Here is a 57,671-nt window from a genome sequence, read left to right as displayed (position 1 = left end):
CTATTGAGAATAAAGCTGGGGTTAAAAAAACCTTTAAGCAAGGTAAGGCATTTGCTGAATCTGTAAACGATGTGCATAGAGGCGTTACGGGTCCAGATGGAGCAACATTAATTGTAGTTTACTCTGGAGTACATGATATTTCTCAATCTAAACCTGAACCTGGGGAGAAGCCAGAGTTTTAGCAAAATCTAGGTATAAGTAATAAAAGGTAAAAGCTTATTACTCAAAAGCCAATATAGATATATTGGCTTTTAGGCATTAAAATAATCTTTATAAATCCTTTTCATATCAGAACAGCAGAGCGTTTCAACAATATAACGATAACAATTGAAGTGCTTAAAACAATAAATGCGCTTATTAAAAATATATGAGCAACTCCAAAGCTACCCCCAATTAATCCAAGCATAGGACCACCCAGAGCCATAGCAACATCAAGAAAAGCCGTATAAATTCCCATTGCTATACCACGATTTTGGGACGTTGCTTTTGCCATAGCTTCCACGCCTAACCCAGGATAAACTAATGAATATCCCAAACCTGCTAATGCTGCCCCAACTGATGCAGTTAAAGCATTTTTTGCTTCCCACATTACAAATAGACCCAATGCTTGCACAAATACAAAAATTAATGCAATAACTGCACCCCTAAACTGATCGGGTAAATGCCCCAAGAACATACGAGTGATAATTAAAGTTATACCAAAAGTTGTAAAAGCCAACCAGACAGGTTGCCAGTGCATTGTATTATAGTAAAGTGAGCTAAAAGAAATAATGGTACAATAACCAATACTTGCAAGTGCAGCTCCAAGACCAGGTAGCCATACAAACTGGATTACAGATTGAAAAGTAGCCGTATCTTTTTGTGGTTTAGGAAGAATACTCGGTACAGCTCTCAAATAGATTAAAATAGCTAAAGGTAAAAGCAAAGTTAAAAAGGCAATTGCTTTAAAACCCCAAAGGTTAAAAAGAAATATACCTATTGGGCCACTAAAAGCCATTGCTGCAAACATTGCTGTTCCCATCCAAGCAATGACTTTACCAGCATGTTTTTTATCTACTAAGGCAAGTCCCCAAGAAATACTACCTGTGATAATAAAGCTTTCCGCAGCTCCAAGAATAGCTCGACCTATTAGCAATAATATAATAGAGCAATCTTTTTCATCTATAGTAAAAATAGATAGAAAATATAAAATACCAGCTATACTTGCTAAAACCAATCCAAAAACAACACTTGGTTTCGTCCCATAAGTATCAGAAAAACGCCCCGACCAAATACGTGAAATCAAAGATGCAGCAAATTGTGCACCTGCAATAATACCAATAATAAAAGTTCCAAAGCCTAAATTATTTCTGATATGCAAAGGTAAAACTGGAAGTGCCCCTCCAATAATTATGAAACTAATAAATACCGTAAGCATAATTGGGAATAGTTTTATTAAGACAAAAGAAGACTTTCTTTCCTTGGATAAGTTGAAAGCCATTAAAAATATCTCCATGAATACAACTGAAGAACTAAGGGCTAAAAATGCACCCTTAGATATCAAGTGGCCTAACTAGTAGTTAGTAAGATTGAACTGTAGGGCGGAATACTATTTCATTAATATCTATCTCTTGCGGCTGAGATATCGCAAAAGCAACTACATTTGCAAATGAACTTGCTGAAAGCGCACTTTCATATGTCTTTGCCATCCCTTTTGCAATGTCTTCGTCAGTAATCGTATTTGTCAACTCTGTTGCTATTGCACCTGGAGATACTATTGTAGTGCGAATATTCCAAGGTTTAACTTCTTGACGAAGCCCTTCAGAGATAGCTCTTACAGCCCATTTTGTTCCTGCATAAACAGCACCTCCTGGACCTACTTTATGGCCAGCAACAGAAGATACATTAATAATTTGACCTGATTTTTGTTTTTGCATATAAGGTAAAGCTGCTGCTATGCCATATAAAACACCCTTAATATTGACATCAATCATGCTATCCCATTCATCTACTTTCAATTTATCTAGCATTGAACTAGGCATTAAACCAGCATTATTGATAATGACATCAATTCTTCCATAAATTTCAATTGCTCGATCGACAAGCGCTTGGACTTGAACTCGCTGAGTTACATCCATTTTTAAAACTGCTCTAGAATCTAGCTTTAGATCTATTGCAAGCTTTTCTAACTTGTCTATACGACGTGCACCCAATACCAAATTAGCACCTAAACCTGCTAAAAGACGTGCAGTTTCTTCACCCAATCCACTACTTGCACCTGTAATTACAATAACTTTTGACTTAATATTTTTAGACATAGTTAACTCTTTATATTAATTAAAAACTTTAAGTCATTAATATAAAGATGATTCAGTAGAAGTGTTTCTCTGATTCTTTCGTATTTTTGCCTAATTCTCCAATACAAAGAAAAATTAGATAGATTTCTATCAAATTATTTATTTTTTAATAGTATCAATCATTAATGAAGCTAGTTAATATATGATCTTTCCATACACCGTTAAGTTTTAAATATTTTCTTGCATATCCTTCTCTCTCAAATCCTAATTTATGTAATAATTTTGCACTACGATAATTCTCTGGAACATAATTTGCCATAATCCGATTAAGTCCTAACTCATCAGTGACATAATTCATTGCAAATTGAAGAGATTTAAACATGATTCCCTTACCTTGATATTTTTCGTCTAATGCATATCCTAAATAGCATGAAAGGAATGCCCCATATATAATCTGATCAAAATTAATAATTCCAATAGTTTGATTTGCACTTTTTAATATAAAACATACTGATTTTCCGTTCATAAAAGATTGTCGATAGTCAAAAATTTTAGATTCCCAATAATCTTCTTCATAAAAGTCTAAACTTCGTAGTGGCATTGACTTCTGTAAGTGGTCCTTGTTTCTTGTATAGAAAGAAACTAACTCTCTAGGTTCACACTGATACAAAGCAACTATACTTATATTGTCTATTTTTATTTGTGGATGATTCATACTCTTCCCTTTGATATATTTATAATTTTAGAGTTAATATCTACATATTTTTATTAAACGCTGCTAAAGGTTTGTGTCATGATCGGTCATTATTTATTTGTTATCACATTACTTTTAATAATGAAATAATACTATTTCTGCTGTCCATTTCACTTAACAGAAGATCTTACATTCTCAAAAATACATTATAAAATTAATATAGTCTTCTATTCACAAAAATTTAAATTATATAGTAATTTGATTTTTTTAGAAAAAAACTTGATTCTTTTAAATATCATACTCATTTTTCAAATTTCTTATATAAAATTACTGCACTACTTTTATCGAATATTCTTCTGACTTTATTACAATATTCTAAAAAAAAGAAAGACCTACTTTGGGGTTTAGTAGGTCTCGATTGGGGATACAACTTTATATTTATAATAAATGTATAATATACAAATCTGTCTACTTTGTCACGAAAAATTTTACTCTTGCGGTATATTTTACTTCCTATTGACAGTTTAGTTAGAATTTACTAATATTAAAAAATACTAACATTAGGAATAATTAACTAATGAAAGATTTAAGTGATACCTTTCAAGAAGCAGTCAAAGCAACTAGCTTTCTAAAAATCATTAGTAATCCTCAACGACTATTAATGATCTGTGCTGTGATGAAAAGTCCTGGTTTGACAAATGGTGAAATTGCCTCTGAATGCGACTTAAGTATTTCTGCAACCTCTCAGCATTTAACAAAGATGTGTGATGAAGGAATTCTTTATAAACAAAAGGAATCACAGAAAAGTAAGTACTATGTGAAAGAAAAGACAACTGAAGATATTGTTTGTGCATTAAAGAAGGCTTTCTCTAATGAATAATATAGATATTTCTAATTTCATTATACAAGCCAAAGCATTAGTAAAAAATTTTGATGTTGGCCTATGCATCACGATACTCAATGCATCTGGCAACAAAGAGTTCTTTATTAGTCTTGGTGAAATTAGACCATGTAGTATAGATATGTCTGAAAAAAAGGCTAAAACTGCATATAACTTTATGGGAGATAACCATCAGATATATAACCTCCTAAAAGGTTTAGGAGATATGCCTCTTATTTCTAGTGAATACTGTTTCATTGCTGGCGGAAAGTATCTTTCCGATCAATTTGGTAATAAAAAATTCTTGGGAGTCTCATCTAGTGATCCAAGTAAAGATTTAGAGATAGCAAAAATTATTGCTAACGATTTAATGTCAGGAGGTGGAAAATGAAGAAAGTTCTTATTACAGGTGCAGGTAGTGGATTTGGAAAGCTTTATACAATAGAACTTGCTAAACGTGGTTATGATGTATATGCAGGTGTAGAAGTTACAAATCAGATTACATCATTAAAAAATGAGTTAAAAGTAAATGGCTTATCTGCCAATATATTTAAGCTAGATATATGTAATGAACTAGACCAAAATTATGTAAGTAACTTGGATCTAGATATCTTGGTCAATAATGCTGGTATTGGCGAAGGTGGATCTTTAGTTGATATGCCAAACCAAGTTTTAAGGAATCAATTTGAAGTTAACTTTTTCTCAACTATGAATTTAACTCAAAAAGTGATTCGTAAATTTATTCAGAAAAAATCTGGTAGAGTAGTTTTTATATCATCAATAGGTGGCATTGTTTCTTTAGAAAAATATGGTGCGTATTGTGGTTCTAAACATGCTTTAGAGGCAGCTGCACAGGCTCTGAAACAAGAAGTTGAAGCTTTCGGTGTAAGCATTTCTACTATTAACCCTGGCCCTTATGCAACAGGGTTCAATGATAGAATGACTGAGGCATCAAATGCTTGGCATGATCCTGAAAAATCTATGATTAATCATGATAACCCATCATTTGAGCAAGAGCAGTATCCTGAAGATATGGACATTGTTAAGATGGTGGATGTTATTATTAACCCACAATCAAATTTTAGAAACTTGTTTCCATCAGAAATTCATCAACCAATTAAAGCAATGCAAGATCGTGTTTGGGAAGCTTAAATAGCAACACAGCACTATTTATTTACTAAAATTCAAAAGCCAACATAAATATATGTTGGCTTTTTTATAATACTTAACATTTCATACGAAGATAACTAGATATCCTATTGAAAAACTTTTCTTTTATCTAAAAGTGATTAAACTCATTTTTAGATATTTAAAAAGACTTATATTATGAATTACCTTCATGGGCAATTAAATTACGCTGTCTATGCTTATGCCCAATCGTACCCTAGTGGCTATATAGAAGACATGCACCAACATGATCGAATACAGCTGTTACATACTTTATCTGGGGTTATTCATGTTCAAACAGCAGAAGGAATTTGGGTAATTCCACCTACTAAAGGAATATGGATTCCCGAAAATAAAAAGCATTCAATTACTATATTCGGAGAAGTTGAAGCTAGAGGAGTATTTGTCGAGCCATTTGCACGTGCAGACCTTAATACACAATGTAGTGTAGTTGCTATTCCAAAACTTCTTTCAGAGCTTATTAACCAAGCTGTAGAGATTAAAACAGACGTGCTTCCTCACACTAGAAATGAGCGACTTTTAGAGCTTATATTAGATGAGTTACGATTTTTAAAAGAAATACCTTTTCAACTACCTGAGGCACAGTCTAGTCTTTTGAAAAAGATTTGTAATAATATTAAAAAAGACCTTTCTATAATTCCATCTCTTAGTGATATTGCAAAGCAGTATCACTTAAGTACTAAAACACTTTCTAGGCTTTTTCAGAAGGAAATGAATTTAAGTTTCAGCATATGGTTAAAGCAAGCAAAACTATTACAGGCATTAACTGACCTAGAAATGAAAAAATCCATTTTAAGTATTGCTTTAGATTTAGGATATTCAAGCCCTAGCGCATTTTCTTATATGTTCAAAAGAGAAATGGGAATGACTCCAACTGAGTACATAAATAAAAAATACTACTAACCAATATTTTAATTGCAGAACCAACAACTACTTGAACATCTATATTGAAGTAAAAAGCCTTAGATTCTTAATTTTAAGAATTTTATTGTTAAGGTAATAGATTAAAGACAAGCTTAATGCTTTATAAAAATATAAACAGCAATTTATGCTAATTCCTTAAACAGGATATACATTGTATTAAAATGTCTTTTATTCAATAGTATTTGTCTTTCTATCAAAAGAAAGCCATAGAATAATGCTTCATGATGATATCTATTACAATATAGAGAAAAATTATGTTAGCTCACCCTCAAAATAAATATCGTCAATTTGAATCTTTTGACTTTCCAGAACGTTCTTGGCCAAATAAACAAATTACTCAGGCCCCTATTTGGTGCTCTACAGATTTAAGAGACGGTAACCAAGCTCTAGCTAATCCAATGGATCAGTACAAAAAAAATAAGTTTTTTCAAAGTTTAGTTGAGTGTGGATTTAAACAAATTGAAGTTGCTTTTCCTGCAGCATCAGAAACTGATTTTCATTTCGTACGAAACCTTATTGAGAAAAATAAAATTCCTGATGATGTTTCTATTCAGGTCATGACTCAAGCTAGATCAGATTTAATTGAAAGAACTTTTGAATCTTTAGTCGGTGTTAAACAGGCTATTGTTCATGTTTATAATGCAACAGCAGAAGTTTTCCGTAGAATCGTTTTTCAAAAAACAAAACAAGAAATCATTGAATTAGCTATTGAGTCAACAAGGCAAGTTAAATCTTTATGTCTACAACATCCTGAAACTAAATGGACATATCAGTATTCCCCAGAAACATTTTGCTTTACAGAAATTGAGTTCGCTTTAGAAATTTGTGAAGCAGTCGCTAAAATTTGGGAACCAAGCCCTGAATATCCTATGATTATTAACTTACCAACTACAGTAGAGGTAAGTACTCCAAATATTTTTGCCGACCAAATAGAATATTTCTGCAAAAGCTTTTCTAAAAGAAATCACGTTTGTATTAGTGTTCATCCACATAATGATAGAGGAACTGGTGTAGCCACCGCAGAGCTTGCTTTGCTTGCAGGTGCCGACAGAGTTGAGGGCTGTCTATTTGGTAATGGTGAACGTACAGGTAATGTCGATTTAGTAAATATCGCTTTAAACATGTATACGCAAGGTATATCTCCAAAGCTAGATTTTTCCGATATAAAAAACATTGCAGAAGTAGTTAAAGAGTGTAATGAACTACCAATACACCCACGCCATCCATATGTAGGTGACTTAGTCTTTACAGCTTTCTCTGGAAGTCATCAAGATGCTATTAAGAAAGGATTTAAAGCAAGGAAATCTCAGAAGCATCAATACTGGGAAGTCCCATACTTACCTATAGACCCTGCTGATTTAGGTGCAAGTTATGAGGCTGTTATTCGAGTAAATAGTCAATCCGGTAAAAGTGGTACTGCATGGGTGCTACAACAAAATCATGGTATAGAACTTCCCATCGAATTACAGAAAGATTTTAGCCAAATTGTCCAAAAGGTTACTGATAGCAGAAATGCTGAATTATCTCATGCTGAAATTTGGAAAATATTTCAAAAAGAATATGGAATAAACCCAACAGAAGTAGATTTTAAGCTTATAAATTACCAGTCACAAAAGCAAAATGAAATTTATAAAGTTCAAATATCTATTAGCATAAAAGATGAAGTAATTCATCTAGTAGGCTCAGGTAATGGATTATTATCTGCTTCAGTTCAAGCTTTAAATACAAAGTGGTCATATCAACTCAAAATTTCTGAATATTCAGAACATGCTTTAGGTAGACATACAGGTAGTCGGTCTATTAGTTATATTCGTTGTACAGATTTAGATGGGTATATCTATTGGGGAGTTTCGATAGATACCGATATCGCAACAGCATCTATTCAAGCATTGCTCAATGGCTTTAGTCAGTGTTATCAAAATAATGCTTTGGTAAAGGCTAGCTCTTAATTCACAAGTTAGGAATAAGAGGTTAACTCTTATTCCTAACCTGTTTCTTACACTATATCTCAATTGTTTAGTTCATCTAAAATAAGATTTTTCACTTTTACTGCTTTTTCAAAATGGTCTAACCGATGCTTTATAATCCACCAATGAGCTGCTTCCATAAGTAGTTCAGGGTCATCATTTTTGTTTTTAAAGAAAGCATAGAAAGATAAACCAACATTTTCTCCCTTTTTCTCAATCTTTGCATTACACCCATCAATAAAAACTTCCTGTAATTTTTCTCTCATATTGGGCACAACATATTATAAATATTAGTTATATTTTATCTTAAAATAAATCATTTTTCATTATAAATAATACATATATGATTAAAACAGACAATGATAGAAGATTATAACATATGAAAAAAATTTGCTTAGTAATCGCTTTAGCAGCTTATACCATAGATGCCTTTGCCCAAAATAATTCAAGTTTCTCCATTCAAATCCCAAATATTGATATAACTAGACCTCTTTCTCAACAGTATTTATCCAATGCCTTTGGCTGTACAGGTAAAAATATTCGCCCTCAATTGAAATGGAGTAACCCTCCAAAAAATACTAAAAGTTTCGCAATAACTTTTTATGATAAAGATGCACCAACGGGCAGTGGATTTTGGCAATGGATAGTCATTGATATTCCTAAAACAACAACAGTTATAGAACCATTTAGCCTTCCTAAAGGCGCAAAACAACAGAAAAATGATGCAGGCTCAATTAACTGGTTGGGGCCATGCCCTCCTATAGGAAGCACTCATCAATATGAAATAAAAGTATATGCACTTAATGTAGAAAACTTACCTATAACGTTTGGTAATAGTGCAGCACTCATAGGATATTTTTTACATTTACACTCTATTGGCGTTGCTAGCCAAAGATTAACAGTATCAAGATAAAATTATTATAATATTTTTATTAAAGGTTTATAAAATAAGGAGAAGCGTATTTTTAAGAAAAATTCGCTCCTCCTTGCTTTAGTATTTTTATTAAGTACTTAATGTATTCTCATCTTTTGTTTCGCGTATACATAAAAAAGCCAATAAAGAAAGTAATGATGCTCCACATAAATAATAGCCAACTGCTGCAATACCATAGCTTTGAGCAAGTTTGGTAGCAATAAGCGGTGCAAATGATGCCCCAAGAATACTTGCTAAGTTATATGCTAAAGCAGAACCTGTATAACGAACAGAAACTGGAAATATCTCCGATAATATTGTCCCTATTGGACCATAAGTAAGCCCCATAATACTTAATCCAGTACATAAAAAAGTAAGTACAGATATAGGACTATTTGGAATAAAGAAATAAGAGAAAACCAAACCAAAGAGAATAGAAATGATACATATACAAATTGATGTTTTCTTTCGCCCAAATTTTTCAGATAACACTGCTGAAATAGGAATGCAGGCTGCAAAACCTAAGGTTGCAATCAATTGCATTTTTAAAAAAACATCACGACTATAACCTAAAGCCGTTGTTCCCCAATTAAGAGAAAATACAGTCATTAAATAAAATAATACCAAAGTACATACTGTCGCTAAAGTGCCTAATATTACTTGTTTAGAATGATGAGCTAAAACTTGCTTAAAAGGGGCTTTCTCTTCTTCATGCTTACTAATCACTTTCTGAAATACAGGAGTCTCATGTAGTTTTAATCGAATATACAGACCCAAAATTACAAGTAAAGCACTAGCAATAAAAGGAATACGCCACCCCCATGCTAGAAATTCTTCATTTGAAATAAGTGCTCCCAATATAAGAAATGAGCTTACTGCTAAAATAAAGCCTAGAGGTGCACCCAATTGGGGAAACATACCATACCAAGCACGTTTTCCTTTTGGTGCATTTTCGGTTGCAAGTAGAACTGCTCCACTCCACTCTCCACTTAGTCCTAACCCTTGTCCTAAACGACATAAAGCAAGTAACAATGGTGCAAAAACGCCTATTTGTGCATAGCTTGGCAATAGTCCAATAGCTACTGTAGAAAACCCCATCAAAAGCAATGCTGCTACAAGCGTAGCTTTACGTCCAATACGATCCCCAAGATGTCCAAATATTGCAGCTCCAATTGGGCGTGCCACGAAAGCAATTGCAAATGTTGCAAGTGATTGTAGTATTGCTGCACTTCCACTGCTTGTTGGAAAAAATAGATGTGGAAATACGAGTACAGCAGCTGTTGCATAGATATAAAAATCAAAAAACTCTATTGTCGTACCAATCAAGCTTGCCAAAAGGACACGAGTTTTAGAGTTTGTGTGAGAATGTATTGTAGATTCCATGAGAAACCAGATGTTTTATAAGAATTTATAGATAGAGTTCAAAGCTCAAGTGGAATAACTTTCTAGAAAAAAATAACTTGCTTACTTGTAGTTAATCTAGAATAAAACAAAGAAAGACATATCTTATTTTAAATATGTACTATCAACAAAAATTAAGTAGTTTCAGATTGCCCAACGTGATGATAAGCACGATTAAAATACACTAGACTTTTGTCATGTTCACTTTGTTGAATTGCTTTAATATGGCAAATAAAAATAGTATGTGTTCCAACCTCTTGAATTTGATCAATCTGACAGTCAAAACTCACTAGTGCATCTTCTAATACTGGTGAACCTGTTTCAAGCTCAGTCCACTCACCACATTCAAAACGCTCTTCTGGACTCATTTTAGATGCAAATGCTTTAGAAATATGCTGATGGTGTGCTTTCAGAACATTTACAGACAGTATTTTGTTTTCAACAAAATGTACATGTGAGTTAGAAGCTTTATTCATACATACCAATAATGTTGGTGGGGTATCTGTCACACTACATACAGCAGATGCTGTAAACCCGTAACGACCTGATGAACCTACTGTAGTGACTACATTTACTGCACTTGTTAGCAATGACATTGCATTTTTAAATTCGGTCACTTCAATCATCACTCTATTCCTAAAACTTTTCATTGTTTGACGATAATAGCTCATCGTCAATAATCTTTTGAGTTAGGGCTATTCAGATGAAGAATAGCCCTTTACATACACTATATTTTTCGGTACTAAGCTGAAAGTTCTTTTCTAATAATTTCAGCACCTGCACTTAGAGCATTAAGCTTCCCTCTTGCTACTTGGCGAGAAAGAGGAGCCATACCGCAGTTCGTACAAGGGTAAAGCTTATCTGCATCTACAAACTGAAGTGCTTTACGTAATGTATTGGCAACCTCTTCAGGTGTTTCAATCGTATTCGTTGCTACATCAATAGCCCCGACCATTACCTTTTTACCTCGAATTAGCTCAAGCAAATCCATTGGTACATGAGAGTTATGACACTCAAGAGAGATAAGATCTATACTAGATGTTTGTAGTTTAGGAAAAGCTTCTTCGTACTGTCTCCATTCCGACCCTAGAGTCTTTTTCCAATCAGTATTGGCTTTAATACCATAACCATAGCAAATATGTACGGCTGTTTCACATTTTAGCCCTTCAATTGCTCGTTCTAACGTCGCAATCCCCCAATCATTCACTTCATCGAAGAAAACATTGAATGCAGGTTCATCAAATTGAATGATATCAACACCTGCCGCTTCGAGTTCTCTCGCTTCTTGATTCAAGATTTTTGCAAATTCCCAAGCTAATTTTTCACGGCTTTTATAGTGATTATCATAAAGTGTATCAATCATTGTCATTGGACCAGGAAGAGCCCATTTAATAGGTTGGTTAGTCTTTTGACGTAAGAACTTAGCATCTTCAACAAAAACTGGTTTTTGGCGTGCAACAGCTCCAACAACAGTCGGCACACTCGCATCATAACGATCACGAATTTTGACTGTCTCACGTTTTTCAAAATCGACACCACTCAAGTGCTCTATAAAAGTCGTTACAAAGTGTTGACGAGACTGCTCACCATCGCTAACGATGTCAATTCCTGCAAGCTGTTGCTCTTGTAAAGAGAGTAATAAAGCATCTTGTTTACCTTCAACCAACTCTTGATCACTTAACTTCCAAGGTGACCAAAGTTTTTCAGGTTGAGCAAGCCAAGAAGGTTTCGGTAAGCTACCTGCTGTCGATGTCGGTAATAATTTTTTCATAATCGTATCTTCTATATTTTGTTAATTAGTTAGAGTAGCTCTCAGCCCACTTTTCAAGAATATCTTTATATGGCTTGATAAATTGCTCTTCAGTAAATTTGCCTTGTTGAACTGCCAACAGTCCACGTTCCTCTCGATCATAAACAATTTGAGTGAATGAATGATCTTGATTTTTTAGACTTGGCTGATAGGTTTTTCCTGCTGCTGCATTTGCGTTGTAGATTTCAGGTCTATAAATACGCTGAAATGTTTCCATGGTACTAATCGTACCAATTAGCTCAAGATTCGTATAATCACTGAGTAAATCTCCACGGAAATAGAATGCTAAAGGTGCAACACTATTTTTAGGCATAAAGTAACGAACTTTTAAACCCATCTTCCCAAAATACTGATCTGTCAAAGAGAAATCGTCCTGCTTATATTCAACACCTAAAATAGGATGCTGATTTTCAGTTCGGTGATATGTCTTCGTTGTTGATACACTTAAACAGATGACTGGTGGCTTGCTAAAATTTTCCGTGTAAGATTTTGAGCTAACAAAATTCTTAAATAACTTCCCATGTAAATCACCAAAATTTTCTGGGATACTAAATTTAGTCTGATCTTTATTATGTTCTAATAGTAATATACTAAAATCATAATCTCTGACATAAGAAGAGAAGTTATTACCAACAATCCCTTCTATACGTGTACTGCTATGATGATCAACAATACTCGTTTTTAATATTTCAATACTCGGAAAAGATTCAGCATTACTTTCAATGTTCATATCGACAGAAATAATATCGAGTTCAACAGAGTAACGATCTCCTTGTGGATTATCCCACTCAGCTAAACTATTAAAACGATTGTTAATCATTTTTAAAGTATTACGTAAGTTTTCTTCACGGCTTTCGCCTCTCGCGAGGTTAGCAAAGTTAGTCGTGATACGTGTATTACTCGAAGGGCGATAGTTTTCATCGAAACGAATGCTTTTAATGTTAAACGTAAAATCTTTATTCATTGTGATCTAATACCCTAATTTCTGCGATAAAACTTGAATGTGCTGCTTGCTCTTTCTTTTCAATGTTCCTCTGATTTACTTTCTTTTTAATTTACCTATTGGCTTATTAATTCATAGAAAGTAGTGATTAGATTCTCTATCGTTAAGAGCATGGTTTAATTTATACCGCAATACATAAGTGAATGAAAGTGATTTTGTTTCACAGGAATGTGAATTAAATTCACTTTATCTAAATTATATAAGTATTAAGACAAATCAAAAACTGATGGACATACAAATATTTTTTAGGCCTAGCTTTAGTTAAACTAAATATGAAATTATTCAGAGAGTTTTTAGCTTTATTCTATAGTTTTTTTCTTTATACATATTTATAAAGGAAGTTTAAAAACTATGCACCAAAAAAATCTTAGGTATTGAGTAGAATGCTAGAAATTTAAAAAATCTAAGAATAAAAAAGTGTAGCAAGTTGCTACACTTTTTTATTCTTTAAAAGCTCTTGGAAAAAAGCCTCAATATTAGCTATATCCTTTTCAGATACACTATTAATATCTAAGTTTACTTTGAGCATGTTATTATTAAAGAAAATTCGACCAATTTTCTGATCATCATATTTTATATCACTTGTAATAGTATTCGCACTCTTTATTTCTTTAGGTTTTTTAACCAATTTCTTCTCTGCAATACTTATAATTTTTGTTTGTTCGCATTTACCTTTTATAAAAAATCTCCATATTTCCCCTAAGACATCTTCACTCTCTTTTGAAGAATGATGCGCTAAATATTTCTTTATTTCAGTAGCAACAGTACGTCCTATTAATTTAGGTTGGTTAGACAGATCTAAAATCATATATTCAGGTAACTTCTCAAATGAAAGGTATTTATACATATCTTCACGATTCATACCTAAGGACTTTGCAAGCTTTGTCTTATTCTTTTTTATCGCTTCATTAAGAGAAGATAACCCAAGGTAAATTTCATAATCACTCAGATCCTCTCGCTTTAGATTTTCAGCAAGCGTTAGCAAAGCGACATCATCATCTGAAGCATCAATAATAATCGCATCGATATTTGTTTTTAATAACAATTGGTGTGCTTTTAAACGCCTTTCGCCAGAGATTAGTTCATATCCACTTTGAATACGTCTTACAGATATCGGTTGTAATAATCCTATTTCGCTTATTGAATCTGCTAGGCTATGCAGTTCGGTATCATCAAAAACTTTTCTAGGTTGATTCGGACTAGGTACAATTTCTGAAAGCTTAATATTTCGACGAAACTCTTTTTCGTTAGTAAACTGCTCTTTTTGTGCATCCGTATGCTTCTGCGTATTTTGCTGTAGCTTCTTTGCTAATAATTCTTTTGCACTACTCATTATTTCAATCTCATTAGAATTTCATTTGTTAAATCTTGAAATGCCAATCTAATTTTAGATTTTTTATCTAAAGCAATAAGTGACTGTTTTAAAATTGCAGCTTGATTGACTTTTGTACTTGTTGGAATTGTTGTATTAAATAAATATCCAACCGTATTTTCAGTCTCATCTTGTATAAGCTTACATACGTTCTGACGCTTATCATGCTTAATAAGCAGAGTTCCCAATAATTTAAGATTAGGATTAATTCGATTTATTTTACTGATATGATTAATAAGATCTGTAACCCCATACAAACCATATTGTGATCCTGATTCAATTGGAATAATTACACTATCTGCCGCAGATAAAGCATTACTTGTTAATATTTTTAAGCTTGGTGGACAGTCAATTAAAATAAAATCATATATGCCTACTAATGGTTCTAACTTAGATTTTAACTCTTCATTTGGTCGTGGCGAATATTCTTTTAATTGATCTTCTGTTTTTCCTAAATTGAGAGAACCATATATTAATGAAACATTTCTAAAAGATGTTTCCTCTTCTAAAGCATCGATCAATAAATTGTTATCTGAGCTAAGTAATTCTGCTGAGGTCACTTCTACTTCACTAGGGTGCTTAGTTCCTATATGTAGACTCGCATTTGCCTGTGGATCTAAATCTACAACAAGCACTTTTTTACCAGATTCAACAAGCTCTGCTGCCAAATGCACAACAGTTGATGTTTTACCACAACCACCTTTATGGTTAGCAACCGCAATAATTTGTGTTTGAGTCATTTCCATAATTTAGCTATTTCGTATTCACATAGAGTGTAATAAGAACTGTAGCAAGTTGCTACAGTTTTTTGTTTAAAGAGAATCCAACTCTTTCAAGATCACGTAAGTACTTTTTAACAAACCGAGTATCGCTTAACTTATTAACTAGACGAGATTCTAAATCTGGATACTCCTCACCAATTTCAGCATGCTTACTTGAGAAAATATCATCATAAGCAAGTTTATTTGCAAAGAATAATATCTGTTTTTCTGTCAGCTTAGGTATAAGATTATTCACATCTTCTGCCAAAATATCTAAGACATTAGTTTCTTTTTGACTAAACCTGAATTGTAAGCCTGTAATTGCACGACCTGTTTTAAATTGATCATACTCGACACGAATATCTGTATACTTATTAATTTGCTTAATTGCAGGTTCAATAACAATTCTTTTTAGATTATCCATACGTTGATATTCACTTTTATCTAGCCCAATTTTTTCACGAAACTCTGTAATGCTAGTAATAGGTGTTTTTCCAACTTCTTTCCATGATATTAAAATTTCATACAAACGTATCGCATACTTACTACTTAAATGAGAAACTTGTTTTAATTGATAACTTGTAAAATGCTTTTCTAAACGAATAATTAAAGGTACAACATCAGGAGCAAAGGTTATTTCTAAAACACCTAAATTATCGGCATAACCAATTTTAGAAACCCATCTAGATTTCACTATAAACTCTTTGTTTTTATCTCCTCTATATTCCTTATAAGAAAACTTTCTTTCAAAAAGACTATTTACTGCACTTTTCAAAGCAGCATAGGCAGCCTCATTTGTTGTATGAAAACTTTTAGCATATTGTTTAGCATTAACTTGAATAACTGTATTTGATGTCAGTCTTGTCTGTGACTCTCTAGCTTCAACAATTGCAAGTAGAATTAAGCGTTGCTCTGTTAGCTCTAAATTGTAACTTGCATTTATTAATACATTATCTTTAACAACAAGCTCATTTTTCATTTGATATATTTAGGTCTCACACTTATAAAACTATATTATCTATCTATATAGTTAAATGCAAAGAATTTATAGTTAAATAACAAAGAATTTATAGTTAAATAACAAAGAATTTATAGTTAAATAACAAAGAATTTATAGTTAAATAAGCTCTAAAAGCCTTATATAATAAGAGTTATAGCATTTCTAAAAGCATTTAAAAGCTTTAAAAATTAATAAAAAGAACATTTTTTACTTTTATAAAAATTATGAAATTTTTTTAGAACAATAAAACTGCATATTTAACCAAAATATATGAAATATTTATTCAATTAGGTAACTTGAAAAACTTCAATCTCGTTTAAGTCACAAAGGTTAAGTAATTAACTTGTTTTTATTAGTAAGCTGATAAATACATAAAAATTTGTATACCCTTCCTTACAAGATAGCTTTTAATACTACATATCTTATTCATTACTAGATGGTACTACCATATAATATTTATCATATATACGGGTTACAGCTAAAAAGACCAACCTATTAATTTCTTCTTGTTATACTTAGAGGTTTATGATGTTGTATACGCTCATTCTTACATATAAGTAAAGTGGTTAATTCAGTCTATAGATATGAATTATGTCTACCTTTAATTACCTTAATTAAGGTCTAAAGTATGTATTGTAAGCTGATAAATATTGATTAGGCTTACTATATGCTGATAGTAAGGTAAATACTTAAATAGATTAGAATAATTTTAGAAAGGCTAAAGTTTTTGGATTTAAATATTTTAGATATTTCTAGTAAATGGATTCAAATTTTAAAAAGAAATCACAACTGCACAGAACAAAGCAGTAGTATCATTCATTAGAATCATTGGTTAGATGTGGTAACTCACCTAATGGCTCTAATTCTATCCTTTTTCCTTAAGCAGAATTCAGATTAAAAGAGCAAAATTTAGTATTCAATACTTAGTATTGAAACAAATACTAAAAAGAATATATTCCTAATGTTGAAATAAAGAAGAGCTATTTATTGATAGATAAGATAGCTAAAATTCAAGAATTTAAGATTCTTAATGACTTCGTAGTGGGATATCTCATGTAACTATAAATTCTTTGTTCTTTATAAATTTCAACTAGGTAAAATTCACATAAAGACAGTAAGAGTTATAATATATACAATTTTATCAATGCCTTAAAAATCAGGATCACAGCTATGCATAAAAATAAACAAAGAATTTATAGTGATATAGAATTGACTAATTCATAGTAATTTTCTTGAAAAATTGATATATATTTATATCAACAACTTAGTTCGGTTTCTAAAAATTTTATAAAAGTTCTAACATTAAGAGATACATGTTTCGTATTTGGATAAATAGCATATACTCCCTGTTTGGGAAATTGATACTTAGGTAATATCTGTATCAGACGATTACATGATAAATCTTCTTCTATTAACCATTTAGGGAGTAATCCTACACCTAGGCTGTTTAAAACAAAAGATCGAAGAGCTGTAATATTATCAGTTACTAATATTGGATTTTTACTCATTTCAAAACATATTTTTTCCTCCTCTTGTGTATTATATAGCTCTAATTTAAAAGGACTTTTAAAACGCTGATGAGCGATCCAACAAGAGTCTTTAAATTGATTTAGATCAAGAATTTTTCCATTTTTATAGTGTTTAGATAAATAAGATTGTGAGGAAACAGGAATAACTTCAAATGTATCTATAAGCTTTGCATGGTAGCTAGAATCATCGAGACTACCTAGCCGAATAGCAATATCAAAACGCTCTGAAATTAAATCATCTAATTTAGATGAAGCTGTATGCTGGATTTTTAGATTAGGATGAAGAGTAGAAAACTTGGCAAGAATAGGAATAATTTTCTCGTTTCCATATTCTACAGTTGTACTGATTCTAAATGTACCTTTTAATGATGAGGAGTCATTTAATGTTTCTTGTATAACATCATCTACATGTTGCAAAAGTATCAAACAACGCTGATAAAATTTTTCTCCAGCTTCGGTTACTATTACTTTTCGAGTACTACGTGTTAGTAAGGAAACTCCAAGATCACTTTCTAACTGTTTAATATTAAAACTAATTACTGCTTTACTTATTCCTAATGTTTCAGCTGCAAATGTAAAATTGCGTGTTTCAGCAACTGCAATAAACATTTCAACACGTTGCATATTTAGCATATTTATATGATCTTTTTGTCAAAATTATTTTGACATTGTATTAATTTTCATGGGATATATCATCTTAATTTTGTCATTTACACTTACTTAAATTAGTTTTTTGAAAGAGTGGAATGATAAATTATCGAAAACGTGTTGTTGGAATCTACTTATTAGTATTTTTCATCGATTTAGTTAATATGTTTATTGCGACTATTGCGTATCCTGAAATAAAGTCAGTTTTTGGAGCATCTTTAGAGCAGCTCAGCTGGGTTAGTAATAGTTACATTTTAGGTTTAACATTAGTAATTCCGCTAAGTCGATGGCTATCCCATTGTATAAGTATTAAAAAGCTTTTTATTTACTCTTTGTTAGCTTTTTTAATTGGTACTGTCAGTGCTGGATTTGCTATGTCTATAAGTTTTCTTATTGGTGGACGGTTTATTCAAGGGATAGGAGGTGGAATGCTTATCCCTTTAGGGCAGACAATGGCTTATCGGTTATATAAAAATAGTGAAAGAATTAAGCTCTCTTCTAGTGTTATGCTTATAGCTTTAATTGTACCCGCACTGTCTCCTTCTTTAGGTGGAATAATTGTACAGTGGTTGAGTTGGCGGTTTGTATTTTTTATAAGTTTACCTATAGTTTTTCTTACTCTTTTTCTGTCAATATTATGGTTAAAAAAAGATGTAATAGTAACCGAAAAATATCAGTCATTTGATACTTTTGGTTTTATTTCATTAAGTATATCTCTAGTTTTAATTTTAGTTGGATTAAGTTACTTGAGTGATCTCCATAGGAATAATTTTAGTGTATTTTCACTTACTTTAGGATTCATTCTTCTTTTTATATATGTATCTTCAGCATTCAAAAAATCAAATCCATTACTTAATTTAGGTCTATTAAAGAATCAAACGTTTTCTATCTCTATGCTTATTTATCAATTTATTCCCGGTGTATTTACTGGGGTGAATCTTATAGCAATTCTTTTCTTACAAAGCCAACTAGAAATGAGTGCCACGAAAATAGGAAGTATGATGATTCTATGGGCATTTTTTGCGTTTTTGGCAATTAGTTTAACAAGGCTAATGTTTAATCGCCTAGGACCCAAACCACTAATTATTTTGGGATGTCTTGTTGAAGGTATTGGTATTTTTCTATTCTATTTAATACCTGCTCATAGTTTTGCTATATATCTTATTCTACTTGCATATGCCTTGATGGGGTTTGGGGGGAGTTTATGCAGTAGTACATCTCAAAGTCTAGCTTTTATTCAGATTAAAGATAAATATCTAACAGACGCGACAGCATTATGGAATATTAATCGTCAATTGAGTTTTTGCACTGGTATAGCGCTGGTAAGTTTATTATATAGTGTTTTACTACATAATTTTAAACTATTGGAATATCAAGCTTTTCATTGGTGCTTCTTGGCCACTTCATGTAGCGTATTTATCCCTATTTTATTTTGTTTTCAACTTAACAATAAGTCTATAAAGCTTCTTCTAAAGCAGGAAAAATAATGAATATTTATTTTCAAGAAATTGTAGATGCTCATCAATTAATTATGCAAATACTAAGTACACCTCATCGATCTGAAGAAAATTACAGACAGTTAATTGCTAGATTCTCTGATCAATTTTCTATGATTACAACTACAGGCGTATTGCTAGATTATGAAAAGATAAAAAGTTTCTTTAATACTCAGTTTGGCAGTAAGCAGGGACTGAAAATTGATATTTTAGATATGAATATTGTTTCTGAAAATGAAAATTACATCATTGTACTATATCAAGAAAAGCAACAAATTGCTGATGGTGATCCTAACTTTAGGTTTTCTACTGTTATTTTTAAACAGGTTAATAATCAAATTATATGGGAGTATTTACATGAAACACTAATACATGATTTTTGAACATAATATGATGTAGGCGAGGGATGAACCTCGCTTATTCTAATACAGTGAACTAACAGATTTTCGATGAAAAATACTATTTAAGTATTCATTGATCATTAAAGTATGCACCTGAACCTAACAAAAACTTCTCATTTAGTTCTAGGTTATTTACACCAGTTTGTCCATATTTTGCAAGGAGCCCTGCAAGAAATCCTTCAGAAATGCTTATACCTGATGATATAGATGGAAAAAAAGAAGGGCCATCTGTAGAAAAAATTAAAGATGACAGTGCATTTTGTGCTAATGGAGAAGCTAAGCTATCCGTAACTGCTAAGATTCTACTACTTGCATTTTGAGCAGCTCTTATTATAGATATTGTTTCTTGTGAATAGGGAGCAAATCCAACTACGATAATCGTATCTTCGGCTGTAAAATCACGTTTATGCATTTCTAAGTTTAAAGCTAGGCCATCAATGAGTGTAATATTTTTTTTAAAAAGCCGATATACATAGTAAACAGACCAAGCAATAGGAAAGCTTCCCCTAAATCCACAGATATAAAGGTGTTTACTAGTATCAACAATATCTATGAATGTGCTGAATACATGTTTATTTTTCTGCTGTGTAAGAATTAAATTTTGTATTTGGGCTTCAAAGAATTTATCGTATAGAGTATCTGAAGGATCATCGTGAGTATTTAAGCGATTAATAATATCTTGCGCTTTTGATGTATAAGGATTATCTCTTAATCCTTTTAATGTAATAAACTCATCTTTGAATTCATTCCAACCCGTATAGCCTAAGGATTTTGCTAATCTTAACAGTGTTGCAGGTAGAACATTTGCTTTTTGAGCAAATGCTCGCATAGATAAAACAATAAGCTCTTGCTCATTATCTAAAATAAATTGAGCTGAACGCATAAGCTCAGGTGATAATGTACTAAACTGATTAAGCAATTTTTGTCTAGGATTCATAGATTCTTAATTAAGTGCTTAAATATCTAATATTATACACTTAAAGGGCTACTAAAGATGATTTCTCCTACATTTTCAGGATTTAGTCGATCTTCTCGGAATATTTTCCAAGAAACTTTATTAGGTTTGAGTATATAGATAACTGAAGCAAGCGTATTTTCCTGATCAGGGTCATCTTTATCTTTACGATATATAGGAAGTCTTATGTTATGGGTATCTGATAAAATCTTTAAACATAAGCTTTCATTTAATTCTGTCTCTTTATCAAGCAGTACTTTTAGTCTAGTCTGTCTAGCCTGAGAACTTTCGGTAATGGTTTGTTGTTCATAATTACTGTAAATAACATGGTTTGCGTGAAATCCAATATGATTTATTTCTCGAATTAAATTTTGTGAACCTATAGCTTCTATACTTACTAATCGTTGAGTGCCATTTTTTATTTGCGCTAAAGTATGATGAAAACCCCCAGCTCTTGGTGGTGTTGAAAGAGTATCTATAGCAGATGCAATACTTTCAGCATTTAGTGCTGCTCTAGCTAATACTTGTCGTGGCAACCCTGTCTGTCTATTTTCTAACCGTAAATTGTTTACTGTATTTACGATGCCAAAAGAATTTATTGAAAAAGTATGTCCACATAATGATGCAGGATACACAAAACTAAAAAAAGATATTCCTGAGTTTTGAGAAACTTCAGCTAAAAAACAATCATTAAGAAGGTTGGGTAAGCCATCTTCATTATGCGAAACAATAATATTTCCTGTGTCATCTTTTCCTGAAATAGTTGTACAGCCATCAGATGTAGAGGCTAATAAGTCACCTCTACAATTCCATAAGAATACATTCATCTCATCATCTTCTAAGCCCTGAGCAAGACCTACTATTTCCTGCCAAATATCAGGGAAATGACGTTTTACCAAAATTTGCATATTGAAAATGGTTTTACTGCCTTTAAAAGTGAAAACATTTTTCCAAAGCTCTGTATTTTTAATTTTTGTATGCCATGCATCTTTTCCTTTTTCTCCGAGTTGTTGACCTATTTCAAAGGCACTTCCAGAAATTTTTAGTATATCCATAAGTTTTACCTATCAAATCTTTTAAGATACATTTCTTAAAAACTCTTGTAGCCTTTCACAGCCTAGGCCATTTTCTATTAGGTTTGTGGGTGTTCCGTCTTCTGCAATTGTTCCTTTATCAATAAAGATCACACGTGATGCCACATCTCTTGCAAACCCAATTTCATGAGTAACGATTACCATCGTCATCCCCTCTTTTGCTAAAGATTGCATAACTTGCAGTACTTCATGGCGCAGTTCAGGGTCTAAAGCAGATGTTGGCTCATCAAATAGCATCATCTTAGGCTTAATTGCAAGCGCTCGAGCAATAGCAACTCGTTGCTGTTGCCCACCAGATAGTTCAGAAGGGTAGTGGCCTTCACGAGATGCGAGTCCAACTTGATTGAGTAAATCACTTGCAATTTTTTTTGCATCATGCTTACTCTTTTTCCTTACTTTTAATGGACCAAACATTACGTTTTCTAGTGCTGTTAAGTGTGGAAAAAGGTGGAATTGTTGAAAAACCATTCCTGCTTCTTTTCTAATTTCACACTCATTGAGGTTAGGGTCAGTCATATGATGACCAGCAACTAGTAATGTTCCAGAAGATATATCTTCTAGCTTGTTGATACATCGTAATAATGTTGACTTCCCTGATCCTGAAGGTCCAATAATGACAACAACTTCACCCTCATTAATATTTAGATTGATGTCATGTAATACATGTGTTGAACCGAAGCTTTTTGAGACATTTTGAAATTCGATAATACTCATAAAATCCTCATTTTCTTTTCTACAATCTTTAATAAAAAGCTTAGACATAGAGTGACAATAAGATAAAGAATGGCAACAGCAGTCCATACTTCTAAAGACCTAAAGTTTCCTGCAATGATTTCTTGACCCTGCCGTGTTAGTTCTGCTACTCCGATGACGAGGAACAAAGATGTATCTTTTATACTTACAATCCATTGATTACCTAGAGCGGGTATCATTCGTCTTAAAGCAAGTGGGATAATAATACTGGTCATGGTTTCTCGACGTGATAGACCAAGTGCTAAACCTGCTTCTTTGAACCCTTTATTTATGGATAAAATAGAACCTCGTGTAATTTCTCCAATATATGCACCTGAGTTAATCGTTATGGTCACGATTGCAGCGGTGATAGGCTCTATATGAATAGGAAATGCAAGTGGTAATGCGAAGTAGATAAACATTACTTGCACCATAATTGGCGTTCCACGAACAATTTCAATATATATTAGTGCAAGCTTACTTATTACCTTACCGCCAACTGCACGACCAATACCTGTAATAATTCCTATAAAAAAGCCGAATATAAGCCCAATAACAGATATAAATATTGTGAGTTTTAAGCCTTGTAAAAGAGTAGGAATTGCTTGCCAAACATATGAGATATCAAAATCCATATTAATTACCCCACTGTTTTTTATTTAGATGGCTCTTTATTAAACCATTTGATATATATTTTATTATATGTACCATCTGTTTTTAGATCGTTTAAAGCTTTATTAATTTTAGCGGTATATGCACTATTTTTTTGTAATGCAAATCCATATTTTTGTGGCAGAATACTATCGTTTTCACCAGCAGATTTAATATGGCCATGACCTGCATTTTTCACATAATAAAGTACATTAGGAGAGTCGTGAACAACAGCATCTAAATTTCCAGCTTGTAAATCTAAATAGGCATTATCAATATTAGGGAATTCAACATATTTTGCATTAACATGTGACTTCATATATGTTGCAGCAGCAGTACCTTGTTTTAGTCCAACTCTCTGATTCGCGAGTTGGCTAAATTTAGTTATATTATTGTTGCTTTTAACAGCCATTAATAAATCTGCATTATAATAAGGGATACTAAAATCAACAACTTGCTGTCTTATTGGGGTGATGGTAATACCGGCCATAGCAACATCTAAGTTACGTGACTGTAGCCCTGGAATTAGTCCAGAAAAATCCATTGGTCGAAGCTCATAACTTACTCCCATTTTCTTTGCAATAGCATCCCAAAGGTCTATATCAAAACCAACATATTTATTTCCTTGTTTAAACTCAAAAGGAACAAATGCCGTATCTACACCTACTTTTAATTTATCTTGTGCGAGTACAGGCATGCTTAAGAAAATTAAGGATGATGCTAAGCCTAATATCATATTTTTTTTAATTGACATATTAATCCACTTGTTTTAAGAAAATGTAAATATATTAAGCAATAATAGTGCCAATAATTATTTTTTATAAAAAATAATGGACTATATATAAAATATAGTCCATTTAAATTAGAAAATTAAACTATACTCAGTTTTGTTATTTTGTGTTTGTGAAGCATTCATAATCATAGCTAATAATGTGTAGTAGCCATTTATTGCAATTAAATCGATAGTACCTTTTTCTCCAAAAAGGTTAATTGCATTGTTCCAGTTACTGTCAGTGACACGCTTACTTTTATGTAGATCCTGACAGAAGTGATAAATAGCAAGTTCATCTTGTTTGAGATATTTAGGTTGAATATTATTATTTATACACTCAATATCGGAAGGGTTTATTCCCTCTTGAATTGCTAAAGGTGCATGTATAGACCACTCAACTGCTTGGTTCCAATTTCGAGCAGTGACTAAAATTGCCAACTCAGTTAATCTTTGACCAATTGCACTAGAATATCGCAAATATTCTCCGAGACCTTGGACATGTTGCATTAACTGTGGGCTTCGAAGTAAAGGCTCAAAAGGAGGAAGAAGTTTCCCACGAGGGCCATCAATAATTTTTTGTGCTTCTGTTTCTTGCTCTGAAGTCCACTTAGATTTATCTAAAGGCGGCATTCGATTTTTTAGCATGTGCCTTCCTTTATATAAGCAGTTTCAGTCACTTGTTTTATGACTGTATATAGCGTGTCTACTAAAAAATCTATTTCAATTTTTTGAATAATAAATGGCGGTGCAATAAGGATATGATCTCCTAATCTACCATCTATTGTTCCACCCATTGGGTAAACCATTGCCCCTTTATTAAAGCACTCAGTTTTAATAAGTTTATGAATATTGTGATGTGGTTGAAAAGGTTCTTTCAAATCTTTATTTTTTACAATTTCAATGCCTAGAAATAGACCACGCCCACGTATATCACCAACTGAATCTAAATTTTTCAACTTTTCATTAAGTTGTTTCCGTAAATAAGCACCTTGTTCTTTAACAGCACTTAATAGTTGATCTCTATGAATAATTTTTTGAACTGCCAAAGCTGCTGCTGCTGCCGTTGGATGACAAATATAAGTATGACCATGCTGAAAAAAACCTGTGCCATGCTTAATTGTATTTGTAATAAAATCTTTAACAAAAATAGCACCTATGGGTTGGTAACCTCCGCCTAGACCTTTAGCTACAGTAACAACATCAGGAACAACATTATCTTGTTCAAAAGCATGTAAATGACCTGTTCTTCCCATTCCACACATGACTTCATCTGCAATATATAAAATGCCATAAGTATTACAAATTTTATGAATGCCTTGTAGATATTGAGGTGTAGGAGGAACAGCCCCTGATGTCGCACCAACAACTGTTTCTGCACAAAAGGCAATAATTTTTTGAGGTCCAATAGAAAGAATCTTGGTTTCAAACTCGGCTAAAAGTCGCTCTGTGTACTGCTCAGTGGTTTCATTGGCTCGCTTCCCGCGATACTCATTACATTCAGAAACCCTTTCGACATTCATTAAAAGAGGTAGAAAGCTTTTCTTGCGCCAATCATTTCCTCCAACTGCTAAGGCACCTAAAGTATTGCCATGATAGCTTTGTTGTCTGCCTAAGAAAATCGTACGTTCAGGTTGTCCGATCTCTATAAAATATTGTCTAGCAATTTTTAAAGCAGCTTCCATTGCTTCTGAACCACCAGAAACAAAATAGACTTTATTTAGACTTTTGGGAGCTGTATGTACAAGCTGTTCAGCAAGCTCTTCAATGACATCACTAGTGAAAAAACTAGTATGAGCATAAGCAAGTTTATCAATTTGATGATGCATGGCGTTTATAACATCTTTATGTCCATGACCAAGGCACGACACAGCAGCACCACCGCAAGCATCGAGGTAGGTTTTACCATTTTGATCTTTTAAGTAACAGCCTTGCCCAGAAACAGCAACGATTGGGGTACTTTTTAAACTTCTATGAAGAACATGACTCATTTTTGGCGGCCTTTTTTATTTAATTAAATCTTATTGATTCATTTGTATCTTGTCAATTTATTTTTGATTCATTTGTATTATTGGTAATTATAGAGTTTACTTAGAGTTAGTATTTGATTTTAAATAATTTTAGTAATTAAAATTTTCCTAATTATTATGTTTGATACAGGAATAACCTAATTTTATTATTCTTTTGATTGCTTTAATAAATTAAAAAATGTAAATACTTGGTGTAGAACTTTAATAACTATAGAGATTTTATATTGATTCACTGTATCTAAGAAAGTTAGATAACGAGTTTGGAACTAAAGTCAGTCAATAATTCAATACTAAATAGGAATCTACAGGGTCCTCATTTCTTTCAATAGAAATTTAACGTGATTTAGGTATAAAGGTATGTCGTATCAGTTGTGGTTTAGTTTTTTTCTAGCTTGTTGGGTTATTAGTATTTCTCCTGGTGCAGGAGCAATTGCATCTATGTCTAATGGTATAAGTTTTGGTTTCAAGTATGGCTATTGGAATGTTATTGGTTTACAGATTGCTTTATGTCTACAAATTCTTATTGTAGCTGCGGGAGTTGGAGTTGTCGTCGTTACAACACCTTGGGCATTTCTGCTAATTAAATGGTTTGGGATTATCTATTTAATTTATCTTGCTTATAAGCAATGGACAGCGCCGACTAAAAACATAGAAATTCAACAGAATAAAAATGAGTTAAAACCAATTCATCTAATGATCTTGAATGGATTTTTAATAAATATAACTAATCCTAAAGCAATAGTTTTTCTATTGGCTGTTTTACCACAATTTTTAGACACCTCAAGACCTCTGTATTTGCAGTATCTTACAATGGCTGGAACGATGATTACTGTAGATATGATTGTAATGGCTGGCTATACAGGTTTGGCATCGAAAATATTGAGATTAATGACCTCAGAAAAGCAACAAAAATATATGAATAGAACATTCGCATCTTTATTTTGTTGTGCTGCGCTTTTACTTAGCTTGATAAAGTAAGTATTTAGAGATCTTAAATTTATCTTTTAGCACTATTTTTATTTATATATATGATTTATAAAATATTATTTAATTTTGATGACTTAATTTAATGGCTTGTTTTTATACATATAAAAAGGTGGTAAAATTTTTTGTCAGTAAAATTAATATAAGTGATATATGAAAGAATCAAATGAATGGATAGAAATTTTGAGTAAAATTACAGGATTAGCACAGTCAGGGCTATATTACTCAAAAGATATTTATGATAAAGAACGATATCATCAGCTACTTGAGTATGTTGATCGGTTACTTAATCTAAAAGATATAGATACGAAGAACTTTATTCCTAATGTTCTACAAGATACAGGATATGCAACACCAAAATTAGATGTACGTGCGGTTGTGTTTAAAGACAACAAAATTTTACTTGTTAAAGAAACTGAAGATGGTCTGTGGTCTGTTCCAGGTGGATGGGCTGATATAGGCTATTCAGCTTCAGAGAATGCAGAAAAAGAAGTCTTAGAAGAAACAGGATTAAGTGTTAAAGCAAAACAACTATTATCTTTCATTGATAGAAGAAAACATCCTTATCCAGATATGTTTTTACATGTCTATAAGGCATTCTTTCTATGTGAAATTTTAGGTGGCGAAGTCAAAACAAGTATAGAAACCTCAGATGTTACATTTTTTGGCAAAGATGAACTACCACCAATTTCTACAGCACGTGTAACTTATGAGCAGATTAATCAATTTTTTGAACTTTTGAAAAAAGTACCAAATGAGACCTATTTTGATTAAAATTGACTAAGATATATTGTTAGCTATATGCATATATAGTTTATTCGTATAGCTCATCTAATAAAATATAATAAGCAATCTTATCGTAATCAGGACTGATATCCAAAGCATCGAAGAAATCAGAAAGATTAAAGTTAGAATATATCTTACCTGAATAGACACCTGAGAGGTTATCTTTTAAGCTTCTGTAGCAAAGTGCGATATCTCTATATCTATCAGCAATGCCACTTTGTCCTAGATCAATAAAGCCATTGATCTTATTTTGATTTATAAAAATATTTGGTAGGCATAAATCACCATGTGAAAAAACAAGGTCTTCATCAGGCTTATTATTTTTTAGCCAATATAAAAGGTCTTCTGCAGAATTGAATCCTGAATTATGATAGGTGCTATCTTCACCAGTGGGCTTTTTATAAAGCCCTTGCTGTATTTTTTGTTCTTCAATATTTAGTTTATGATCCAATGATAAATTATATGGGCAGTTAAGCATTGGAATTTCCCACAATGCTTTTAACCCTTCTGCTAAAATTTTCATGAGTTGTTTGGGAGAAGTGAGCCAATCATCTGAACAGGCTAACTGACCCTGTATACGGCTCATAAGTATATAACTATTTTCATTATTCTGTGCATATCCAATTATTTGAGGTATAGGCAATTTATCTACTAACCACTCCAACATGGCATATTCATGTTGAGACTCTATATAATTAGCACTGATTTTTAAAACCATGTTTTCGTATAGGATAACATTTGCATTAGACATACCAATATCATCTATTAAGCCATTTTTACTGTTTAATATTTCCTTTATGTCTTTAGGAAAGTTGTCATATGTCATAAATTTTTCGCTAATAACATTGATATAAACACCAATTAAGGTACTTTTACTTTATAGATATATTCATACCATTTGTATATTCAATGGTATGAATAATCGAATTAAAATATTCTAGAGCTTGTCATATAATGTTGCGAGATGGTATTAAGAGCACTAAGAATCATATGAGGATCATTGCTACTCAAAGATATAGCAAGTTCAGACATATACTCAGTTAGTTGATATTTTACCTTTTCTGAAAAAATGGGAGTTACTTCCTGATCTTCATAAAGTAAAACATAGTTCTTTGCAAAGTTGTAAATAATTAAAAGTGCAGTACTTTCTAATTCATTAAGAGGTGATTTAAGTGCTAATTCACACTGGAGTTTTAACTGTTTAAATGTATCAGTTCCATTCGAAGAATTTTTAAACTTTTCAAAGATAACCTGAAAATTCATTTTAATAATCCACTTAAAGAGAAATCCTATAGTGAAAATGAATCAAAATCAAGACTAATCAGCTATTAAAACCTATATGGTCTAAAGCATAATTATATTTCTAAATATTATTAAAATTTATGCTATATGGATGAGCTAGAAAAAACCTAAGTTACGTAACTCTATAGAACTCAAAAAATAAAATTTCTCTAAAATGATTAAAGTTTTGGCTTGGAATGTGGCTTATTACACAAAATAAACCCACTTTGTTTAGTAATTAATATAACTTAGAGTAATCTAACAGAAATATATCTAAGTTATATTACCATGTTACATTTTCGATTGTTTGATCCAGTATTTTTAAATAAACTTTCAACGCAAAAGCAAACAACGCGTCTAAGTTTTTTTAATTTAGGGTTTGCTATGGCTGCTTGGGCAGCACTTATCCCATATATAAAACAGAAGCTTGATTTAGATCATACAGCTTTAGGACTACTTATTTTATGTATGGGGCTAGGCTCGATAGCAGCTATGCTTTTAACTGGACGGATTATAAAAACATTAGGTTGCCGATTTATTATTGCTTTTTCGTCTATTGTTTTTATATTGGCTTTACCACTAGTTACATTACTAGATCACATTCCAGCACTTGCTTTTTTACTCACGTTTCTAGGTATTGCCTCTGGTGCAACAGGAGTAGCAGCAAACTTTCAAGGTGTGATTATTGAAGAAAAAAATAAAAGCCCATTAATGTCGAATTTTCATGGAATGTGTAGTTTAGGCGGTTTAATAGCTGCACTAACAATGACAGCATTTTTTCATATGGGATTTTCTGCATTAGGGGCAACATTACTGATTAGTTTATTAGTTACACTCATTGCCGTATTCTCCATACTCGGTGCACTGTCTAAGTCTGCTGTTAATAGTGCAAGCCAGCCTCATGTGGAAGAAAATGAACAACCTACTCAAAACCGTGCAATACCCCATCCTATTATTTTAATGTTAGGGCTTATGTGTTTTATTGCCTTTTTAACTGAAAGTACTGCACTAGATTGGAGTGGTGTATATCTTACAGATATATATCATACCTCATTATCTAATGCAGGATTGGCATATAGTTTCTTTGCAATCACCATGACATTTTCTCGTTTCTTTGGTCATATATTTTTAAAAAAATTAGGTGAGAAAAAACTAATTTGGGCAAGTTCATTATGTGCTAGTGCAGGAATGGCTGTGGTCGTACTTGCACCTATTTGGTATCTTGTTTTATTTGGATATGCGCTCGTTGGATTAGGGTTATCTAATGTAGTACCAGTTCTATTTTCAAGAGTAGGACGGCAAGACCTTGTACCTAAGTCACAAGCATTGTCTTATGTATCTATTTTAGCGTATTCGGGTGCACTTAGCGGTTCTGCTATTGTCGGCTTAATTGGGCAAAAGACAGGTCTTACCTTTGTATTTGGATTAATATCTGTTTTATTACTTTCTATTGCTATTTTTAACTCTTATACCATTGTTAAGAAGCGTCGGAAAGAGAGAAAAATGAGAAAACTCCTTAGTCAAAAGTAAGGAGTAAGTATGTAGCTTTTTGCTAGATATACCTTTTCATGGAAGAGGTATATCAACTGAGAAAAATCAAACTTTTAAAAGATATAATCAATTAATAATACTTTGAATAAACTGAGATATTACAAAAAGTTAGTCTCAAGTATATATAGAATTTAATGCTGTCATTCAGTTGTGTGGTTCTATAAGATTAATTTTTAATGGCTAAAAAATTACCACATATTCGCTGCATCCAAATAATTGGCAGACTGATTCCATGAGCCGATTTAATCCATGACTAAAGTGAAAGTTGTTTTCTATCATATGCATCGAATTTATTCCCGATAAAATTATTCCCCCCCTAAATTTTTAAGATCTTAGTATTACTTTTATCTATTTCTATTTGTACGAGACAGACATATTGGTTTAGTTAATCACTTTTTTAAAAACGTTGTGTAGCTTTTGTATCACTATGTTTAGTGAGAAGAAAATTCGCTATTTTAATCAATGGTTATATATCAGTAGCACAATGTTTCTTTGATTTTGATATAGATTTAATCAATATGCCAAAATTGACTTAATGACTTATATTCCTTTGAGATCTCTATTAACTCTTCTGTAATTTTCAGAACTCAACGGTGTAAAGCAGAGTAATCAATCTTGATTCTACACTCTGTCATCATTTCTTCTAGATTAGGTGAGCTTCTATTAATGAGGCAGATATTATTAAAAGCATTGAGCACTTACTTACATCAATAGGAAAATGTAAGTGCTTAAATACTTATCTCATCTATTCATCTTAAATATATACAGAATTGCCTAAATTTATTTTAATGTGATAGAAGCCCTTTCTAAGTTTTACCTATAAAAGCTGAATATGCGTCAGTGTGCGTCATATTTTCTCCACTTGCGAAATTGTTAATCAGTTTAAATGGAAATATTATTCTAATAAATAAATACTTTACAAAGGCTTAGATTATGTCGACTTACCTAAAAACAGCAATAACCTAGCACAAAGATGAAGCAGATACTCTACAAGTTCGTAGAATTGTCGAAAACATGATTATCAACATTGAAAAAGATGGTGAAAATGCCATTAAAAATTATTCAGAACAGTTTGATAAGTGGATGCCTAAAACTTTTAGACTTTCTCAAGAAGAAATTGCAGCTTGCTTAGCAGACTTAACACCTCAACAAATTAATGATATTAAATTTGCACAAAACCAAGTTAAAAATTTTGCCGAACACCAAAGAGCTTCAATGCTAGATATTGAAGTTGAAACGTTGCCAGGAATCATCTTAGGGCATAAAAACATACCTGTAGAAACTGTTGGCTGTTATATCCCAAGTGGTAAATATCCCTTATTGGCTTCTGCTCATATGAGTGTTCTCACTGCAAAAGTAGCTGGTGTTAAAAAGGTTGTAGCTGTTTCCCCTCCATATGAAGGAAAACCAAGCTCTGCAGTAGTTGCAGCATGCGCTTTAGCTGGTGTAGATGAGATTTATTGTATTGGCGGTGTTCAAGCAGTAAGTGCCTTAGCATTTGGAATAGGGGAGTTTCCTGCTGTAGATATGATTGTTAGCCCAGGAAATGCGTATATTGCTGAAGCAAAACGCCAGTTATTTGGAAAGATTGGAATTGATCTAATCGCAGGTCCAACTGAAACACTTATCATTGCAGATGAAACAGTAGATGGCGAGCTCGTTGCAACTGATCTATTGGGTCAAGCAGAACATGGTCCTACTTCTCCAACCGTATTAATCACAACCTCTGAAAGCTTAGCCAATGATACACTTAAACATATTGAAATACTGCTAAGTAAACTTGATACCGCAAAAATTGCAGGTCAAGCATGGGAAATGTATGAAGAAATTATTCTTTGTGAGAATGATGAAGAAATGGTAAAAGAAGCAGATAAAGTTGCTTCTGAACATGTACAGGTTATGACAAAAGATCCAGATTATTTTTTAAGTAACTTACAAAACTATGGTGCCTTATTTTTAGGATCTCGTACGAATGTTGCTTATGGTGATAAAGTCATCGGAACCAACCATACATTACCAACTTCAAAATCAGCTAGATATACAGGTGGATTATGGGTCGGAAAATTTCTTAAAACTTGTACTTATCAACGTATCTTGACTGATGAAGCAACAACTCTAATTGGCTCATATTGTTCAAGACTATGTACTTTGGAAAAATTTACAGGTCATGCAGAGCAAGCAAATATACGAGTACGTCGTTATGGAAATAAAAACGTTCCATTTGGTAGTGCTGTAGGTGTTGAATAGCATTCTACTTTATTCGACGTGTGAGAGATAAGACTATCTTTTTTGAGAATGGTACAAGTATAAGTAAGCAAGGATAAGCAATAAACCAATTGCTTATCCATTCATAAAATAATATTTCAAATTCAATATTTTTCTCAGTTTTTAACTCTAAAGTTGCATTAATACCACTCATGAAAAATGATACAAGAAGTGGTATCAGAAAATACTCTAGTAAACTTCTTTTATTAAACATAGTCACTAAAATATTCTAGAACTTTCAATATATTGCTTTGAAACAGAGTTAAGTGAGGCTAATATCAAATGCGTATCTTCAGTTGATAATGCCAAATCAATTTCGGTCATATAACCAACTAATTGAGCTTTGACTTTTTCAGCAAATAGAGGAGCTACTTCTTGATCTTCGTACAGTAAAACATAGTTTTTTGAGAAACTGTAAATTAGTAGTAAAGCAGAAGCTTCTAGTTCTAGATTAGGATCTTTGATCGCCAATTCACACTGGGACTTTAATTGCTTGAAAGAGTCCGTACCGTTTGCTGAATTTTTGAAACTTTCAAATATAAGGTGAAATTTCATTCTATTTAATCACTTACTTAAAAAGAAAATCTACAGACTTAAACTATAAAAATCAATATAAATATTATATATAAATATATTATATTAATGACTTGCAGGATCACCTTTTTTAAATAATCATAGCTTGATTCTAAAAGGTGTTTATATGATTGCTAAGGATGAATTTTTCTCCCAAGAAGGGGGCTCTACTACCAATATACAAAAAAATTTATTGTTATTGACGGAATCTTATCTATCGATTTCAGAGTTATGTCGTAAACTAAATATTAATAGGCAACAGTTTAATAAATACTTATCAGGCCAACATACTCCATCACAAAAAGTACTACATAGAATTGCAGATTATTTTATGCTGCACGAATCAGATTTCTTTCTTTCACCTATAGATTTTAGAAATTTATATGAAGGTTTAGAAAACAATATCCCCATGAATCTTCGAAAGTCGCAAAAGTTTAATCAATTCCTGACTATTGCAAAAGATTCAAATAAAGCTTTAGAGAGCTATCTTGGAGTTTATTATAGATATCATTTCTCATCAATTTATAAAGAGAAAGTACTCCGTTCAGTTACTTGTTTATATGAAGCTGATGGATTAGTACAATATGTTACTATTGAGCGTTTCCCATTAATTGATAATAATCAAAATAAACTCGGTTACACTTTTAGATATCATGGATTCTGTACTCTTCTCGGGGATCGTATTTTCATGATTGATTTTGAATCTAGACAAAATAATGAAATTACTTTTTCAATATTAACACCACAACATCGAACACCTAAACGCTTTTTATATGGAATTTTAAATGGTGTAGCTTCATCTTCTTTCCGTCAACCTTTTGCTACAAGGATGATGCTTCAATTTATTAGTAAAGGCACCATTAAAAAGAATCATTTAAAACAAGCAACTTTATTAGATATCAATGATGAAAACATTCCATTAGAAGCCGTTAGTTACTTCAAAAATGAATCTAATCTTATTCTTTGGGGAGGAGAGTAAAAAATATTTATTTATCATTAATTAGAGATTCATAGAGGCTATAGTCTCTATAAGATATCTCATACAGTGGAAAGCCAAATGAAAAAGGAAGATCACAGCCCTTATTGTATGGAATTCCTACATTTAATACGCAATTTCTACACCTGATTTATATAAAATAATCTTGTTAATTATATAAATATGGGATTTTAAGTTGAATAAAAAAGTTCAATATATTGTAACTTTGCTATTTATGATAACAACAATTCAAGCACATAGTTCTGATAAATATGTCTCTTTGGGTAGCTCTTATGCAGCCGGCCCAGGCGTTGGAGAGCCTGATTTAGAAAGTGGTAAATGTGCTCGATCTTTATCCAACTACGCACATCAAATAGCTGCTCATAGACATTTAGATCTTGTAGATGTTTCATGCTCTGGAGCAACTACTGATAATATTCTTTATCATGGGCAACATGGATTTCCCCCACAAATTGAATCTTTAGATATGAACACAAAACTTGTATCTGTGTTAATAGGAGGGAATGATGTTAGTTATATTGGTAACCTTTTAGGTTTATCATGTCTTAGTACAGGAGGTACTCATTGCCATGTTAGTCAATTAGATAATGTGAAAAGACGTCTTGCCAAATTACCTAGCCAACTAGATCAGGTTATAGCAGAAATTCATCGTCGCTCTCCATCAGCGAAAATAATCCTTATTGGTTACTTACCAGTGATACCTACACAAGCTAATGTTAGCTGTAAGCAACTTCCAATGTCTGAGAATGATGTAAATTGGATGCGAAGTGTAGCTATTGATCTTGCACAAGTAATTGGTGCAGCTGCAAAAAGAAATAATACAGGTATAGTTAGATCGAGTTTAATAGGTTCTCAGCATGATGTATGCTCCTCTGAACCTTTTGTTACAGGGTATTACCCTGAAAAAAATAGCAATTGGAAATTCACAGTCTCATATCATCCTACTTTAATAGGTATGAATAATATAGCGACGGCTCTTGACTCAGAAATTGAAAAGCAGAAAAAATAATTTATTGCTATGAATAAAAATCAGTATATTTGTTTAATAGATCAGGTCACTAATTGAAAAAATCATTTACTAAAATAGCATTTCTAATAAGTATTTTTATAATTCCAATTATCAGTAAGGCAAATGATACTTTTTTACATACTAGTGGTACAAATATTGTTAGTAATAATCAAACTATCCAGCTTAAAGGTTTTAATCTTGGAGCACTATTTGTAATGGAGTCGTATATGAGTCCTATGTCTGAGGGAAGTTTAGGTAGCTCAACTAGCGATACATATCAAATAATGCAAACTTTACAAAATCGGTTTGGAATTTCTACGCAACAAGAGTTAATGCAATCTTATGAAAATACTTGGATAACACCAACAGATCTAGATAATATAAAAAGTGCAGGATTTAATCTAATACGTATACCAGTATGGTGGGGGCAGTTTTATGATTTAAACAATACAGCAAACTCGGGCTGGAGAAAGGATGCATTTATACAACTTGATAAATTAGTTAATGCCGCTGCTGCATGTAAAATCTATGTAATTATTGATATGCATGGTGCCATTGGCAGTCAAAGTTTAGAGCAATCTACAGGACAAATTAACAAAAATGAATATTGGAATAGTACTGTTGCCCGCTCACGTACAGCATGGATGTGGTGGCAAATAGCTAATCATTATAAAAATAATGCTTATATAGCTGGTTATGATTTACTTAATGAACCAGACTCACGCCCTAACAAGAAAATACCTTGGAATAATGATTATTATAATCAAATTATTCATGCTTATGACCAATTATATCACTCTGTTCGACAGGCAGACCCCAATCATATAGTTTTTATTGAAGCTACTTTTTGAACATGGAGTTGGAATATGCTTCCTGATCCAAAAAAAATGAATTGGAATAACATTGTTTACGAAACACATCTTTATCCTTGGTCATTAAATCCACAGAAAGTTGTAAATCATACAATTAATGATTTTATATCTCATAAAAATTGGAATATACCAGGGTATGTCGGTGAGTTTAATCTTCTGAATAGTGACTCAGCATCTTGGAATTATGCAATTAATTCTTTGAACTCTGTAGGATTAAATTGGAGTATTTGGTCTTATAAATCATCGAACTCTCCAGCCCCAAATTATTGGGGGTGGTATGTACGTCAGCAATGGCCGGGCCAACCAAATATTGTAGAAGACTCACCTGATAGTATTCGTAAAAAATGGGGATATTGGAAGACTATAAATGTATTCCAAAAAAATGTAACTTTAGGCATTAAACCCTAAGGCTTCTATTGAGTATAAATTAATATTTATCAAATTTTCCATAAAACAATCCACTAATTCAGGCTATATTAGATATAAATTTAGAACACTAATAGATATGTAGATATGAAATCTAGCTTAACGCTTATAAAGTAGAAAAATAGCCATCTAGATAGTTTAGTCTCACTTGCAAATAATCCTAATATTGCTAGAGCCATGGGAGCAAATTTCCCATTCCCCTATACTAGAAAAGATGGGGTTCAATGGATTAATGTTGCAAATTCATCGCGATTTCATAGCTGGGCAATAGAAATAAATAATGAGCTTGTTGGAAGTATAGTAATTAGGATTACTAAGAATATAGCTCCTTTTGCTGGAGTTATTTTTTATTGGATAGGTGAAAGATTTTGGGGAAAAGGAATTGCAACAGAAGCAATTAAAATAGCCATTGGCATTGCCTTTCATGAATTACAATTTGAAAGGCTTGAAACCTCTGTACTTCCTTGGAATATCCAATCTATTAAGGTATTACAAAAATGTGGATTTTCCAAAGACGCGACACGAAAAAATAGAATCATTAAAAATGGAGAATCTATTGAATGTAATATTTATTTTCTAACTAACCCAAATTACAGATAACCCAATATAGCATCATCTTGATGCTAGTGGGTATTATTAATACTAGAACCTCAAGCTTCTGAATATGACATAGCAACTGTTATATTATTTTAATTTATCCTGTTGCTTTCATACCTTGTCTGTAATTAATTATAGTTGAATATTTTATGACTAAATTAGCAGTTAAATGGAATAAATATGTATGATCTTGTAATATAAATAATTTGGGGGAACTATTTTACATATGCTATTTTAATATTTAAGTTAAGTGGTTTTGAAGAGCTTAGATAAAGTTTTTAATATAAATTTTAACATAATTAAATTTATACGAGATTTATTAATTAAAATATAGAATAAACCTATTGCTCTTTCGTATATTTTAATTCAAATATATTATTGAAGTCTTTGTTGAGCAGTTTTGTAAATTAAAAGACTAAAAAGATGAGTACAAGTCAGTGTTGAAAATGAAATTTTTGGAGATACCTAAATATTAGTGACGATATATCCGAGTTTGGTTTTTTCTTTGCACCTAGCAATAGAATTTATTATTCTAAATAAGGGGGAATACCCACTATTTTATTGATTAGTATAAATAAATATATTTAAAGCAAAGATAGAAAACTTGCTCTTCAACTGGCAGAAAAGTTAGAGAATTAGGTATAGAAAGTCTTTATAAAGTTCTTTTAGGTAATTTAAATCTTAGCTTTGATGCGATTATAAATGGTAAAGGTTTTCAGGATATTAAACCTGCATTTGGCAATTTAAAATGGAACTTAAAGTTCCATTTTTTGCATTCCGTCTAAAATTCATTTTAACTGAATTCATTTATTAATATTTTGCTAATGGAACTTGTAGTGATGCTTTGTCTAGCTGATAGACAAAGCATAAATTGAATATTAGGTAACTTTGGCAAGTTTAAATCACTTTCTATATTAATAATTTCAAAACTACTATTTAAGGATGATTGATTTAGACAAGATATACCTAAACCTGCTTCAACAGCTGCTATAATTCCTCTAACTCCAGTAGTAGTATGTGAAAAATAAAAAGGCAATTTACTTTTTACAAGACTATCCTCGGTAAAGCTTTTTAATATACAAGATGAGGACATTGTTATCAGAGGAATAGGAGAGTTAGTGATATTTAACTCTGGGGATTTAACCCAAAATAATGGCTTTTCAGATAACTTAATTATTTTTATATCATTGTTGGTTTTATTCTTTTCTTCAATATCCATATAAATAGCAAGATCATACTTATCAGTAATATACCTTTCTTTAATTTCATCACTTTTTAGAATTGAAATATGAAGTTTTAACTGAGGAAATTTCTTTTTGATTCTTCTTAAAATAGTAGAAAGGTCATTCGGTCTGAAATAATCTGTTATCGCTATTCTAAACTCCCCAGAAATATCAATCCCTCGAATTTTATTTAAAGTAGTAGAACAAGACATAAGAATATTTTCTGCTTCTGTTAAAAGTAACTCTCCTTCTACTGTCAGTGATGTGCCCTGCCGATTTCTAATCATTAGTTTTTTGCCAACAAAATCCTCTAATTTGGAAAACTGACTAATATTCATAAATAACTAATTAAACCAATTCTTCTATATAGTTTTTAAAAGCATAATTTACTTTTTGGAAGTTTTTTTGAGTAGATTGAATAATAGATTTTCTAAGTATTGGCACTAATATACCTATAAATTTTTCTGATTGAATGAGTAGAGTTCTATCGTCATCTAATGCTTCAAAAGTAAATAAATGTCTTCCATTAAATAATCCATTTACATATAGTTTTCCTTCCCATTCTAAGCTATATGGTTCAATTTTTAGAACCTTAGCAGAAAATTTAATTTCCTTATTTTTAGCATATAGTTTTAATAATATCTTTTCTCTAACATGAGATGGAAAGTTTTCTAATGAGAATAAATTATTCCATAATGAGTAATTTTCAACAATCTGAAACTCTTTCCATACTTTTTCTATAGGTTGATTAATAATAACTTTTTCTTCTATATAACTAGAAGTGTCAATATTTTGTATAATTCTAGACATTAGGTTCATTAGAGTTCCTTAATTTTTTCAAACCTTAATATAAGGTTAGATATAACTCTAACCTCAAGAGAAAATTTGATTTTTCCCTTAATTTAATATGATGATGCATCATCAGAACTCTTTTCTATAAAGCTATTGCTATTTAATAACCTAAAAAATTTACAGAATTTAAAGAATACTAAAAAACTAGTATAGATCCCATTGGCTTTTTTATATACATATTAGTCATTTTTAGCCAGTGAAATTGACTAAAACAAGTATATATCTACTATATTTATTTGTTGTTTATAAATGTTTGAATATGCTCACTAGCTTAAAAATAGAATTAAGATGGGTACGCGATACAATCATTTTACTGGTTACATTTGGAGTGTCAGCAGCTTTAATAAATGCCAACATTTGATTTGTACTTTCAGCAATTAGTCTGGCCACAGGTAATGAATGATATTTTTTAAATTGTTTCAGCAGTTGAGGTAGAGTCAGTGCATTTGCCATATTCCCCCAATAGCTGTATATCTATAATTAAAAAATTGGAAATATTAATGAATCTATTAGAATCCAAATCACATCAAATTGGTGATTTTTTAGTGACTGTTTTGAATGATGGTGAAATGAGTGTCAATCTTACACTTTTATCGGGAATTGATGAAAAAGCTGCTGCAAAAATACAAACCGAAGCAGGTATTATTAATGTAGAGAAAATTGATATTAACTGCTATTTAATCCAAGGGCATGGCCAAACAATTTTAGTCGACTCAGGAACTGGTGGCCTAAATAATACGGGTGGATTACTGTTAAAAAACCTAGTTCAAATGAATATTACTCCAAATGATATCGATTCTATTCTTATTACTCATGCACATCCTGACCATATTGGTGGATTACTGAGTAATGAAGGGAAACCTATCTATAAAAATGCCCAAATTTATTTACATGCATTAGAAATTGAATATTGGCAGAATGATCAAGCTCTAGAACAAGCAACTGAACGAGGAAAACGGAACTTTTCTTTAGTTCGTCGTACATTGAAAGCTTATTCAAGAAATATAAATGTATTTGATAAAAATGAACCAATTACTGGTATCTACCCCATTTCCCTCCCAGGACATACACCAGGGCACACTGGATTTAAAATCGGAAGAGGAGAAAATAGCCTATTGATTTGGGCAGATATTGTACACTTTCCACATATCCAACTAGCTGATCCAACCATTTCAATTGCATTTGACTATGATAAAGAACAAGCTAAAATTACACGCCAAAACCTATTAGAAAGAGTAGTCAGGGAAAAGCAGTTGATTGCAGGGATGCATACCAAAAAATTAGGACTGGCCTATATTTATGCTTCAGAGCAACAGAATGGCTATAAAATTTCATATCTAGATTAAGCCGTTTGAATATAATTGAAAATTAAATGGGAGTTAATACCTCCCATTTAAAAAAGAAACTCATAAAAATAGCCTAAATTGCTTTCAACACGACAAAACCCTTTATATCCACTTTTTTGTTGAAAATAATAGTGAGGATGTCTCTGTGAAGTAATGCTAATGGTTATTTTTTTCCTCTAGTTTCCGAACTAAAGGTAGAATTTTCTTTCCAAAATATTCAACTTCTTCAATAAAGTGTAAAAACCCTGAAAGTATCAAATCGACACCTACATTCTTTAAGTCGACAATACGTTCTGCGATCTGTTCAGGTGTACCAATTAAATTGGTTTTAAAACCATCATTATATTGAACAAGATCTTCAAATGAGGATTTTGCCCAATTCCCTTCACCTTCTTTGCTTGCTGTCCCAGCTTCTTTTGCTGCATCGCCAAATGCGTGCACGGCTTCGACATTGGCTTTCCGAATTATTTCTTGCAGTACAGCGTGAGCTTCTTCTTCTGTATCACGTGCAATAATAAAAGCATTGACCCCTATTTTAACGTGATGGTTATTTGCTTTGGCTTTTTCTCGAATATCATCAACTTGTTTTTTAATTTCTTCTAAGCTATTTCCATTGGTAAAATACCAATCTGAAACACGGGAAGCCATGTCTCTTGCAGCACGGGAGCTCCCACCTTGAAAAACTTCTATCGATGGCTGCTGTATTGGTTTGGGCTTTAGAGTGTAGTTAGTAAATTGATAATATTTACCTTCAAATGAAAAGTTATCTTTTGTCCATATACCTTTTATACTTCGAATAAATTCTTCTGAGCGAACATATCGTTCATCATGCTCAGGCCACTCTTCACCAATCGCATCAAACTCACCTTTAAACCAACCACTTACAATATTAACCGCAATACGGCCATTGGTTAAATAATCAATGGTTGCAAGTTGTTTTGCTGCGAGAGCAGGTTTCCATGGTCCTGGTAAAATGGCTGCAATCACTTTTAGTTTTTCAGTTTTAGCCAATAGCGCGTGGCTAAAACTGACCGATTCATGTTGATTTTCCGCACCGTAACCTGCTGTGAATCTAACCTGTGTTAGCGCATAATCAAAGCCATTTTTTTCAGCAGCTTGTGCAAGTCGAACATTATAATCATAGCTCCAATCTGTGCGCTGTTCTATATCGCTAATAACTAGACCACCACTGACATTAGGAACCCAATAAGCAAATTGAATTGCATTACGATGCGTCATAATCATTTTCCTATGTTAGAGATTTTTTAGGCAACCGATTTCTTTTTTTTATGAATACGTGATTCAGCAGCATTCAAGTCAGGTACTGAAATAGATGGCAGTACTTCATCTTGTTCAATTTGTTTATTAATACCTAAGTTTTCATTGGCTTGTTCAGATTTTTTCTTAGATTGCTCTTCTCTTAATCCTTTTGCAGGTGCCCATTCCAAGATAGGAAGTGCTCGTGCTACAGCTAAGGTAATACGTGCTTTTAACTCTTCACTTTTTACTGTGTATTCGGGAGTAAAATCTTTATCTGTTGCATATACGCCAATAGGCAATGTTTGTGCTTGGAAAAAACTGAATAAAGGGCGGAGTTGATGTTCAAGAACCAATGCGTGACGTTCACTTCCACCTGATGCTGCAAGTAATACAGGGACATCTACCAATGCAGTTTGTTCGACAAAGTCGAAAAGGTGTTTAAATAAACCTGTAAATGATGCACGATAAACTGGTGTGCCAACAATGAGTGCATCGGCAGCTTCTATTTTTGCAAGATCGTCTTGTACGCTTTGAGGAAGTTGGTGACGATAAATTGCGCCACCCAATAAGTGTCCAATTTGGCTGAGCTTAATAAAGTGAACTTTAATATTTGTGGCATCAGCCAATTCATCTAAAATATTTTGAATAAGACTTTCTGTTTTAGATGGTGTATTTAATCCACCTGAAACTGCAACAATATTTAAGACTTCACTATTTTTTTTACTAGACATGGAGAAAACCTTTTCGTTAAATGAGAACTTAATAACTATTAAGGTTTAAAAACCATATCTTGTAAAATAAGAAAATGAATATAATTTATATTATTTCCACATAATGAATCTTAAATATATACTTATACTAAATGGGAATAAAATATTTATATAATAATATTAGTCGTAGTACTGGTTGGTTTTACTATTGGTTCTTGTAAATCAATATCATTGCGAGTAGGTTCAAACTTAATAATGAAGCCAATAATAATGATAGGAACGAATGCAAAGATAGCAATAATTGTGAATACATCCGTTTGATATTTTGTCATCCACATTGGTAAAACAAATAATGCGATTGCTTGTGCAATGCCTGAAACAGCTCGATTAAATCCAACGCCAATACCACGAATAGCAGCAGGATATGCCATAGTTGGGTAGACCATCATTTGTGCTCCGGGGCCAAACCCTTCAGCAAATAACCAAAGGCCAAGTAAAACAATTGCTGAATATAAGACAAATGGACTATTTGGATGACCGATCCAACCTAAAAGCACTAATGCAATGAATTGTAAAATGAAACCTGTTAATAGTATATGTCTAGATGTAAATCGGCTTGCTAAATAAACGCCTAATAAACCTCCTGTGAATGCAAAGAGCAGATTAAGAGTGAGTGTTGTTGTAATGGTTGTTAATGTAGTGGTATGAAAGAAATTCATGAGAATTGATGGTAGAAAAAAAGCAATTGTTGTATATTGAAAAGCAACTGAAATATGAATGACCATTGCAACGATCGTTCTAGATAAATATGTTCGATTAAATAGAACCCAAAAACTTTGTTTTATATTTTGTTGTATTTTATAATCTTTTTTACTTTCGAGAACAACGGTATGAATATCATAAGATGATTTTAAAATTTCAGATGCTTCTTTTAATCTTCCTTGATTTGCCAACCAAATAGGTGACTCAGTTAAGTATTTTCCACGAATAAAAATAATAAGTAATGCTGGTACTGCACCAAATATAAGTGATGCACGCCACAACCAGTGACTATACTGAGCAGGCAAAATAAAGTATAAAGCCAGTACAATACCAAAGCATATAGAAGATGCGGCATACCACATTGGGCACCATGCTGCTAATCTAGACGCTTTATTACTTTTTCCTGAAAATTTAGAAAATTCAGATAAATAAGACATAGCAACTGGTAAATCCACCCCAACACTAATGCCCATAATAAAACGGGCAATAATAAGTACCCACACATTTGGTGCAAATCCTGCAACAATTGCTGCTATAACAAATAGAACCATATCAGCCATAAACACTCGATAGCGTCCAATTTTATCGGTAAGAAACCCTCCAATTAAATTACCTACAATGGTTCCACAGACAATTGCTGATGCGACCACACCTGTCATTAATGGAGTAAGTGAGAATTCTTTAATAACTTGTTCTATACCAAACGATAGTGTGGTTAGATCATAAGCATCAATAAATACGCCAATTAATGCAAGCCAAATTACTTTATTTGATTTACCTTGTCCTGCATATTCAGAAACAATCCGATTTACATCATCAGGATGCCTTATTTCATAATTCTTATTCGACATTATAATTACTCTTTATTGAGGTAAATATAATTTAGTTTTAATTTTATTTTTTGTGAAATAGGTTAATATTATTTAGAAATCTTTATATATGATTATTCATTTTTAAATATAAAAAAGCAGAATGGATATTCTGCTTTTAAATTATTATCATAACCCGAATCCTGCTTAAGGGATAAGATTGAAAAAAGCTAGAACTAGAGCCATGAGTTGAGTTACCACACCTAACCAACGGTCCTAGTCCTGATGAATGATATTACAGCTTTATTTTGCACAATTGATGATTTCTTTTTAAAATTTGAATCGGTTTATTGGAAATATCTCAAACAGTTAAAGTATCGTATAAGAATTAGACCCACAACTTTGAGCCTGTCGGAAATTATTCTAATCGCTGTATGGTACAAAACCTCGCAATTCAACAATTTCAAAGCATTTTATACTTCTCTAAATCACAATTATTGCAATCTATTTAAATGCTTACCTTGCTATCAGCGTATGATACGCCTGATCAATATGCATCAGCTTGCAATACATGCCTTACATTTTACTTTGATGAAAGACAAACAGAATTCATACCTCTGGATTGATTCAACCACTCTACCTGTATGTAAGAATCAGCGTATACAACGTCATAAATCCCTCAGTGATATTGCCACAAGAGGGAAAAGTTCAATGGGATGGTTCTTTGGTTGTAAATTGCATGTACTGATGAATGCAGAAGGTGAGATGGTTAATACTATTTTATCCAATGGACACGTTGCTGATATTAAAATGGTTGAACAGCTTGTAGCAGGATTACATACTAAACTCTATGCAGATCGGGGTTATCTCAGTCAAAACCTTAAAAGTAGACTGAAAGAGCAACATATTGATCTGATGACCTATCATCGTAAAAACATGCAATTCGTTGAATTGTCTCAAATAGATGAATATCACTTGAAGCAACGCAACAAGATTGAAACTCTATTTAGCCTGCTTAAGGAGAAATACTATCTAGTGACGAGCAAAGCACGTAGTATTACTGGCTATCTTGCAGGAATATATGCATCTTTATGTGCTTATCAGCTTACCCATAAAAATAAGCTAACCATTCAAATCATGACCTCTATAGCTTAAGCAGGATTCGGGTTATCATATTTTATATTTTGAACCTCGGTGACGATCGATTAAATAATCTCCTTGTTGAAAAAGCTTTTCTCGTAATGTGCCTGATGAATATTCTTTTTGATAAGCATTTCGACGTTGTAACTCCGGAACAATCCAATCTACCGTATCTTGGAATGTTTGATGAGCAAGAATATATGCTAAGTTAAATCCATCTATTCCTGTATCCTCAACCCATTCCTGCAACTTATCTGCAACAGTTGTAGCTGAGCCAACAAAAACGGGGCCATTGCCACCTAAACTATTCCAACGCGCTATTTCATCTACTGTCCAAACTTTATTTGGATCTGCATTTACATAAGAACTGAGTAAAGATTGAATTGCATTAGTTTGAATATACTCGACATGATCCGTCGGTTTATATTGTGAGAAATCGACTCCAGACCAGCCTGAAAGTAATGTTAGTGCACCATCATAGCTACCATATTTCTGATACTCTTCAAATTTTTTGTGTGCTTTTTCATCTGTATCATCGGTGACAATAGAAACTAAAGCATAAATTTTCACATCGGTGGCTGCACGTCCTGCTTCTAATAGTTTTTGTCGTATGCTATTTACAAAATTCTTAGTAATATTTTTAGATGGTGCAGCAATAAATATACACTCAGCATTTTGGCTTGCAAAAGTTTGCCCTCGTGAGGAAGCACCTGCCTGATATAAAACAGGAGTCCTTTGTGGTGATGGCTCACAAAGGTGAATTCCGGGTACAGAGAAATATTTCCCTTCATGTGATATGGCATGTACTTTGGCCGGATCAGCAAAGATACCTTGGCGTTTATCTCTTAAGACGGCATCATTTTGCCATGAACCCTCCCACAGTTTATATAACACTTCTAAATACTCATCAGCGATATCATAACGGTTGTCATGATTAAGCTGAGCTTTTAGACCAATATTTTTAGATCCGCTATCAAGGTAAGAAGTCACGATATTCCAACCAAGTCGACCTTTTGTTAAATGATCAAGCGTACTTATTCGGCGTGCAAAAGGGTAAGGGTGTTCAAAAGATATTGATGTTGTAAGCCCAAACCCAAGATGCTTCGTCACTGCTGCCATTGCAGGAATAATTTGCAGTGGGTCATTTACAGGAATTTGTACAGCACCACGAAGTGCTTCATCAGCATTATTATGATACACATCGTAAACGCCTAATACATCAGCGATAAATACACCATCGAATAGACCCTGCTCGAGAATTTTTGCTAAATCTGTCCAGTATTCAATATCTTTGTATTCTGTCGATCTGTCTTGAGGATGTCGCCATAATCCGGGAGACTGATGTGCGATACAGTTCATTTCGAAAGCGTTAAAACTAATTCTTTTTGTCATTTGAAATTGCTAACCCGTACGTTAATGTTTTTTTAATTGGAGTTAACTTGCTTTTAATGTGCTGACATGACCAATGCGCCATTGATAGGGAGGTAATGTCCCATTAACACTGAAATCACCTACAATTCTATCTTTATAGACTCTTGGATTATGCGAGGCCAATGTCCGAATATTTCGCCAATAGCGATCTAGGGCAATATCTTTATCTGTTGCAGATGCGCCAAGTGCATCAAATGCAATGGTTGAAGCATTTAACAAGAGGTCTGTAATAATTGTCTGAGCTTGTGCTGTTTCTAATTCAGCAATCGCATTTTGCTCACCTTCTGCTTGCAAATTATTTTCTAAGCCTAATAAAAATGCGCGCTGTAATGCCTCAGCACTTTTTTCCACAATAATTCCTGAGGTATACGTAGCACTACGCACTTTACCTACGACTTGTAAAATTTGTGCATCATCACGAATATGTGTTGCATTTGCATGACTATAATTTCGTGTACGTTTATGAACAGCTTCAGATAATTGTTGTGTTAAAGAACGGCCTAAACCAACGATAATGGCGAGCTGTACGAGCTGATAATACGCTGCTGAATACTTAAATCGGACTTCATCAATTAAAATATCTGTTTCGTCTACATTTACAGCATGAAATGTAGCTGTACCACTTGCTGTAAGCTGCTGACCAAAACCATTCCAATCATCGACAACTGAAACACCATTGTTGTGGCGATTTACCAAAATAGATGCAGAGTGACCATGGAGATCTGTAATTCCAACATCAATCCAATCTGCATATAAACTACCAGTTGTGTAATACTTCTGACCTGTTATTTTTAGTTGTCCCTTTTCATCTTTATAGATATGCGTTTGAAATTTGTCTTGTGCTTCTTTGCCTCCCTCAGACCAACCGCTTCCAACGGTTTCACCCTTGGCAAGTCGTGTTAACCATTTATTTTTGAAAGCTGTATTTTTTGATAATAATAGTTCCTCACTAAAGCCAAAATGGACTCTTAATATTTGAGGCAAATTTGAGTCAGCTTCTGCAAGTTCAACAAGTAGTCCAAATAGCTCTGGAATTGTTGCATCAAATCCATTATATGCTTTAGGTAGCCTTATCCGAGTAAATCCGACTTCTTTTAGCCATTTGATCTGTTCATAAGGTAGCGTATGTTGTTTCTCTCGTTGAAGTGTACCTTGTTTTATTTTTTCAAAAGTTGGTCTAAATTTTTCTGCGAGTGCTTCGTAGCGTTCTGAGGGAGGGTTACCCCAAATTTGACCAATTAAAGAGTTTTTGGATGTATGTTCATATAAGTTATTTAGTGTGAAGTTTTGATGATCATTACTCATTTTATCGTACTCTTTTTTAAATTCTATATGATTTAAACTAGAGCAATTTAGAAAAAAGAAAATTACTATTTTTAGATAAGCAAAGAATTTTAAATCATAAATATAAAATAAATTTTTAGTATTTTTTAAGTATTAAAGGGGGTTACTTACAATGAAAAGTAACCCCTGTTTTTTACTCACTTTAGTGAAAAAGTATTTAATAACCCTGTTTTAGCATGGCATTGAATATACTCGAAGTACTGAGATTTTTGTGGCAGACTCATGACTTCATGGAATAGTTTTAAATTAATTTTAAATTGCATTTCTTGAACATATTTCATAAAGCTACCAAATATTTTGACATGTGTTGGGTGAGACTTTGCCCAATCTTCAAGATGCTTTAAATCAATAAAATATGCCAAACCAAATGTTTTATTTAATGGTTCTCCTGTTTTTTTATCAAGCACACTCATATATCTACAGTTTAAACATCCTTCTGCTAGACCATAATTTTCTAAAAAACTCATACCTTGTCTTAAAATTGGCTCGACTTCATTCAAATAAAGCGTCCTTTCTTTACCTGCTGTTTCTTCCCAATCTTGCCCTGAGCGGATAATGCATAAATTTTTCTTTCCTATAATTTTTATACGCTTTTCATATATAGATGTATGATTCAGATAGTCATTCTCACCTATTAGATCTGATTTTTGTGCTTTAGGTATACGGTCTCGCATACTGCCATAATAAGCATGCTCTTGTATTTCATCACTCATTGTACTGGCCAAATGGGCAATGCCTTCAGGTGTGCTTGGATTAGAAAAAATAGTTTCAAACTCTGAAGTTGTAGGGTGATAGACCTCTAAAAAATAACCATATAGGTCGAGCTCCCGTTCTTCATTCTCCCACCATATATTGAATCCTGAAGCGAACCACCACTGCTGAAATTCTTTTGCATCTGACCAATAGGCAGTAATAACAAGATGATGGTATTTCTGTTTATCAATAAAATGAGAAGGAACCCAATATTGAGGTGGGTTTTCTTCTTTAAAATATTTTGTAAATAATTCATGCTCAGAAAAGTAAATTTGATTCGTAGATTGAATAGCAAAATAAGCAACGGTGAGCTTTTCAATATTAGTTTCGAATCGAGTTGTCCATGCAGGAAAAGGAGGTAGATAATGGTTATCTACCAAATTTCGAGGACAAGTCTTCTTTTTTTCCAAATGAGGAGGAATCGCAGACTCCATATTTTTAGTTCTCAACAGTATCATCTAAGCTTTCGGAGAGCTTAATTGACTGATCTTTAATGCTATCTTCTTTTAAAATAACCTTATGAGCAGCTTCTTTATTAAAAATAAGTTGAAATACATCTGGTCTAGAATAGTGACCGACTGGATCTGCTGCTGTTTTAGCAATTGTGATATGGCTTAAGTCTAAATCGGCATATAAAATACCTTCTTCATCTTCACCTAATGGATCTGCTAAGTCTCTACCATCAGGCCCAAAAATACGTGCGTGACCGCCGCCAATTGCAAGTAGTTTTTTCTTTTCATCTGTATCGCAAAGAAAAGATTGCATTTCCTCAGAAACAATTGCACATGGTGAAATTACGAAACATTGTCCTTCGGCTGCATATAATCTTGCAGCTGCAATATTTACATCAGGCCCAATTGATCCCATTTGTGGTTGATACAAAGAGAAACTTGGCCATGCTGCAATATGAATTTGTTCATGTTGTGAATACATTGCATACCGTGCAAGTGGTTGTAAATGTTCCCAACAGCATAAAGCTCCCAATCTACCTAAACTTGTTTCATCAACGCGAATCGAACTGCCATCACTTTCACCAAATAATGTACGTTCTACATGAGTTGCTTTGAGTTTTCTACGTGTGGAAATGGTTTCGCCATAATTATCAATCGTCCATTGAGAAATATATAAACTGCCATAGTCACGTTCACTAAATCCTAAAACAACAAAGATATTATTTTTCTTTGCAGCTTCTTGTATTTGTAAAGCATAGTCACTGTCTAGCTCTAGAGAGTTTTGGTGGTACTGATACACAAGCGGCATATTTTTGATTGGCATATCTAACCATAAAAACCATGGATACCCTGGAATCCAAGTTTCAGGGAAAGCAATCAGTTCTGCACCATTTTGGGAAGCTTGTTCAATAAGTTGAATTGTTTTATCTACTGTAGCTTGTAAGTCCATAAATATAGGTGCAGCTTGCACACATGCGACTTTTACTATTTTTTCCATATCAATATCCTCAGATCAAATGAATTTCTATTTATTTTTATAATTGAATTTTTATAATTGAGGGTATGCTAAAAAGGAACAATCATTTGTATTAAAAGGAACTATCAGAAATCGGCATCTATTTTAGGTACAAAAATTGCTTGTATTTAGACTGAAAAAGTCAATTTTTGGGTGTCTGTAGAATGAAACTACCTTGCTTAAAAAACAAAGAGTCATCTTACTTTGATACACGTCAGATTACCTCAACTCAACGCTGTGATTATTGGCAAGATGCGATTAGTCAAGTATTTGTACCACTCGATTCAAAGGTAGAATCATCCGATAATTTTTGGGGAGCATTAGAGCTTCGTCACTGTTCCCATCTTGATATTGTAAGAGTACAAGGGGCATCCCAATATGTTACACGTGGTAGACAGCAAATTCGCAGGTCTCCTGAAGACCGTGTTTTGATGAGCTTTATGCTAAAAGGTAATATGGGACTTGCACATAATGGAAAAGAAATTCAGTTAACTACAGGACAATTTGCTTTTTATGATACCGATGAAGAGTATCAGCTCAATTTAAATACTGCATTTGATCAAGTGGTTATTGCTATACCTAAAAGTAATTTTGAAAATATACTAGGTAGACCAAAGGACTTATGCGGTTTTAATTTTGGAGAACAACATCCATTACAGATATTCTATCAAGGGTGTTTGAAAGATATTTTTACGACACCAATGGACTTATCATTGCGGCAACAAGAAGTATTGTCAGATCACTTATTGAATATGATGAAATGTATTATTGCTGATGAATATCCTCATAAAACAAACTATTTATTTGAGCAAATTAAAGTGTTCATATTGGCACAATTAGATAATAGTGATCTTACCATTCACCATGTTGCTAAAAAATTTAATATTAGTACACGCTACATCAGTAAGCTCTTTCAAAAAAATGATATGACATTTAGTTATTTTTTACTTAATGCACGTTTGGATAAAGCAAGAAAAAACCTCCAAAGTACACCATATACAATGTGTAGTATTAAGCACATTGCTTATAACGCAGGGTTTAATGACATATCATATTTTTCGAGAGCATTTAAAAAAAGATTTGGCATTACTGCTTCAGAAGTAAGAGCATAACTCTCAACTACTCTTGATATCTATCCTAGAAAAAATATAACAACTTCATACATTGGATAGCATATGGAGAGCAGTAGCATGGACGCCATTACGATATTAAATATTTGAATCTTTTGCTTATTCTTAATGAATTTTTTGAGTTTATTGCCAACATAAGCCCATAGACCAATACTTGGAATATTTACTAGACCATAAACTAAGCCCAAAAATATAAAACTATTTAGGCTACTTGAATGAGATATGTAAGTTGTTACCGCACCAATGACCATCACCCAAGCTTTAGGATTCACCCATTGAAATAATGCTGCTTGTAAAAAAGTAATAGGTTGTTTTGTCTGCTTTATTTCTTTTTCATCAATAATATCAGATTTTAATAATTGGTACGCCAAATAGATAAGGTAAACAATACCAACAGCTTTGATACTTTCATAAATGATCTGTGAAGATGTAAGTAGGTTTCCAATACCTAGACCGACTAAAATAACCATAATACTAAAACCAATACCAACACCTAAAATATGTGGAATAGTTGACTTAAATCCAAAATTTAATCCAGAAGAAAGAAGCATAATATTATTTGGTCCAGGTGTAATAGAGGTCACAAAACAATATAAAATAAAAGAAAAAAATGCATAAATTGTCATTAAAAATACTCCAAACCCTTATTCTTAGTTATGAGTTACTTGTAAGTGATTAAAGGATTGAGATGTTGGCATAAGCTCTATACGGTTAATATTGATATGTTTGGGTTGAGATGCTATCCACAAAACGACATTGGCAATATCTTCGGGAAGTATAGGATTTGTTCGGTCGTATAATTTTTTTACTTGAGTTAAATCTCCGCGAAAGCGTACCAATGAAAATTCGGTATTCCCACACAGACCCGGTTCTATATTGGAAACTCTAACCCCTTTACCTGCTAAATCTGCACGTAAATTTAAACTGAATTGTTCAACAAAAGCTTTTGTCGCACCGTATACATTCGCACCGGGGTAAGCATAACTGCCTGCGATAGAACCCATATTAATAATGATTCCATCTCTTTTTTCTTCCATGTAAGGCAGAACGATTCTAGTAATTGAAATTAATCCTTTGATATTGGTATCTAGCATTTGATACCAATCATGAATATCTGCTTTATACGCAGGCTCTAAACCTAGTGCCAAACCTGCATTATTAACGACTATATCTATTTCTTTTAAAGAAAACTTGGTGGGTAAACTCAAAAGTTTATCTAGGGTTTTTTCATAAGATTCAGAAATATCTAATGTTATTGGAAGGAAGTTTGTACCGAGTTCATGCTTAATTGTTTCTAACTTTTCTGTTCTTCTTGCAATGCCAATCACATTGTAGCCCTGATTTATAAGCTTTTTGCAAATATGATAACCAAAGCCAGATGATGCACCCGTAACTAAAGCAAGCATAATAAATGTCCTTATTTAATTTGAAATAACAGTGTGGTTATAAGAAGTACAACAGTAATGATTAGAATCTTTTGGATGATTTTTCCATTCGTCTGAATAGCATGTTTACTACCAATATAATTACCAAAAAGATTCGCGATAATCATTGGAATACCAATAAGAAATAGCATTTTTCCTGCAATAAAAAAGGTAACAAAAGCACCAATATTTGAAGAGAAGTTGAATATTTTTGACGTTGCTGAGGCATTTAAAAACGTAAATTTATTAATAATAAACAAAGCAATAATAAATAGGCTTCCTGTACCAGGCCCTAGAAAACCATCATAAAAACCAACAATAGAGCAGACAGTAACCAAAAGTATTTTTGATTCTAAGAATTTCCCATCTTCTCTATGTACATTTTCCTGAACAAATTTATTTTTAAGTAACGTAAAAAGTAAAATAAATGGTAGTAAACCTAAAATTGAATATTTTAATAATACAGTTGGTATCATTAAAACGACTTGTGCACCAATATAAGCAGAGATGAGTGCTGTGATGACACATAATGGTACGATTCGCCAAATAATAGATTGGCTATTCATAAAATTGTTAATAGCAGCAATTGTACCTATAGTGCTTACTAGCTTTTCTTGACCAAGTGCAACTTGTGGAGGAATTCCTGCAACCATAAATGCAGGGATGAGAATAAGACCTGCTCCACCTGCTATCGCATCAACATAACCTGCCAATAGAGAAATTCCTGTCAGAAATAAAAGACCAAACAGGAAGTAACTTTCTAAAAAACTACCTTCAATAAACACGATGAACTACTCAAATATAACTCATTATATTTATTGCAAAATATCTATATAAAAAGTAGAAGCAGTCTATTAAAATTAAAGATAACTGTTTGGGTGTTAAAAATATAACTGTTATGGTTTTAAGTAAAAAAGGGACTAAAATAGATCAAGTTATTCATTTAATTATGTCGCGTATAAAAACAAATGAAATACTCCCCGGAGGTAAGCTACCCTCTTTGCGCAAACTAGCTCAAGAGTTAGATATGTCTGTTTCTACAATATTAGAAGCTTATGAAAGACTCATTGCCGATCGTAAAATTGAAGTTCGTAGAGGCGCTGGGTATTATGTAAAAGATAAACCATATATTCCTCATATAGACACTTCTAGAAAATCAAAAAATACGGAAAGTGATCCATTTTGGGTTGCACATCAAGCTCTAGTTTCAGGAGAAAATTGCCTAAAACCGGGATGTGGATGGCTTCCTATCGATTGGATGCCTGAACAAATCATTAAAAAATCTTTACGAGATATTTTACAGAAAACACCTGAGACTCTTCTAGCTTATAGTTCTGTACTTGGATATGAACCTTTAAGACAGTTAATTGCTGAACGAATTAATTATCATGGTTCTTCAATTCAGCATGACCAAATATTACTTACCGATAGCAGTACACAAGCACTTGATATGATCTGTCGTACTCTACTCAAGCCGGGAGATACAGTTTTAGTTGATGACCCATGCTATTTTAATTTCTTTACATTAGCACAATTACTTCAGGTTGAAGTTATCGCTATTCCATTTACACCACATGGCCCTGACCCTGAATGCTTTGCGCTTGCACTGAAAAAGTCTCCTAAAATATATATTACAAATTCAGGGATTCATAACCCGACAGGGGCATCTCTAAATATTAGTACTGCATATAAAATCCTAAAAATGGCTGAAGAAGCCAATATGATTATTATTGAAGATGATGTATATGCAGATTTTGAAGCGATTCCTGCACCAAGATATGCTGCCTTATCAAACTTTGAACATGTCATTCAAGTAAGTAGTTTTTCTAAGTCTTTATCTGCATCATTCCGCTGTGGCTATATTGCAGCAAAGCAAGAATATATAGATGTATTAACAAAGATAAAAATAGCAACAAACTTTAATTCAAACCAGCTAAATGCAGTACTGATTTATCAATGTTTGAAAGATGTCCAATATAGAAGATATCTAGAATATCGAAACACTAGGCTAAATAGTGCAAGAGTCCATGTTATTCATAAACTTATGCATTTAGGTATAGAGCCGTGGACTTTACCAAATGCAGGTATGTTTATTTGGTGTAAATTACCTTCGTATATTGAGGCATCTGCACTCACAAAGTTATGTAATGATGATCAGGTTATTCTTGCACCGGGAAATATTTTTAGTCGTTCTAAAACAGCAGAACACTTTATAAGGTTTAATGTTGCACAATGCTTGAATGATAAAGTTTTTAAAGTTTTAGAGAAAAATATAATTGGAAAGCATAGTTATGATATTTAAGGTAATTGCAATACATAAAAGTGAGTATCCAACCCCAATTCACTTTAAGAAGGGTGATCAACTTTCTGTGGGAAAAAAATATATTGGTATTGAGGCATGGGATAACTGGTACTTTTGTAAGACCACAGTAGGTTTGGAAGGTTGGGTTCCTAAACAGATTATCCAATGGATAGAAAAAGAGAAAGTTTGGATTGCTACTGAAAGTTATACTGCAAGAGAACTCGATGTCGCTATAGGTGACCAAGTGATTGGTAAATATATATTAAATGGCTGGATTTGGTGTAATCATCTCTTATATAAAAAAAGTGGTTGGGTTCCTTCTAATGTGTTGCAAATATATCAATAATATTATTTGAGATAAGGTGTGGTGACTCATAGCAAATAAAACTTGAACTAGATTGTTTGATTTCTATTTATTTAGAATTAGCGTGAAAGACTATAAATTTTTACTTGAGAGAATTCTTCACTTCAATTCTTCTTTACTCCTTGCATATTTTATTCTTCTTCATACCACAAATTACTGTTTTAAATATGTGTTAGATAAAATAATCGTATATAGCATTGCTATAGATTAGTGAGGTTGTATAGTTTTATTCATTCTGTAGAGGAACTTATATAGAAAATCTTCGGCTTATATAAACCGAAGATTGTATTATTTAACTGAGATAAAATAGTATAAAAGTTACTGTACTCAATTTACTCTACATTCATAGACTAGTAGTTATATAAAAAGTACATACGCGTCAACTAAAAGTAAAACTTGAAACAAATAATATAGAGAATGATACTGTTCATCATACTGTAACTCCTTTCAACACATTTCTGAGCTTAAGGGTAATATTACGCATTGCTGGGATATAACCAAAATCTAATGTTTCTACAACAAAGGAACGATCACCCACTAACTCAATTCGCACCGTTGGTGCTTCCGTACCACCAATACGATATTGAAGATCTTTCGGGTTTGGCGTAGGTACAGGCACAGAGTCAATAAATGATGTCACTAAACCATTAGGCATCACATAGTGTGAATACGTCTGAAATGGCTGTGATGATGGATTACCTAAAACAAGACCAGAACTGTTCATTGGACGGTATGGACCAGTAAGGTTTTCACTCACAAAACCATATACACCATCAGGACCCGTTAAACCATCTGCATAGGTATATTTATGACTGATGGTAAATAGGTAATACTTCCCATCTTTAAAGACATAGTGTGGTCGTTCTGTCTGATCATTTACACCTACTGCAGTAACAAGTGGTGGAAGTAACTTCCAATTATTACCTGCTAAGTCTGTTGCAACAGCAATACCAATACATCCAGTTTGATAACGTGCGCCTCCTACATCTGTATGACCCGGTGGTACATCACCCATTTGCGCACTGCCAATCGTATGTGTACCACGATCGCCTGCGACATTACCTTCAAAGACCATATAGAGTTGTCCATCATTTGGATCAATAAACGGGCATGGATCACGGAAGTTCCAATACGTATTTTGTTCTTCTGTTTGATAATATGTACCATCAGCAGAGAATAATGATTTCACTGTGGTGAATCCTGCAACAGAAACGCCTTCATCTGAAGTCACTAAACGTCCACGTACTTTAGAAATTGTTGCACCTGGCGTGACACATGTGTAGTAAAGATCAACATCACCTTGATCATTTAATAAAATTGGTGTTCCAGCCCACTCACGAGATGTCGGAGATACACCCTCTTTCATTACACGACCACCAAAGATCCAGCTTTTTCCATCACGGCTATACCAGAAGCAGATACGTGCACGACCATGACGGTCATTCCAGTCAGCAGTAATGTCATAATCACCGTTAGCATCTTTGAATTTTTCTGGACTACGTTCAGCAGTCAATGTAAA

At 32.8% G+C, this 57,671-nt stretch carries 57 protein-coding genes and 3 pseudogenes (1 of these 60 running past the window's edge); 23 read left to right on the top strand and 37 right to left on the bottom strand.

All coding sequences use genetic code 11. The features are described 5' to 3' along the window. A pseudogene (locus P256_RS13520) lies at nucleotides 1-182 on the top strand (cupin domain-containing protein); its annotated part reaches 70 nt to the left of the window's first position; the annotation flags it as partial. 101 nt (nucleotides 183-283) lie between these two features. Here P256_RS13520 and P256_RS11990 read toward each other — a convergent pair. The 3 genes from P256_RS11990 to P256_RS11980 all read right to left on the bottom strand — a co-directional run bounded on the left by P256_RS11990 (nucleotide 284) and on the right by P256_RS11980 (nucleotide 2,991). Continuing rightward, entirely contained in the window at nucleotides 284-1,480 is a 1,197-nt protein-coding gene (locus tag P256_RS11990; RefSeq protein ID WP_023273956.1) for an arabinose transporter, read from the bottom strand. Nucleotides 1,481-1,559: 79 nt separating this feature from the next. Then, nucleotides 1,560-2,297 (bottom strand): SDR family oxidoreductase, encoded by a 738-nt coding sequence (locus tag P256_RS11985; RefSeq protein WP_023273955.1) that lies wholly within the window; start codon nucleotides 2,295-2,297, stop codon nucleotides 1,560-1,562. A 154-nt stretch (nucleotides 2,298-2,451) separates the two neighbouring features. Next, nucleotides 2,452-2,991: a GNAT family N-acetyltransferase gene (locus P256_RS11980; RefSeq protein ID WP_023273954.1), complete on the bottom strand. Its 540-nt coding sequence runs from the start codon at nucleotides 2,989-2,991 to the stop codon at nucleotides 2,452-2,454. 556 nt (nucleotides 2,992-3,547) lie between these two features. Between P256_RS11980 and P256_RS11975 the strand changes: the two genes are divergently transcribed. The 5 genes from P256_RS11975 to leuA all read left to right on the top strand — a co-directional run bounded on the left by P256_RS11975 (nucleotide 3,548) and on the right by leuA (nucleotide 7,911). Beyond that, the gene (locus P256_RS11975) at nucleotides 3,548-3,850 is read left to right on the top strand and encodes an ArsR/SmtB family transcription factor (protein WP_023273953.1); all 303 of its coding nucleotides are present in this window, start codon (nucleotides 3,548-3,550) and stop codon (nucleotides 3,848-3,850) included. Then, nucleotides 3,843-4,241 carry a heme-binding protein gene (locus tag P256_RS11970; RefSeq protein WP_023273952.1) on the top strand — a complete coding sequence of 133 codons (399 nt, stop codon included), beginning with the start codon at nucleotides 3,843-3,845 and terminating at the stop codon, nucleotides 4,239-4,241. The genes P256_RS11975 and P256_RS11970 overlap by 8 nt, the downstream gene beginning before the upstream one ends. After that, complete coding sequence (locus P256_RS11965) at nucleotides 4,238-5,002, top strand: SDR family oxidoreductase (protein ID WP_023273951.1); 765 nt, start codon at nucleotides 4,238-4,240, stop codon at nucleotides 5,000-5,002. The genes P256_RS11970 and P256_RS11965 overlap by 4 nt, the downstream gene beginning before the upstream one ends. 174 nt (nucleotides 5,003-5,176) lie before the next feature. Further along, nucleotides 5,177-5,941 (top strand): AraC family transcriptional regulator, encoded by a 765-nt coding sequence (locus P256_RS11960; RefSeq protein ID WP_023273950.1) that lies wholly within the window; start codon nucleotides 5,177-5,179, stop codon nucleotides 5,939-5,941. A 275-nt stretch (nucleotides 5,942-6,216) separates the two neighbouring features. After that, nucleotides 6,217-7,911, top strand: coding sequence for a 2-isopropylmalate synthase (gene leuA / locus P256_RS11955; protein WP_023273949.1), 1,695 nt, complete (start codon nucleotides 6,217-6,219; stop codon nucleotides 7,909-7,911). A 59-nt stretch (nucleotides 7,912-7,970) separates the two neighbouring features. Here leuA and P256_RS11950 read toward each other — a convergent pair whose 3' ends face one another. After that, nucleotides 7,971-8,195 carry a DUF6500 family protein gene (locus P256_RS11950; RefSeq protein ID WP_023273948.1) on the bottom strand — a complete coding sequence of 75 codons (225 nt, stop codon included), beginning with the start codon at nucleotides 8,193-8,195 and terminating at the stop codon, nucleotides 7,971-7,973. Nucleotides 8,196-8,308: 113 nt separating this feature from the next. On the opposite strand from P256_RS11950, the gene P256_RS11945 reads away from it, so the two are divergent. Then, nucleotides 8,309-8,842: a YbhB/YbcL family Raf kinase inhibitor-like protein gene (locus P256_RS11945; protein ID WP_023273947.1), complete on the top strand. Its 534-nt coding sequence runs from the start codon at nucleotides 8,309-8,311 to the stop codon at nucleotides 8,840-8,842. 90 nt (nucleotides 8,843-8,932) lie between these two features. Here P256_RS11945 and P256_RS11940 read toward each other — a convergent pair whose 3' ends face one another. From P256_RS11940 to P256_RS11905, 8 genes are all read right to left on the bottom strand, one after another. After that, nucleotides 8,933-10,225 (bottom strand): MFS transporter, encoded by a 1,293-nt coding sequence (locus P256_RS11940; protein WP_023273946.1) that lies wholly within the window; start codon nucleotides 10,223-10,225, stop codon nucleotides 8,933-8,935. A 152-nt stretch (nucleotides 10,226-10,377) separates the two neighbouring features. Continuing rightward, complete coding sequence (locus tag P256_RS11935; RefSeq protein ID WP_023273945.1) at nucleotides 10,378-10,869, bottom strand: flavin reductase; 492 nt, start codon at nucleotides 10,867-10,869, stop codon at nucleotides 10,378-10,380. A 116-nt stretch (nucleotides 10,870-10,985) separates the two neighbouring features. Beyond that, a complete protein-coding gene (locus tag P256_RS11930; RefSeq protein WP_023273944.1) occupies nucleotides 10,986-12,014 on the bottom strand; it encodes a methionine synthase in 1,029 nt (342 codons plus the stop codon). Between the two features lie 25 nt (nucleotides 12,015-12,039). Beyond that, on the bottom strand, nucleotides 12,040-13,017 hold the full coding sequence (locus tag P256_RS11925; RefSeq protein ID WP_023273943.1) for a DUF1852 domain-containing protein: 978 nt from the start codon (nucleotides 13,015-13,017) through the stop codon (nucleotides 12,040-12,042). A gap of 469 nt (nucleotides 13,018-13,486) precedes the next feature. After that, on the bottom strand, nucleotides 13,487-14,389 hold the full coding sequence (locus P256_RS11920; protein ID WP_023273942.1) for a ParB/RepB/Spo0J family partition protein: 903 nt from the start codon (nucleotides 14,387-14,389) through the stop codon (nucleotides 13,487-13,489). Beyond that, nucleotides 14,389-15,174 (bottom strand): ParA family protein, encoded by a 786-nt coding sequence (locus P256_RS11915; protein ID WP_023273941.1) that lies wholly within the window; start codon nucleotides 15,172-15,174, stop codon nucleotides 14,389-14,391. The genes P256_RS11920 and P256_RS11915 overlap by 1 nt, the downstream gene beginning before the upstream one ends. Before the next feature lie 52 nt (nucleotides 15,175-15,226). Then, nucleotides 15,227-16,168, bottom strand: a complete 942-nt coding sequence (gene repM / locus P256_RS11910) for a replication initiation protein RepM (protein WP_023273940.1) — start codon at nucleotides 16,166-16,168, stop codon at nucleotides 15,227-15,229. 1,277 nt (nucleotides 16,169-17,445) lie between these two features. After that, entirely contained in the window at nucleotides 17,446-18,342 is an 897-nt protein-coding gene (locus P256_RS11905) for a LysR family transcriptional regulator (RefSeq protein WP_212749983.1), read from the bottom strand. Nucleotides 18,343-18,464: 122 nt separating this feature from the next. Between P256_RS11905 and P256_RS11900 the strand changes: the two genes are divergently transcribed. Next, the gene (locus P256_RS11900) at nucleotides 18,465-19,853 is read left to right on the top strand and encodes an MFS transporter (RefSeq protein WP_023273938.1); all 1,389 of its coding nucleotides are present in this window, start codon (nucleotides 18,465-18,467) and stop codon (nucleotides 19,851-19,853) included. After that, nucleotides 19,853-20,245 (top strand): nuclear transport factor 2 family protein, encoded by a 393-nt coding sequence (locus P256_RS11895; RefSeq protein WP_023273937.1) that lies wholly within the window; start codon nucleotides 19,853-19,855, stop codon nucleotides 20,243-20,245. Before P256_RS11900 ends, P256_RS11895 begins: the two co-directional genes overlap by 1 nt. 88 nt (nucleotides 20,246-20,333) lie before the next feature. Here P256_RS11895 and P256_RS11890 read toward each other — a convergent pair whose 3' ends face one another. The 7 genes from P256_RS11890 to P256_RS11860 form a co-directional block, all read right to left on the bottom strand. Continuing rightward, nucleotides 20,334-21,200, bottom strand: a complete 867-nt coding sequence (locus P256_RS11890; protein WP_023273936.1) for a MurR/RpiR family transcriptional regulator — start codon at nucleotides 21,198-21,200, stop codon at nucleotides 20,334-20,336. Nucleotides 21,201-21,232: 32 nt separating this feature from the next. Then, nucleotides 21,233-22,273, bottom strand: coding sequence for a C45 family autoproteolytic acyltransferase/hydrolase (locus tag P256_RS11885; protein ID WP_023273935.1), 1,041 nt, complete (start codon nucleotides 22,271-22,273; stop codon nucleotides 21,233-21,235). A 21-nt stretch (nucleotides 22,274-22,294) separates the two neighbouring features. Next, the gene (glnQ, locus tag P256_RS11880; protein WP_023273934.1) at nucleotides 22,295-23,026 is read right to left on the bottom strand and encodes a glutamine ABC transporter ATP-binding protein GlnQ; all 732 of its coding nucleotides are present in this window, start codon (nucleotides 23,024-23,026) and stop codon (nucleotides 22,295-22,297) included. Further along, nucleotides 23,023-23,679, bottom strand: a complete 657-nt coding sequence (glnP, locus tag P256_RS11875) for a glutamine ABC transporter permease GlnP (protein WP_023273933.1) — start codon at nucleotides 23,677-23,679, stop codon at nucleotides 23,023-23,025. Before glnP ends, glnQ begins: the two co-directional genes overlap by 4 nt. A 20-nt stretch (nucleotides 23,680-23,699) precedes the next feature. Continuing rightward, on the bottom strand, nucleotides 23,700-24,449 hold the full coding sequence (locus P256_RS11870) for a transporter substrate-binding domain-containing protein (protein WP_023273932.1): 750 nt from the start codon (nucleotides 24,447-24,449) through the stop codon (nucleotides 23,700-23,702). Nucleotides 24,450-24,557: 108 nt separating this feature from the next. After that, nucleotides 24,558-25,112 (bottom strand): carboxymuconolactone decarboxylase family protein, encoded by a 555-nt coding sequence (locus tag P256_RS11865; protein ID WP_023273931.1) that lies wholly within the window; start codon nucleotides 25,110-25,112, stop codon nucleotides 24,558-24,560. Then, nucleotides 25,106-26,455 (bottom strand): aspartate aminotransferase family protein, encoded by a 1,350-nt coding sequence (locus P256_RS11860; protein ID WP_023273930.1) that lies wholly within the window; start codon nucleotides 26,453-26,455, stop codon nucleotides 25,106-25,108. The genes P256_RS11865 and P256_RS11860 overlap by 7 nt, the downstream gene beginning before the upstream one ends. 396 nt (nucleotides 26,456-26,851) lie before the next feature. Here P256_RS11860 and P256_RS11855 point away from each other — a divergent pair, with 396 nt between their 5' ends. Then, on the top strand, nucleotides 26,852-27,472 hold the full coding sequence (locus P256_RS11855; protein ID WP_023273929.1) for a LysE family transporter: 621 nt from the start codon (nucleotides 26,852-26,854) through the stop codon (nucleotides 27,470-27,472). Between the two features lie 159 nt (nucleotides 27,473-27,631). Beyond that, entirely contained in the window at nucleotides 27,632-28,252 is a 621-nt protein-coding gene (locus tag P256_RS11850; RefSeq protein WP_023273928.1) for an NUDIX hydrolase, read from the top strand. Nucleotides 28,253-28,292: 40 nt separating this feature from the next. Here the strand turns inward: P256_RS11850 and P256_RS13145 are convergent, their stop codons facing one another. Together P256_RS13145 and P256_RS11840 are read right to left on the bottom strand one after the other, a co-directional pair. Continuing rightward, nucleotides 28,293-29,090, bottom strand: a complete 798-nt coding sequence (locus P256_RS13145; RefSeq protein WP_023273927.1) for an APH(3') family aminoglycoside O-phosphotransferase — start codon at nucleotides 29,088-29,090, stop codon at nucleotides 28,293-28,295. A 101-nt stretch (nucleotides 29,091-29,191) separates the two neighbouring features. Then, nucleotides 29,192-29,527 carry a hypothetical protein gene (locus P256_RS11840; RefSeq protein ID WP_023273926.1) on the bottom strand — a complete coding sequence of 112 codons (336 nt, stop codon included), beginning with the start codon at nucleotides 29,525-29,527 and terminating at the stop codon, nucleotides 29,192-29,194. 306 nt (nucleotides 29,528-29,833) lie between these two features. Here P256_RS11840 and P256_RS11835 point away from each other — a divergent pair, with 306 nt between their 5' ends. Both P256_RS11835 and hisD read left to right on the top strand, forming a co-directional pair. After that, complete coding sequence (locus tag P256_RS11835) at nucleotides 29,834-31,075, top strand: MFS transporter (protein WP_023273925.1); 1,242 nt, start codon at nucleotides 29,834-29,836, stop codon at nucleotides 31,073-31,075. Between the two features lie 1,005 nt (nucleotides 31,076-32,080). Continuing rightward, nucleotides 32,081-33,343: pseudogene (hisD, locus tag P256_RS11830) on the top strand (histidinol dehydrogenase); the annotation flags it as partial. Between the two features lie 4 nt (nucleotides 33,344-33,347). Here hisD and P256_RS11825 read toward each other — a convergent pair. Both P256_RS11825 and P256_RS11820 read right to left on the bottom strand, forming a co-directional pair. Further along, nucleotides 33,348-33,575 carry a DUF2798 domain-containing protein gene (locus P256_RS11825; RefSeq protein ID WP_023273923.1) on the bottom strand — a complete coding sequence of 76 codons (228 nt, stop codon included), beginning with the start codon at nucleotides 33,573-33,575 and terminating at the stop codon, nucleotides 33,348-33,350. A gap of 5 nt (nucleotides 33,576-33,580) precedes the next feature. Beyond that, nucleotides 33,581-33,916 (bottom strand): hypothetical protein, encoded by a 336-nt coding sequence (locus P256_RS11820; RefSeq protein WP_023273922.1) that lies wholly within the window; start codon nucleotides 33,914-33,916, stop codon nucleotides 33,581-33,583. 145 nt (nucleotides 33,917-34,061) lie between these two features. Between P256_RS11820 and P256_RS11815 the strand changes: the two genes are divergently transcribed. From P256_RS11815 to P256_RS11800, 5 genes and pseudogenes are all read left to right on the top strand, one after another. Beyond that, nucleotides 34,062-34,913: a helix-turn-helix domain-containing protein gene (locus P256_RS11815; protein ID WP_023273921.1), complete on the top strand. Its 852-nt coding sequence runs from the start codon at nucleotides 34,062-34,064 to the stop codon at nucleotides 34,911-34,913. 193 nt (nucleotides 34,914-35,106) lie between these two features. Next, nucleotides 35,107-35,940, top strand: a complete 834-nt coding sequence (locus tag P256_RS11810) for an SGNH/GDSL hydrolase family protein (protein WP_023273920.1) — start codon at nucleotides 35,107-35,109, stop codon at nucleotides 35,938-35,940. Nucleotides 35,941-36,167: 227 nt separating this feature from the next. Continuing rightward, nucleotides 36,168-36,791 carry a glycoside hydrolase family 5 protein gene (locus tag P256_RS13030; protein ID WP_051353594.1) on the top strand — a complete coding sequence of 208 codons (624 nt, stop codon included), beginning with the start codon at nucleotides 36,168-36,170 and terminating at the stop codon, nucleotides 36,789-36,791. Nucleotides 36,792-36,806: 15 nt separating this feature from the next. After that, nucleotides 36,807-37,220 carry a glycoside hydrolase family 5 protein gene (locus tag P256_RS13025; protein ID WP_023273918.1) on the top strand — a complete coding sequence of 138 codons (414 nt, stop codon included), beginning with the start codon at nucleotides 36,807-36,809 and terminating at the stop codon, nucleotides 37,218-37,220. A 153-nt stretch (nucleotides 37,221-37,373) separates the two neighbouring features. Further along, nucleotides 37,374-37,838 (top strand): annotated as a pseudogene (locus P256_RS11800) (GNAT family N-acetyltransferase); the annotation flags it as partial. Nucleotides 37,839-38,628: 790 nt separating this feature from the next. On the opposite strand, the gene P256_RS11795 reads toward P256_RS11800, so the two are convergent. The 3 genes from P256_RS11795 to P256_RS11785 form a co-directional block, all read right to left on the bottom strand. Further along, nucleotides 38,629-39,396, bottom strand: coding sequence for a LysR family transcriptional regulator (locus tag P256_RS11795; protein ID WP_023273916.1), 768 nt, complete (start codon nucleotides 39,394-39,396; stop codon nucleotides 38,629-38,631). A 10-nt stretch (nucleotides 39,397-39,406) separates the two neighbouring features. Then, on the bottom strand, nucleotides 39,407-39,877 hold the full coding sequence (locus tag P256_RS13410) for an SRPBCC domain-containing protein (RefSeq protein ID WP_023273915.1): 471 nt from the start codon (nucleotides 39,875-39,877) through the stop codon (nucleotides 39,407-39,409). A 276-nt stretch (nucleotides 39,878-40,153) separates the two neighbouring features. After that, nucleotides 40,154-40,363, bottom strand: a complete 210-nt coding sequence (locus P256_RS11785) for a hypothetical protein (RefSeq protein WP_023273914.1) — start codon at nucleotides 40,361-40,363, stop codon at nucleotides 40,154-40,156. A 47-nt stretch (nucleotides 40,364-40,410) separates the two neighbouring features. Here P256_RS11785 and P256_RS11780 point away from each other — a divergent pair, with 47 nt between their 5' ends. After that, nucleotides 40,411-41,256, top strand: a complete 846-nt coding sequence (locus tag P256_RS11780; protein WP_023273913.1) for an MBL fold metallo-hydrolase — start codon at nucleotides 40,411-40,413, stop codon at nucleotides 41,254-41,256. Nucleotides 41,257-41,412: 156 nt separating this feature from the next. On the opposite strand, the gene sfnG is transcribed toward P256_RS11780, so the two are convergent. From sfnG to P256_RS11765, 3 genes are all read right to left on the bottom strand, one after another. Continuing rightward, a complete protein-coding gene (sfnG, locus tag P256_RS11775) occupies nucleotides 41,413-42,495 on the bottom strand; it encodes a dimethylsulfone monooxygenase SfnG (protein ID WP_023273912.1) in 1,083 nt (360 codons plus the stop codon). 26 nt (nucleotides 42,496-42,521) lie between these two features. Next, complete coding sequence (msuE, locus tag P256_RS11770; RefSeq protein WP_023273911.1) at nucleotides 42,522-43,247, bottom strand: FMN reductase; 726 nt, start codon at nucleotides 43,245-43,247, stop codon at nucleotides 42,522-42,524. Nucleotides 43,248-43,393: 146 nt separating this feature from the next. After that, a complete protein-coding gene (locus tag P256_RS11765) occupies nucleotides 43,394-44,839 on the bottom strand; it encodes an MFS transporter (protein WP_023273910.1) in 1,446 nt (481 codons plus the stop codon). Between the two features lie 243 nt (nucleotides 44,840-45,082). Here P256_RS11765 and P256_RS11760 point away from each other — a divergent pair, with 243 nt between their 5' ends. Next, entirely contained in the window at nucleotides 45,083-45,952 is an 870-nt protein-coding gene (locus tag P256_RS11760; protein WP_040332266.1) for an IS982 family transposase, read from the top strand. A gap of 15 nt (nucleotides 45,953-45,967) precedes the next feature. Here P256_RS11760 and P256_RS11755 read toward each other — a convergent pair whose 3' ends face one another. The 4 genes from P256_RS11755 to P256_RS11740 all read right to left on the bottom strand — a co-directional run bounded on the left by P256_RS11755 (nucleotide 45,968) and on the right by P256_RS11740 (nucleotide 50,914). Beyond that, nucleotides 45,968-47,329: an LLM class flavin-dependent oxidoreductase gene (locus tag P256_RS11755; protein WP_023273908.1), complete on the bottom strand. Its 1,362-nt coding sequence runs from the start codon at nucleotides 47,327-47,329 to the stop codon at nucleotides 45,968-45,970. Between the two features lie 42 nt (nucleotides 47,330-47,371). Further along, the gene (locus tag P256_RS11750) at nucleotides 47,372-48,673 is read right to left on the bottom strand and encodes an acyl-CoA dehydrogenase family protein (RefSeq protein WP_023273907.1); all 1,302 of its coding nucleotides are present in this window, start codon (nucleotides 48,671-48,673) and stop codon (nucleotides 47,372-47,374) included. Nucleotides 48,674-48,849: 176 nt separating this feature from the next. Continuing rightward, on the bottom strand, nucleotides 48,850-49,899 hold the full coding sequence (locus P256_RS11745) for a phenylacetaldoxime dehydratase family protein (protein ID WP_023273906.1): 1,050 nt from the start codon (nucleotides 49,897-49,899) through the stop codon (nucleotides 48,850-48,852). 4 nt (nucleotides 49,900-49,903) lie between these two features. Then, entirely contained in the window at nucleotides 49,904-50,914 is a 1,011-nt protein-coding gene (locus tag P256_RS11740; protein WP_023273905.1) for a carbon-nitrogen hydrolase family protein, read from the bottom strand. 182 nt (nucleotides 50,915-51,096) lie between these two features. Between P256_RS11740 and P256_RS11735 the strand changes: the two genes are divergently transcribed. Further along, nucleotides 51,097-52,044 carry an AraC family transcriptional regulator gene (locus tag P256_RS11735; protein ID WP_023273904.1) on the top strand — a complete coding sequence of 316 codons (948 nt, stop codon included), beginning with the start codon at nucleotides 51,097-51,099 and terminating at the stop codon, nucleotides 52,042-52,044. A gap of 20 nt (nucleotides 52,045-52,064) precedes the next feature. On the opposite strand, the gene P256_RS11730 is transcribed toward P256_RS11735, so the two are convergent. The 3 genes from P256_RS11730 to P256_RS11720 are packed head-to-tail and all read right to left on the bottom strand — an operon-like array spanning nucleotide 52,065 to nucleotide 54,271. After that, nucleotides 52,065-52,688: a LysE family translocator gene (locus P256_RS11730; protein ID WP_023273903.1), complete on the bottom strand. Its 624-nt coding sequence runs from the start codon at nucleotides 52,686-52,688 to the stop codon at nucleotides 52,065-52,067. Between the two features lie 24 nt (nucleotides 52,689-52,712). Further along, nucleotides 52,713-53,468: an SDR family NAD(P)-dependent oxidoreductase gene (locus P256_RS11725; RefSeq protein ID WP_023273902.1), complete on the bottom strand. Its 756-nt coding sequence runs from the start codon at nucleotides 53,466-53,468 to the stop codon at nucleotides 52,713-52,715. Nucleotides 53,469-53,479: 11 nt separating this feature from the next. After that, nucleotides 53,480-54,271, bottom strand: a complete 792-nt coding sequence (locus tag P256_RS11720; RefSeq protein ID WP_023273901.1) for a sulfite exporter TauE/SafE family protein — start codon at nucleotides 54,269-54,271, stop codon at nucleotides 53,480-53,482. Between the two features lie 113 nt (nucleotides 54,272-54,384). Between P256_RS11720 and P256_RS11715 the strand changes: the two genes are divergently transcribed. Together P256_RS11715 and P256_RS11710 are read left to right on the top strand one after the other, a co-directional pair. Continuing rightward, a complete protein-coding gene (locus tag P256_RS11715; RefSeq protein ID WP_023273900.1) occupies nucleotides 54,385-55,788 on the top strand; it encodes an aminotransferase-like domain-containing protein in 1,404 nt (467 codons plus the stop codon). Continuing rightward, nucleotides 55,778-56,134, top strand: coding sequence for an SH3 domain-containing protein (locus tag P256_RS11710; RefSeq protein ID WP_023273899.1), 357 nt, complete (start codon nucleotides 55,778-55,780; stop codon nucleotides 56,132-56,134). Before P256_RS11715 ends, P256_RS11710 begins: the two co-directional genes overlap by 11 nt. Before the next feature lie 448 nt (nucleotides 56,135-56,582). On the opposite strand, the gene P256_RS11705 is transcribed toward P256_RS11710, so the two are convergent. Beyond that, the coding region (locus tag P256_RS11705) for a glycoside hydrolase family 68 protein (RefSeq protein ID WP_023273898.1) at nucleotides 56,583-57,671 on the bottom strand (1,089 nt) is incomplete at its 5' end.

Origin of the sequence: Acinetobacter nectaris CIP 110549 (genome assembly GCF_000488215.1) — a bacterium.
Classification (GTDB): domain Bacteria; phylum Pseudomonadota; class Gammaproteobacteria; order Pseudomonadales; family Moraxellaceae; genus Acinetobacter; species Acinetobacter nectaris.
Note: the sequence above shows the minus strand (reverse complement) of the source record. Positions and strands in the feature narration are given on the sequence as shown.

Coding starts and splice junctions, on each gene's coding strand:
- P256_RS11990 (WP_023273956.1), bottom strand. CDS start 1,480: ATGGCTTTCAACTTATCCAAGGAAAGAAAGTCTTCTTTTGTCTTAATA.
- P256_RS11985 (WP_023273955.1), bottom strand. CDS start 2,297: ATGTCTAAAAATATTAAGTCAAAAGTTATTGTAATTACAGGTGCAAGT.
- P256_RS11980 (WP_023273954.1), bottom strand. CDS start 2,991: ATGAATCATCCACAAATAAAAATAGACAATATAAGTATAGTTGCTTTG.
- P256_RS11975 (WP_023273953.1), top strand. CDS start 3,548: ATGAAAGATTTAAGTGATACCTTTCAAGAAGCAGTCAAAGCAACTAGC.
- P256_RS11970 (WP_023273952.1), top strand. CDS start 3,843: ATGAATAATATAGATATTTCTAATTTCATTATACAAGCCAAAGCATTA.
- P256_RS11965 (WP_023273951.1), top strand. CDS start 4,238: ATGAAGAAAGTTCTTATTACAGGTGCAGGTAGTGGATTTGGAAAGCTT.
- P256_RS11960 (WP_023273950.1), top strand. CDS start 5,177: ATGAATTACCTTCATGGGCAATTAAATTACGCTGTCTATGCTTATGCC.
- leuA (WP_023273949.1), top strand. CDS start 6,217: ATGTTAGCTCACCCTCAAAATAAATATCGTCAATTTGAATCTTTTGAC.
- P256_RS11950 (WP_023273948.1), bottom strand. CDS start 8,195: ATGAGAGAAAAATTACAGGAAGTTTTTATTGATGGGTGTAATGCAAAG.
- P256_RS11945 (WP_023273947.1), top strand. CDS start 8,309: ATGAAAAAAATTTGCTTAGTAATCGCTTTAGCAGCTTATACCATAGAT.
- P256_RS11940 (WP_023273946.1), bottom strand. CDS start 10,225: ATGGAATCTACAATACATTCTCACACAAACTCTAAAACTCGTGTCCTT.
- P256_RS11935 (WP_023273945.1), bottom strand. CDS start 10,869: ATGATTGAAGTGACCGAATTTAAAAATGCAATGTCATTGCTAACAAGT.
- P256_RS11930 (WP_023273944.1), bottom strand. CDS start 12,014: ATGAAAAAATTATTACCGACATCGACAGCAGGTAGCTTACCGAAACCT.
- P256_RS11925 (WP_023273943.1), bottom strand. CDS start 13,017: ATGAATAAAGATTTTACGTTTAACATTAAAAGCATTCGTTTCGATGAA.
- P256_RS11920 (WP_023273942.1), bottom strand. CDS start 14,389: ATGAGTAGTGCAAAAGAATTATTAGCAAAGAAGCTACAGCAAAATACG.
- P256_RS11915 (WP_023273941.1), bottom strand. CDS start 15,174: ATGGAAATGACTCAAACACAAATTATTGCGGTTGCTAACCATAAAGGT.
- repM (WP_023273940.1), bottom strand. CDS start 16,168: ATGAAAAATGAGCTTGTTGTTAAAGATAATGTATTAATAAATGCAAGT.
- P256_RS11905 (WP_212749983.1), bottom strand. CDS start 18,342: ATGCAACGTGTTGAAATGTTTATTGCAGTTGCTGAAACACGCAATTTT.
- P256_RS11900 (WP_023273938.1), top strand. CDS start 18,465: ATGATAAATTATCGAAAACGTGTTGTTGGAATCTACTTATTAGTATTT.
- P256_RS11895 (WP_023273937.1), top strand. CDS start 19,853: ATGAATATTTATTTTCAAGAAATTGTAGATGCTCATCAATTAATTATG.
- P256_RS11890 (WP_023273936.1), bottom strand. CDS start 21,200: ATGAATCCTAGACAAAAATTGCTTAATCAGTTTAGTACATTATCACCT.
- P256_RS11885 (WP_023273935.1), bottom strand. CDS start 22,273: ATGGATATACTAAAAATTTCTGGAAGTGCCTTTGAAATAGGTCAACAA.
- glnQ (WP_023273934.1), bottom strand. CDS start 23,026: ATGAGTATTATCGAATTTCAAAATGTCTCAAAAAGCTTCGGTTCAACA.
- glnP (WP_023273933.1), bottom strand. CDS start 23,679: ATGGATTTTGATATCTCATATGTTTGGCAAGCAATTCCTACTCTTTTA.
- P256_RS11870 (WP_023273932.1), bottom strand. CDS start 24,449: ATGTCAATTAAAAAAAATATGATATTAGGCTTAGCATCATCCTTAATT.
- P256_RS11865 (WP_023273931.1), bottom strand. CDS start 25,112: ATGCTAAAAAATCGAATGCCGCCTTTAGATAAATCTAAGTGGACTTCA.
- P256_RS11860 (WP_023273930.1), bottom strand. CDS start 26,455: ATGAGTCATGTTCTTCATAGAAGTTTAAAAAGTACCCCAATCGTTGCT.
- P256_RS11855 (WP_023273929.1), top strand. CDS start 26,852: ATGTCGTATCAGTTGTGGTTTAGTTTTTTTCTAGCTTGTTGGGTTATT.
- P256_RS11850 (WP_023273928.1), top strand. CDS start 27,632: ATGAAAGAATCAAATGAATGGATAGAAATTTTGAGTAAAATTACAGGA.
- P256_RS13145 (WP_023273927.1), bottom strand. CDS start 29,090: ATGACATATGACAACTTTCCTAAAGACATAAAGGAAATATTAAACAGT.
- P256_RS11840 (WP_023273926.1), bottom strand. CDS start 29,527: ATGAATTTTCAGGTTATCTTTGAAAAGTTTAAAAATTCTTCGAATGGA.
- P256_RS11835 (WP_023273925.1), top strand. CDS start 29,834: ATGTTACATTTTCGATTGTTTGATCCAGTATTTTTAAATAAACTTTCA.
- P256_RS11825 (WP_023273923.1), bottom strand. CDS start 33,575: ATGTTTAATAAAAGAAGTTTACTAGAGTATTTTCTGATACCACTTCTT.
- P256_RS11820 (WP_023273922.1), bottom strand. CDS start 33,916: ATGAAATTTCACCTTATATTTGAAAGTTTCAAAAATTCAGCAAACGGT.
- P256_RS11815 (WP_023273921.1), top strand. CDS start 34,062: ATGATTGCTAAGGATGAATTTTTCTCCCAAGAAGGGGGCTCTACTACC.
- P256_RS13030 (WP_051353594.1), top strand. CDS start 36,168: ATGAGTCCTATGTCTGAGGGAAGTTTAGGTAGCTCAACTAGCGATACA.
- P256_RS13025 (WP_023273918.1), top strand. CDS start 36,807: ATGCTTCCTGATCCAAAAAAAATGAATTGGAATAACATTGTTTACGAA.
- P256_RS11795 (WP_023273916.1), bottom strand. CDS start 39,396: ATGAATATTAGTCAGTTTTCCAAATTAGAGGATTTTGTTGGCAAAAAA.
- P256_RS13410 (WP_023273915.1), bottom strand. CDS start 39,877: ATGAACCTAATGTCTAGAATTATACAAAATATTGACACTTCTAGTTAT.
- P256_RS11785 (WP_023273914.1), bottom strand. CDS start 40,363: ATGGCAAATGCACTGACTCTACCTCAACTGCTGAAACAATTTAAAAAA.
- P256_RS11780 (WP_023273913.1), top strand. CDS start 40,411: ATGAATCTATTAGAATCCAAATCACATCAAATTGGTGATTTTTTAGTG.
- sfnG (WP_023273912.1), bottom strand. CDS start 42,495: ATGACGCATCGTAATGCAATTCAATTTGCTTATTGGGTTCCTAATGTC.
- msuE (WP_023273911.1), bottom strand. CDS start 43,247: ATGTCTAGTAAAAAAAATAGTGAAGTCTTAAATATTGTTGCAGTTTCA.
- P256_RS11765 (WP_023273910.1), bottom strand. CDS start 44,839: ATGTCGAATAAGAATTATGAAATAAGGCATCCTGATGATGTAAATCGG.
- P256_RS11760 (WP_040332266.1), top strand. CDS start 45,083: ATGAATGATATTACAGCTTTATTTTGCACAATTGATGATTTCTTTTTA.
- P256_RS11755 (WP_023273908.1), bottom strand. CDS start 47,329: ATGACAAAAAGAATTAGTTTTAACGCTTTCGAAATGAACTGTATCGCA.
- P256_RS11750 (WP_023273907.1), bottom strand. CDS start 48,673: ATGAGTAATGATCATCAAAACTTCACACTAAATAACTTATATGAACAT.
- P256_RS11745 (WP_023273906.1), bottom strand. CDS start 49,899: ATGGAGTCTGCGATTCCTCCTCATTTGGAAAAAAAGAAGACTTGTCCT.
- P256_RS11740 (WP_023273905.1), bottom strand. CDS start 50,914: ATGGAAAAAATAGTAAAAGTCGCATGTGTGCAAGCTGCACCTATATTT.
- P256_RS11735 (WP_023273904.1), top strand. CDS start 51,097: ATGAAACTACCTTGCTTAAAAAACAAAGAGTCATCTTACTTTGATACA.
- P256_RS11730 (WP_023273903.1), bottom strand. CDS start 52,688: ATGACAATTTATGCATTTTTTTCTTTTATTTTATATTGTTTTGTGACC.
- P256_RS11725 (WP_023273902.1), bottom strand. CDS start 53,468: ATGCTTGCTTTAGTTACGGGTGCATCATCTGGCTTTGGTTATCATATT.
- P256_RS11715 (WP_023273900.1), top strand. CDS start 54,385: ATGGTTTTAAGTAAAAAAGGGACTAAAATAGATCAAGTTATTCATTTA.
- P256_RS11710 (WP_023273899.1), top strand. CDS start 55,778: ATGATATTTAAGGTAATTGCAATACATAAAAGTGAGTATCCAACCCCA.